41 protein-coding genes and 1 tRNA gene (1 of these 42 running past the window's edge) are annotated in these 57,671 nt (G+C 71.3%); 22 read left to right on the top strand and 20 right to left on the bottom strand.

Annotation, left to right across the window (positions count from 1 at the left end; genetic code table 11):
* Positions 1-1,117, bottom strand: partial view of an ABC transporter ATP-binding protein gene (locus tag SSP08S_RS30310; protein ID WP_078532558.1) — the 5' portion only. It extends 14 nt beyond the left edge of the window; 1,117 of the gene's 1,131 nt are visible here — the first part of the coding sequence; the start codon lies at positions 1,115-1,117; its stop codon lies beyond the left edge, outside the window.
* Positions 1,118-1,361: 244 nt separating this feature from the next.
* Between SSP08S_RS30310 and SSP08S_RS30305 the strand changes: the two genes are divergently transcribed.
* Together SSP08S_RS30305 and SSP08S_RS30300 are read left to right on the top strand one after the other, a co-directional pair.
* On the top strand, positions 1,362-2,204 hold the full coding sequence (locus SSP08S_RS30305; RefSeq protein ID WP_019071407.1) for a dolichyl-phosphate beta-glucosyltransferase: 843 nt from the start codon (positions 1,362-1,364) through the stop codon (positions 2,202-2,204).
* Positions 2,201-4,297: an ArnT family glycosyltransferase gene (locus SSP08S_RS30300; protein ID WP_019071406.1), complete on the top strand. Its 2,097-nt coding sequence runs from the start codon at positions 2,201-2,203 to the stop codon at positions 4,295-4,297. The genes SSP08S_RS30305 and SSP08S_RS30300 overlap by 4 nt, the downstream gene beginning before the upstream one ends.
* 89 nt (positions 4,298-4,386) lie before the next feature.
* Here the strand turns inward: SSP08S_RS30300 and SSP08S_RS30295 are convergent, their stop codons facing one another.
* Genes SSP08S_RS30295 through SSP08S_RS30285 form a run of 3 tightly spaced genes read right to left on the bottom strand, consistent with a single transcriptional unit; the run spans position 4,387 to position 6,917 of the window.
* Positions 4,387-5,127, bottom strand: coding sequence for an FAD:protein FMN transferase (locus SSP08S_RS30295; RefSeq protein ID WP_026178962.1), 741 nt, complete (start codon positions 5,125-5,127; stop codon positions 4,387-4,389).
* A 1-nt stretch (position 5,128) separates the two neighbouring features.
* Positions 5,129-5,569, bottom strand: a complete 441-nt coding sequence (locus tag SSP08S_RS30290) for an FMN-binding protein (RefSeq protein ID WP_026178961.1) — start codon at positions 5,567-5,569, stop codon at positions 5,129-5,131.
* A gap of 10 nt (positions 5,570-5,579) precedes the next feature.
* Positions 5,580-6,917 (bottom strand): ferredoxin reductase family protein, encoded by a 1,338-nt coding sequence (locus SSP08S_RS30285; RefSeq protein WP_026178960.1) that lies wholly within the window; start codon positions 6,915-6,917, stop codon positions 5,580-5,582.
* A 150-nt stretch (positions 6,918-7,067) separates the two neighbouring features.
* Here SSP08S_RS30285 and SSP08S_RS30280 point away from each other — a divergent pair, with 150 nt between their 5' ends.
* A complete protein-coding gene (locus SSP08S_RS30280) occupies positions 7,068-7,757 on the top strand; it encodes a response regulator transcription factor (protein WP_026178959.1) in 690 nt (229 codons plus the stop codon).
* Entirely contained in the window at positions 7,754-9,208 is a 1,455-nt protein-coding gene (locus SSP08S_RS30275; protein ID WP_019071401.1) for a sensor histidine kinase, read from the top strand. Before SSP08S_RS30280 ends, SSP08S_RS30275 begins: the two co-directional genes overlap by 4 nt.
* A gap of 331 nt (positions 9,209-9,539) precedes the next feature.
* Here the strand turns inward: SSP08S_RS30275 and SSP08S_RS30270 are convergent, their stop codons facing one another.
* A complete protein-coding gene (locus SSP08S_RS30270) occupies positions 9,540-10,145 on the bottom strand; it encodes a GOLPH3/VPS74 family protein (protein ID WP_019071400.1) in 606 nt (201 codons plus the stop codon).
* Positions 10,146-10,514: 369 nt separating this feature from the next.
* Between SSP08S_RS30270 and SSP08S_RS30260 the strand changes: the two genes are divergently transcribed.
* From SSP08S_RS30260 to SSP08S_RS30235, 6 genes are read left to right on the top strand one after another with little or no spacing between them, the layout of a single operon-like run.
* Entirely contained in the window at positions 10,515-17,369 is a 6,855-nt protein-coding gene (locus SSP08S_RS30260) for a type I polyketide synthase (RefSeq protein ID WP_026178958.1), read from the top strand.
* Position 17,370: 1 nt separating this feature from the next.
* Entirely contained in the window at positions 17,371-21,825 is a 4,455-nt protein-coding gene (locus SSP08S_RS30255) for a type I polyketide synthase (RefSeq protein ID WP_019071398.1), read from the top strand.
* Entirely contained in the window at positions 21,822-22,124 is a 303-nt protein-coding gene (locus SSP08S_RS30250) for an acyl carrier protein (RefSeq protein ID WP_019071397.1), read from the top strand. The genes SSP08S_RS30255 and SSP08S_RS30250 overlap by 4 nt, the downstream gene beginning before the upstream one ends.
* Before the next feature lie 3 nt (positions 22,125-22,127).
* Entirely contained in the window at positions 22,128-22,940 is an 813-nt protein-coding gene (locus SSP08S_RS30245) for an alpha/beta fold hydrolase (protein ID WP_026178956.1), read from the top strand.
* Positions 22,937-24,136, top strand: a complete 1,200-nt coding sequence (locus SSP08S_RS30240) for a glycosyltransferase (protein ID WP_019071395.1) — start codon at positions 22,937-22,939, stop codon at positions 24,134-24,136. Before SSP08S_RS30245 ends, SSP08S_RS30240 begins: the two co-directional genes overlap by 4 nt.
* Entirely contained in the window at positions 24,133-25,215 is a 1,083-nt protein-coding gene (locus SSP08S_RS30235; RefSeq protein ID WP_019071394.1) for a class I SAM-dependent methyltransferase, read from the top strand. Before SSP08S_RS30240 ends, SSP08S_RS30235 begins: the two co-directional genes overlap by 4 nt.
* Positions 25,216-25,219: 4 nt before the next feature.
* Here the strand turns inward: SSP08S_RS30235 and SSP08S_RS30230 are convergent, their stop codons facing one another.
* The 3 genes from SSP08S_RS30230 to SSP08S_RS30220 form a co-directional block, all read right to left on the bottom strand.
* A complete protein-coding gene (locus SSP08S_RS30230; RefSeq protein ID WP_019071393.1) occupies positions 25,220-25,804 on the bottom strand; it encodes a P-loop nucleotide/nucleoside kinase family protein in 585 nt (194 codons plus the stop codon).
* Positions 25,801-27,096: an MFS transporter gene (locus SSP08S_RS30225; RefSeq protein WP_019071392.1), complete on the bottom strand. Its 1,296-nt coding sequence runs from the start codon at positions 27,094-27,096 to the stop codon at positions 25,801-25,803. Before SSP08S_RS30225 ends, SSP08S_RS30230 begins: the two co-directional genes overlap by 4 nt.
* Before the next feature lie 86 nt (positions 27,097-27,182).
* On the bottom strand, positions 27,183-27,830 hold the full coding sequence (locus SSP08S_RS30220) for a bifunctional 4-hydroxy-2-oxoglutarate aldolase/2-dehydro-3-deoxy-phosphogluconate aldolase (protein ID WP_019071391.1): 648 nt from the start codon (positions 27,828-27,830) through the stop codon (positions 27,183-27,185).
* A gap of 119 nt (positions 27,831-27,949) precedes the next feature.
* On the opposite strand from SSP08S_RS30220, the gene SSP08S_RS30215 reads away from it, so the two are divergent.
* Positions 27,950-28,735, top strand: a complete 786-nt coding sequence (locus tag SSP08S_RS30215) for a DeoR/GlpR family DNA-binding transcription regulator (RefSeq protein WP_026178955.1) — start codon at positions 27,950-27,952, stop codon at positions 28,733-28,735.
* A gap of 193 nt (positions 28,736-28,928) precedes the next feature.
* Here the strand turns inward: SSP08S_RS30215 and SSP08S_RS30210 are convergent, their stop codons facing one another.
* On the bottom strand, positions 28,929-29,693 hold the full coding sequence (locus SSP08S_RS30210) for a sugar isomerase domain-containing protein (RefSeq protein ID WP_019071389.1): 765 nt from the start codon (positions 29,691-29,693) through the stop codon (positions 28,929-28,931).
* 118 nt (positions 29,694-29,811) lie between these two features.
* Here SSP08S_RS30210 and SSP08S_RS30205 point away from each other — a divergent pair, with 118 nt between their 5' ends.
* The 6 genes from SSP08S_RS30205 (at position 29,812) to SSP08S_RS30180 (ending at position 39,077) form a co-directional block, all read left to right on the top strand.
* Complete coding sequence (locus SSP08S_RS30205; RefSeq protein WP_019071388.1) at positions 29,812-30,696, top strand: MurR/RpiR family transcriptional regulator; 885 nt, start codon at positions 29,812-29,814, stop codon at positions 30,694-30,696.
* Positions 30,697-30,828: 132 nt separating this feature from the next.
* A complete protein-coding gene (locus SSP08S_RS30200; RefSeq protein ID WP_019071387.1) occupies positions 30,829-35,055 on the top strand; it encodes a glycoside hydrolase family 38 N-terminal domain-containing protein in 4,227 nt (1,408 codons plus the stop codon).
* Entirely contained in the window at positions 35,052-35,681 is a 630-nt protein-coding gene (locus tag SSP08S_RS30195) for a hypothetical protein (protein WP_019071386.1), read from the top strand. The genes SSP08S_RS30200 and SSP08S_RS30195 overlap by 4 nt, the downstream gene beginning before the upstream one ends.
* A 128-nt stretch (positions 35,682-35,809) precedes the next feature.
* Entirely contained in the window at positions 35,810-37,180 is a 1,371-nt protein-coding gene (locus SSP08S_RS30190) for an extracellular solute-binding protein (protein ID WP_026178954.1), read from the top strand.
* A complete protein-coding gene (locus SSP08S_RS30185; RefSeq protein WP_019071384.1) occupies positions 37,180-38,196 on the top strand; it encodes a carbohydrate ABC transporter permease in 1,017 nt (338 codons plus the stop codon). The genes SSP08S_RS30190 and SSP08S_RS30185 overlap by 1 nt, the downstream gene beginning before the upstream one ends.
* A complete protein-coding gene (locus SSP08S_RS30180) occupies positions 38,193-39,077 on the top strand; it encodes a carbohydrate ABC transporter permease (protein ID WP_019071383.1) in 885 nt (294 codons plus the stop codon). Before SSP08S_RS30185 ends, SSP08S_RS30180 begins: the two co-directional genes overlap by 4 nt.
* Here SSP08S_RS30180 and SSP08S_RS30175 read toward each other — a convergent pair.
* Complete coding sequence (locus tag SSP08S_RS30175; protein WP_019071382.1) at positions 39,067-41,292, bottom strand: glycoside hydrolase family 3 N-terminal domain-containing protein; 2,226 nt, start codon at positions 41,290-41,292, stop codon at positions 39,067-39,069. The genes SSP08S_RS30180 and SSP08S_RS30175 overlap by 11 nt on opposite strands.
* The gene (locus SSP08S_RS30170) at positions 41,289-42,287 is read right to left on the bottom strand and encodes an N-acetylglucosamine kinase (protein WP_026178953.1); all 999 of its coding nucleotides are present in this window, start codon (positions 42,285-42,287) and stop codon (positions 41,289-41,291) included. The genes SSP08S_RS30175 and SSP08S_RS30170 overlap by 4 nt, the downstream gene beginning before the upstream one ends.
* A gap of 8 nt (positions 42,288-42,295) precedes the next feature.
* On the opposite strand from SSP08S_RS30170, the gene SSP08S_RS30165 reads away from it, so the two are divergent.
* A complete protein-coding gene (locus tag SSP08S_RS30165) occupies positions 42,296-43,552 on the top strand; it encodes a glycoside hydrolase 5 family protein (RefSeq protein WP_019071380.1) in 1,257 nt (418 codons plus the stop codon).
* A 3-nt stretch (positions 43,553-43,555) separates the two neighbouring features.
* Here SSP08S_RS30165 and SSP08S_RS30160 read toward each other — a convergent pair whose 3' ends face one another.
* The gene (locus SSP08S_RS30160) at positions 43,556-45,031 is read right to left on the bottom strand and encodes a glycoside hydrolase family 3 N-terminal domain-containing protein (RefSeq protein ID WP_019071379.1); all 1,476 of its coding nucleotides are present in this window, start codon (positions 45,029-45,031) and stop codon (positions 43,556-43,558) included.
* A 219-nt stretch (positions 45,032-45,250) separates the two neighbouring features.
* On the opposite strand from SSP08S_RS30160, the gene SSP08S_RS30155 reads away from it, so the two are divergent.
* From SSP08S_RS30155 to SSP08S_RS30145, 3 genes are all read left to right on the top strand, one after another.
* Positions 45,251-46,276 carry a lysylphosphatidylglycerol synthase transmembrane domain-containing protein gene (locus tag SSP08S_RS30155; protein WP_019071378.1) on the top strand — a complete coding sequence of 342 codons (1,026 nt, stop codon included), beginning with the start codon at positions 45,251-45,253 and terminating at the stop codon, positions 46,274-46,276.
* 51 nt (positions 46,277-46,327) lie between these two features.
* Positions 46,328-46,400 (top strand) — tRNA-Gln (locus SSP08S_RS30150).
* A 3-nt stretch (positions 46,401-46,403) separates the two neighbouring features.
* Positions 46,404-48,767: a hypothetical protein gene (locus SSP08S_RS30145; RefSeq protein WP_019071377.1), complete on the top strand. Its 2,364-nt coding sequence runs from the start codon at positions 46,404-46,406 to the stop codon at positions 48,765-48,767.
* Between the two features lie 18 nt (positions 48,768-48,785).
* Here SSP08S_RS30145 and SSP08S_RS30140 read toward each other — a convergent pair whose 3' ends face one another.
* Positions 48,786-49,400, bottom strand: a complete 615-nt coding sequence (locus tag SSP08S_RS30140; RefSeq protein WP_019071376.1) for a TetR/AcrR family transcriptional regulator — start codon at positions 49,398-49,400, stop codon at positions 48,786-48,788.
* A 161-nt stretch (positions 49,401-49,561) separates the two neighbouring features.
* Between SSP08S_RS30140 and SSP08S_RS30135 the strand changes: the two genes are divergently transcribed.
* Positions 49,562-50,020 (top strand): cupin domain-containing protein, encoded by a 459-nt coding sequence (locus tag SSP08S_RS30135; RefSeq protein ID WP_019071375.1) that lies wholly within the window; start codon positions 49,562-49,564, stop codon positions 50,018-50,020.
* A gap of 15 nt (positions 50,021-50,035) precedes the next feature.
* On the opposite strand, the gene SSP08S_RS30130 is transcribed toward SSP08S_RS30135, so the two are convergent.
* Genes SSP08S_RS30130 through SSP08S_RS30100 form a run of 7 tightly spaced genes read right to left on the bottom strand, consistent with a single transcriptional unit; the run spans position 50,036 to position 57,480 of the window.
* Positions 50,036-51,370: an NADase-type glycan-binding domain-containing protein gene (locus SSP08S_RS30130; RefSeq protein WP_019071374.1), complete on the bottom strand. Its 1,335-nt coding sequence runs from the start codon at positions 51,368-51,370 to the stop codon at positions 50,036-50,038.
* Complete coding sequence (locus SSP08S_RS30125; protein WP_026178952.1) at positions 51,367-51,933, bottom strand: phage tail protein; 567 nt, start codon at positions 51,931-51,933, stop codon at positions 51,367-51,369. The genes SSP08S_RS30130 and SSP08S_RS30125 overlap by 4 nt, the downstream gene beginning before the upstream one ends.
* A gap of 31 nt (positions 51,934-51,964) precedes the next feature.
* Positions 51,965-53,923, bottom strand: coding sequence for a putative baseplate assembly protein (locus SSP08S_RS30120; RefSeq protein WP_019071372.1), 1,959 nt, complete (start codon positions 53,921-53,923; stop codon positions 51,965-51,967).
* A 3-nt stretch (positions 53,924-53,926) separates the two neighbouring features.
* The gene (locus SSP08S_RS30115) at positions 53,927-54,373 is read right to left on the bottom strand and encodes a GPW/gp25 family protein (protein ID WP_019071371.1); all 447 of its coding nucleotides are present in this window, start codon (positions 54,371-54,373) and stop codon (positions 53,927-53,929) included.
* Between the two features lie 37 nt (positions 54,374-54,410).
* Positions 54,411-56,318 (bottom strand): VgrG-related protein, encoded by a 1,908-nt coding sequence (locus tag SSP08S_RS30110; RefSeq protein ID WP_019071370.1) that lies wholly within the window; start codon positions 56,316-56,318, stop codon positions 54,411-54,413.
* On the bottom strand, positions 56,318-57,037 hold the full coding sequence (locus SSP08S_RS30105; protein ID WP_019071369.1) for a CIS tube protein: 720 nt from the start codon (positions 57,035-57,037) through the stop codon (positions 56,318-56,320). Before SSP08S_RS30105 ends, SSP08S_RS30110 begins: the two co-directional genes overlap by 1 nt.
* Before the next feature lie 20 nt (positions 57,038-57,057).
* Positions 57,058-57,480: a phage tail protein gene (locus SSP08S_RS30100; RefSeq protein WP_019071368.1), complete on the bottom strand. Its 423-nt coding sequence runs from the start codon at positions 57,478-57,480 to the stop codon at positions 57,058-57,060.
* Positions 57,481-57,671: the final 191 nt, after the last annotated feature.

The raw sequence follows: 57,671 nt of genomic DNA, 5'->3' as shown, positions 1-57,671 counted from the left end.
TCGTGTCCGGCCGCACCGCCGCGTGCGCACTGCGGATCGCCTCGCCCACGGCCTGCTGCGACACGACGCCCACGACCCGGCCGGTGTCGTCCACGCCGACCGCCCAGCCGGTGGGCGACAGCACGGAGCCGTCGAGCGCGGCGCGCAGCGAGTCCTTGCCGGCCGCGAACGGGCGGCCGTACGCGAGGAGTCGAGCGGTGTCGATGCTTCCGGCGGTGAGCGCGGCGGGCTCGCTCCAGCCGAGCGGCCGGCCGTCCAGGTCGGTGACGAGGAGGTACGGCACACCGGGCGTGGTGCGTTCGGCGATCTGCTCGGCGGTGGAGTCGACGGCGACGATCGGGGAGGTCTTGAGGTCGAGGCCCGCGGAGGAGAAGAAGGACAGGCGGCGGATGCCGCGGTCGGCGCCGAGGAAGTCCTCGACGAAGGCGTCCGCCGGGTCGGACAACAGCTCGGCGGGCGGGGCGAACTGGGCCAGCTTGCCGCCGGTGCGCAGCACCGCGACCATCGTGCCGAGCTTGATCGCCTCGTCGATGTCATGGGTGACGAAGACGATCGTCTTGCCCAACTCCTCCTGGAGACGCAGGAGTTCGTCCTGAAGCCCCTTGCGGACCACGGGGTCGACGGCGGAGAACGGCTCATCCATGAGGAGGACCGGCGGGTCGGCTGCGAGGGCGCGGGCGACGCCGACGCGCTGCTGCTGGCCGCCGGAGAGCTGGTACGGGTACCGCTTGGCGAGGGAGGCGTCGAGGCCCACCCGCTCCATGAGTTCGGTGGCCCGCGCCCTGGCCTTCTCCTTGCCCCAGCCGAGCATGCGGGGCACGGTGGCGATGTTGTCGACGATCGTGCGGTGCTGGAAGAGTCCGGCGTTCTGGATGACGTAACCCATGGACCGGCGCAGGGTGTTGACCGGCTGCTTGGTGATGTCCGCGCCGTCCAGGGAGATCGTGCCCTCGCTGAGGTCGACCATCCGGTTGATCATGCGCAGGGTCGTCGTCTTGCCACAGCCCGAGGGGCCGACGAGGACGGTGATCGAGCGGTCCGGTATGTCCAAGGACAACCGGTCGACCGCCACCGTGCCGTCCGGGTACCGCTTGGTGACTGAATCTATCCGTATCAAAGCGCCGAATACCCTTCGGATGTGGCAGAAACTGCCCGTTCCTGGCCGCTGTCTCAGGCCGTTGAGGGGAGAGTCTAGACGGCTTGTGTTGCGGGAACCTGGCGGGCACCTGAGGGGTTTTGGGTGCCGCTTCCTGGGGGTTCGACGCGGATCGACTGTGCCCTTCCTGTGAGTCCGCTGATTCTCATCGGCCGTTCAGCGAAGGCACAGCAACGCCCTAGACAGCGCCCGGATCGTCACCGTCATGAACGAACAGAACGCGGGAGGCGCCCGGCAGCGGTCGGTCGAGATCGTGGTGCCGGTCTACAACGAGGCGCACGTCCTCGCCGGCAGTGTCGGCCGTCTCCACGCATACCTCGAATCGTCCTTCCCGTTCCCGTTCACGATCACCGTGGCGGACAACGCGAGCACCGACGCCACCTGGCAGGCGGCGCTCGACCTGACCCAGCGGCTGCCGCACGTGCACGCCGTGCACCTCGACGCCAAGGGCCGGGGCCGCGCGCTCAAGCACGTGTGGAGCCGCTCCGAGGCGGACGTGGTCGCGTACATGGACGTCGACCTGTCCACCGGCCTCGAAGGCTTCCTCCCCCTGGTCGCGCCGCTCCTTTCCGGCCACAGCGACGTGGCGATCGGCAGCCGGCTGCACCGGCAGTCGGCCGTCCAGCGCGGCGCCAAGCGGGAGTTCATCTCCCGCTCCTACAACCTCCTCCTGAAGGCAGGCCTCGCGGCCCGCTTCTCCGACGCGCAGTGCGGCTTCAAGGCCGTCCGCACCGAGGTGTTCCGGGCGCTCGCCCCGCACATCGAGGACACCGCCTGGTTCTTCGACACCGAACTCCTCGTCCTCGCCCAGCGCAACAAACTCCGTATCCACGAGGTCCCGGTCGACTGGATCGACGACCCCGACAGCCGCGTCGACATCGTCCGTACCGCCCTCGACGACCTCAAGGGCATGCGCCGCATGTTCAAGCAGACGATCACCGGCCGCGCCCGCATCGCCGCCGTACCCCACCGCACCCGCACCACCACCCCTGTCCTGCCCGCTGGGGCGCCCGCCACTTCCGCGGAACACCTGGAGTACGCGTCATGACGACCCTCGCCCCGCCTCCCGGCCAGGAGACCGCCCGCCGCTCGCACCGCGCGGGACCGCCCGCCGACGGCGGCCTCAACTCCCGTGCCAGAAGGCTCTTCACGGGCCCGGAGGACGACCCGCGCTGGGCCCGCCCGGCCCTCTGGGCGATCCTGCTCCTGGCCACCGCGCTCTACGCCTGGAACCTGACCTCGATCACCGGCAACACCTTCTACGACGCGGCCGTCTACAGCGGCACCAAGAGCTGGAAGGCGTTCTTCTTCGGCGCGCTGGACTCCGGCAGCTTCATCACGGTCGACAAACCGCCGTTCGCCCTGTGGGTGATGGGCCTCTCCGCCCGCGTATTCGGTTACGGCACCTGGCAGTTGATGCTCCCGATGGTCGCGGCGGGCACCGGCTCGGTCGCCATCCTGTACCGCAGCATCAAGCGGGACTTCGGCGCGGTAGCGGGCACCATCTCGGCGCTCGTTCTCGCCCTCACCCCGATCACGGTCGCCATCACCCGTGACACCAACCCGGACCCGATCCTCGTCCTGCTGATGATGCTCGGTGCGGTGGCCCTCCTGAAGGCCGTCCGCAACGGGAAGCTGATGCCGCTGGTGTGGTCGGCGGTCGCGATCGGCTTCGCGTTCAACACCAAGATGATGCAGGCGTACGTCGTCCTGCCCGCGTTCTTCCTCGTCTACCTCTGGGCCACCAACGTCTCCCTCGGCAAGCGCATCCGCAACCTCGCCGTCGCCACCGTCGCGCTGGTCGTCTCCAGCGCCTGGTGGATGGTGATCGTCGACCTGATCCCGGCCTCCTCCCGCCCCTACATCGGCGGTTCCACCGACAACACGGTGTGGGACCTGGTCATCGGCTACAACGGCTTCGGGCGCATCTTCGGCGCCAGCTCCTCGGTCGGCTCGCAGGGCAACGGGGCCTCGTTCGGCGGCAGTTCGGGCCTGTACCGGATGTTCAACGAGATCATGGGCGGCCAGATCTCCTGGCTGATCCCCTTCGCGGCGATCGCGCTCGTCGCCGGTCTGGTGCTGCGTGGCCGCGCTCCCCGCACCGACGCCAAGCGGGCGGCGCTCATGCTCTGGGGCGGCTGGTTCGTCCTCCACTTCCTGACCTTCTCGCTCGCCGAGGGCACCTTCCACCCGTACTACGTCACCGCCATGGCGCCCGGTATCGCGGCTCTGGCCGGTGCGGGCGGGGTGCTGCTGTACCGCGCCTTCCGTGAGGGCGCCGCGGCGAAGTGGGCCTGGGTGCTGCCGGTCGCGATCGCGGCCAGCACGGTGTGGGCGGTCGTCCTGCTCCAGCGGGTCTCCGGCTCCGGCACGGTCTACACGGTCGCGGAGATCGTGGTCGCGGTGGCGGGCATCGCCTCCGTACTCGGCCTGCTGGTCGGCCGGTTCACCCGGCGCCACCGCCTGATGGGCTTCGCGGCCCTGGCGGCGATCGTCGCTCTCCTCGCCGGCCCCGCGGCCTACTCGGTCTCGGCGGCGACCTCCTCGACCAACGGCACCAACCCGACGGCCGGTCCCAGCACGGGTGGCGGTATGGGCGGCGGCGGTGGCGGTATGGGCGGCGCGCCGAGCGGCGCCAAGTCCGGTACGAAGCCCAGCGGTTCGGCCCCGTCCGGCACCCGGCCCTCGGGCAGCGGTTCGGCGCCTTCGTCCTCGTCGTCCTCCTCGTCGAGCTCCTCCACCTCCTCGGAGTCCGGTTCCGAGTCCGGTGCGCAGCAGGCCGGCGGCGGCGGTATGGGCGGCGACACGCAGGTCTCGTCCGCGATGATCACGTACCTCAAGAAGCACCAGGACGGCGCCACTTGGCTGCTGGCGGTGTCCACCGACCAGACGGCGTCCTCGATCATCCTGGAGTCGGGGCAGCCGGTGATCTCCATGGGCGGCTGGTCCGGCAGCGACAACGCGATGACGCTCGCCAAGCTCAAGAGCCTGGTCAAGTCGGGCAAGCTCCACTACATCATGGTCAGCAGCACCGGCGGCCAGGGCACCAACTCCGAGATCACGACCTGGGTCAAGGCACACGGCACGGCGGTCTCCGCCTACAGCGGCCTGTACCGCCTGGACGCGTCCGACGTCAGCTGATCCACTCCCTGAACCACATTTCCCGACAGGAAGGGCCGCCGGTAACCCCGGCGGCCCTTCCGCTTGCCGTAGGTGCTGCGGTCGTATCCCTACGCCGCCACCGTCGCGACCGGGAATCCCGGTGTACGGCGGACCCGGCGCTCCGCGTCGACCGCGAAGATCTCGCAGCCGGGCCGGGCGGCGGCCCAGTCGACGCCCTCCGGGCCCATCGCGAAGGCCGCGGTGGCCGTGGCGTCGGCCTCGGTGAGGGAGTCCGCGACGACCGAGAGGCTGAGGAGTCCGGTCGCGGGGCGGCCGGTGCGGCCGTCGACGATGTGGTCGCCGCGTTCGTAGCGCGCGGAGGTGGCCACCGCCCCGTCGGTCAACTCCAGGACCGTGCACAGCTGGTCGGCGTGCTCGGGGTGCCGTACGCCGACCCGCCAGGGACCGCCGGACACGACGACGTCACCGCCGGCGTTGAGGATGAAGCGCCGGGCGCCGGCGGCGGTGAGCAGTTCCGCCGCCCGCTGCACCGACCAGCCCTTGACGACCGCGCAGGGGTCGAGGGGCCGGCCGGGCAGCCGGACGTCGAAGGCGCCTCCGGTCGCGAGCCGGTACTGCTCGCAGAGGTCGAGGACCTCGGTCAAGTCCGCGCTGAGCTGCGGGAGTCGGAGCTCGCCCCGGTCGTAGCGGCAGACCTCGCTGTCCGGGCGGAACGGGCTGAAGCGGGCGTCGACCTCGCGCAGCCAGGCGAACAGCGCGTCCGCGGTCTCGTCCAGGCGGGAACCGCCGCCCTCGTCGTCGATCCGCAACGACACCGGGAACCCCATCACATGCTCGACGCGGTTCATTTCAGGCGCCCTTGGCGTCGATGGCGGCCTGGAGCGACTGGACGTAGGCGTCGCTGGTGATCGTGGCGCCGGAGACCGTGTCGATCTTCGAGCTCTGCGCCTTGAGGGTCTCCTCGATCAGTACCGGGACGGCCGCGGTGGTCTGCGGGTGGTCCGGCTGCTGGAGCATGCTGACGGCGCTGATCTTGTCGCCCTCGAAGGTGACCTGCACCTGCACGGTGCCCTTGTCGGTGTTGATCGCGGTGCCCTGGACGACCTTCTTCGACGACGTGGAGGGCGTCGACGAGGACGAGCCCGAGGACGACGAGGTCGCCGACGGAGTCGGAGTGGGGGCGACTGCCTCGGTGGTCGTGGTGGTCGTCGTCCCGATGGACGGCTCGTAGCGCCACACGGGGATCAGCCCCGCGACGGACAGCACCAGGACAGGTATGACTCGCTTCACGATATGTCTCTCATCCCGCCAGGCTGAAGCGTTCGAAGTGGATCTGCTGCTTGGGCACGCCCATGTCGCCGAGGGTGCGGAGCACCGCGTTCATCATCGGCGGGGGGCCGCAGAGGAAGACGTCGCGGTCGGCGATGTCCGGTACCAGGCGGGCGAGTTCGCGCGGAGCCAGCTTGTCGGGGACGGGCGGGCCGGTGAGCAGGTGGAGTTCGGCGCCCTTGGCCCGGGCCAGCTCGGCCAGCTCGCCGTAGAGGACGGCGTCGCGTTCGGCGGAGACGCGGTAGATGACGACCGCGTGGCCCTCCAGGTCCTCCAGCAGGGCGCGGATCGGGGTGACGCCGACGCCGCCCGCGATGAGCAGGGACTCGGTCTTCCTGCGGTGCAGGGTGGTGAAGGCGCCGTAGGGGCCCTCGGCGAAGACGCGGGTGCCGACCTTGAGGTGGCGCAGGGCGGCCGTGCCGTCGCCGGCGGTCTTGGCGGTGAGACGGAGGCCGGTGCCGTCGGGGGCGGCCGAGAGGGAGAAGGGGTTGGCCTGCCACCAGCGGTCCTTGGTGAGGAAGCGCCAGAGGAAGAACTGGCCGGCCTGGGCGGGGAGGCGGTCGAGGTCGCGGCCGGTGATGTAGATGGAGACCACGTTGTCGGACTCGGGGACGACCGCCGAGACCCGGAACTGGTGGCGGAGGTTGCGCCACAGGGGCAGGACCAGGCGGCCGAGGGCGACCGAGCCGAGGGCCACGCCCCAGACGGTGTACCAGTACGTCGTTGCGGCGGACGACGCGGTGAACGTCGTACCGACCGCGACCTGGTGGGTGAAGGCGAGGACCACCGCTACGTAGGTGTAGAGGTGGATGAAGTGCCAGGTCTCGTAGGCGAGGCGACGGCGGGCGTAGCGGGCGGAGGTCGCGCCGATGACGAGGATCAGGGCGAAGGCGACGAGCGCGCGCAGGATGCCCTCGGTGGTCTCGGCCAGGTCGACGACCTCGCCGACCGGGCCGGTGTCGGTGCCCTCCGCGTAGCCGAAGGCGATGAAGACGAGGTGCCCGAGCAGCGTCCAGAGCAGCGCGAAGCCGGTCCAGCGGTGCCAGGAGGTCATCCGGTCCATGCCGATCCGGCGGTCGAGCCAGGGCAGGCGGGCGACGAGCAGCAGCTGGAAGGCCATCACGAGCGCGCCGTAGAGGCCGAGGAGGCGGCCGATGACGATCAGCGAGTTGGAGGCGAATCCGGCCTGGGCGAAGAAGACGGTCACCACGGCGACGTTCGCGGCCAGCACGGCGTACAGGCCGGTGCGGGCCACCACCCTGGGGCGTATCGCCGTGGGGGGCGCAGGGGGTGATTGGACGGTCGTCACGGACGGCAGCTCCTTGATCGGGTCCTGGGAGACGAGCTTGACCTCGGGGCGCTGTCGTTTTCCTGTCGAACAACTTTCAAGTACTTATCGATGTGGGTGCGGCGGTGCCGCGGGTCTGGCGCCGATCGGCGCGTGAAGCACTATGAGCAGGTGGAAAAAGTACGACTCCTCGTCGTGGACGACGACCCGCCGATCGCCGACCTTGTCGCGACGGTCGCCCGGTACGAGGGCTGGGAGGCCGCGTGCGCGTACTCCGGTGAGGAGGCGCTGACCGTCGCCGCCGAGTTCCAGCCGGACATCGTGGTGCTCGACCTGATGCTGCCCGGCCTGGACGGCTTCGGTGTGCTGGACCGGCTGCGGCACTCCGGGACGATGGTGCCCGTGGTGTTCCTCACGGCGCGGGACGCGGTCGCCGACCGGGTCGCGGGGCTGACCCGGGGCGGTGACGACTACCTGGTCAAGCCGTTCGCGGTGGAGGAGCTGATGGCCCGGCTGCGGACGGTGCTGCGGCGCAGCGCCGGGCCCGGTTTCCCGCGCTCGGTGCTGCGGGTCGCGGACCTGACGATGGACGAGGACACCCGGGAGGTGCGGCGCGGGGACACTCTCCTCACGCTCACCCCGACCGAGTACGAGGTGCTGCGCTATCTGATGCGCAAGTCGCCGACCGTGCTCACCAAGGCGCAGATCCTCGACCATGTGTGGGAGTACGGCTTCGGCGGCCGCTCCAACGTGGTGGAACTGGTGGTCAGCCGGCTGCGCCGGAAGCTCGACGAGGGGCACGATCCGCTGATCCACACCGTGCGCGGCTTCGGCTATGTGATCCGGCAGGCCGCCGAGTGATCGCGCGGCTGCGGCGGACGTACCGGCGGCTGCGGCTCGGCACCCGGCTGGCGCTGGGGCTCGGGGCGCTGGCCCTGGTGGCGTTCGCCGTCGTCGGCACGGCCCTGACGACGTACATGCGGGACTATCTGTCGGCCCAGCTCGACGACCAGCTCGGGCTGGCCCAGAGCGCCCAGTCCAAGTCGATCGTGGCCAACGGCACCCTCCAGGGCAAGAAGTACTACCGCTGGTACTACGCCGTGTACGACGTCACGGACGGCACTCCGGTGCTCCGCAAGCCCGAGGAGAGCTCGGACCTCCCGTCGGACATCGGCGACCTCACCGCCGTGGCCCGCGCGCAGATCGCCAAGGGCACCGAGGTCCTGCGCACCAGCGACCTCAGCGGCGAGGGCGAGTACCGGCTGCGCGGCTGCGAGGTCGAGCCGGGTGTGGTGCTGGTCAGTGGCGCGCCGATGGACGCGATCGACGACACGGTACGACAGCTGGTGATCATCCAGGTGGTCGCCTTCGGTCTCGCGCTGCTGGCGCTGGTGGTGCTCGGCCGCAGGCTGCTGCGGCGCGGGCTGCAGCCGCTGAGCGACATGGCGCACACCGCGCACGGCATCGCCTCGCACGATCTGACCGACTCGGCGGCCCGGCTGCCGCTGCGGGCGGAGAACCGCGACGGCGGGCCCGAGGTGGAGGAGCTGCGCACCGCGTTCAACACGATGCTGGAGCACATCGACGACTCGCTCGCGGTGCGCGCGGAGGCGGAGCAGCGGCTGCGCCGCTTCGTCGCGGACGCCTCGCACGAGCTGCGGACCCCGCTGATGTCGGTGCGCGGCTACGCGGACCTGTTCCAGTACGCGGCGGCGAACGTGCCCGAGGAGCGCGACAAGCACCTGGCCCGGCTGCGCGCCGAGGCCGCCCGCATGGGCATCCTCCTCGACGACCTCCTCCTGCTGGCCCGCCTCGACGCGGCGGACGTGGAGACGCCGATACGGCTGCAGGACGCGGAGTTGGTGGAGCTGGTGGCGCAGGCGGCGGACGCGTTCCGTGCCGGGCATCCGGACCGTCCGCTGACGGTGGCGGTTCCGCAGGCCCCGGTCCCGCTGCGCGTCGACCCGGTCCGGATCCGCCAGGTGCTGGACAACCTCCTCACCAACGCGGCCGTGCACACCCCGCCCGGCACCGAGGTGTCGGTGACGGTCTCGGTCGGCGCGGCTACGGCGTCGGTGCGCATCGCCGACGCGGGCCCCGGCATCCCCGAGGCCGACCGCGACCAGGTCTTCGACCGCTTCTACCGCGTCGACAAGGCCCGCAGCCGCGACCGCGGCGGCAGCGGCCTCGGCCTCGCGGTGGCCCGCTCGCTGGCACAGGCCCACGGCGGCACGGTCGAACTGACGACGGAGCCGGGGGCGACGGTGTTCACCGTGACGATTCCACTCGGAGGCGGATCGGCCTGGACCTAGGGCCTGTCCGGCGGATCATGCCGCAGACGCGGGGTCTGGCACGCCCACCTGCGGCGTTGTCGTCGGTCGCCGACGTCCCCCAGCCTTCGGCCGGGAGGTGCCCCCACCGCGTCGGCTCCCTCCTCCGCCTTGCAGTCGGACGCACCAGACCCCGCTCACCCGCGCTGATCAGGCGCCGTCACTTTCCTGCGACCTGATCCGCCGGACAGGCCCTAGGCTCGGCGCACCCCATGTGACTACCATGGGTAACGTGGCGTCACTTGAGGCTCAGAACCATCAACTGGCTCTGTTTGTTCGGCAGTTGCCGCGCCGCGCAGTGGCGAAAGCGCTGTCACATACCGCGCCACACATTGTCGTAGGCCGCGTCCTCGACGCTCTTCCGCTGCCGCACCGCCTCCAGTTCCGTCACCGCGTCGTGGACGGCGGCGAGGACGGTGTCCAGAGCCTCGTCGGTGACCTTCGCGGAGTCCTCGTCCGGCACCTCGCGGATGCCGACGGCCGCGGCGAGCTGGGCGAGGACGGGTTCGCCCGTGGCCCAGCGGTCCGCCGCCCGGCTGCGGGCCGGGGAGTCGACCAGGGCCGCCCTGCCGCTGCGGACCAGGTTCCAGCGACCGCGCTGCCGGGCGATCAGGCCCTCCTTCTCCAGCGCGGCGAGATAGGCCGAGACCAGACCCCGCCCCCGCCGCCACAGCCAGTCCTCGACCGACTCGTACGGCGTCTCCCGTACGAGGGCTGCCGCCGCCTCGTCCAACAGGCCGTCCGGCAGGGGAACTTGGAGGTTCGGCACGATCAGTTCGCCGTCGAGCGCGACGGCTTCGGCGGCGAGAAGGTCGACCACCTCCGCTCCCGCGAGCGCGAGCGAAAGCTCACCCGACTCGACGGGGCGGTCGGGGGCGACATCCATGGCGACGATCAGCAGGTCCCGGGGTGTGCTCATGGGTGCCAACCTAGCGCGACCCGTGCGAGGAGGCATCGACACCCAACGTTTACATAATTCCGTTCCGCAGTCGGTCATGTTTCGGGACCATGAGCCTCGGATGAATACCGGGGGCTTTTGGACCGCTTGCGCCACTGCGGTCCGAGTGGCGTGCCCTCTGAAGGAAATTGGCGGGGTTTCCGGTCGTTTGGGGGCTCGTTCGCGCTGGCCGGATCATTTCCCTGCACCTGGCGCTTACCTTTCCGTTGTTGACCGCCGAGTAACAGTGACGCTAGCTTTCAACCAGCCAACTCGCGTCTCTGCGATTCCGTTCGGCGCCTACAGGCCGAATCCCCCCACCGTGCAGTTTCACCGTTTATTCGGAGAATCATGACGTCTGTCGCGCGCGCCGCAGAAATGATCATTGGAATCACGCCGTTCCATGAACCGGATGCCAGACTCGCGGCGGCCGTGAGCCGCGCCGGCGGGCTCGGTGTACTGGATCTGGGAATTGGCGACCGAAGATCCAGAGAGGCTCTGGCGCGAATCCGACGCTGGTCCCCAGGCCCTTTCGGGGTACGGGTCGGCGCCCACTGCCGGATCGACCCCACGGAACTCGCCACGGCCGCCGACGGCGGCCCGCACACGGTCGTACTCGCCGTGGACACTGCGTGGCGGGTCGGGGAGGTCGCCGACTCGTTCCGGGTACTGGTCGAGGTCACCGACCCCGACCAGGCGCTGACGGCGGTCCGCTCCGGTGCGCACGGGCTCATCGCCCGGGGTGCCGAAAGCGGCGGCCGCATCGGCGAGTTGAGCACGTTCGTGTTACTCCAACGGCTGCTCGCCGAGCCCGGTGTAACCGTCCCGGTCTGGGCCTGCGGCGGCATCGGCCCGCGTACGGCCGCCGCTGCCGTGGCCGGTGGCGCGGCCGGGGTCGTGCTGGACAGCCAGTTGGCGCTGCTCGCCGAATCGGCACTGCCGGAGACGGCGGCTGCGGCGCTGCGCTCGATGGACGGCTCCGAGACCACGGTGATCGCCGGTCACCGGGTGCTGCTGCGCCGGGGCCCGGACGCCCCGCAGGTGCCCGCCGAGCGCGTCTCCGAACTGCTCGGCGCCCGCGACCCGCGCACCCAGCTGCTGCCGGTCGGCCAGGACGGCTTCCTCGCGGCGCGGTTCGCGGAGCGCTGGGGCGATGTGGGCCGGACGGTGCGTGAACTGACGGCCGCCGTACGGGAGTCGATACGCGACGAGGGACCGGCCGGGGCACTGCGCGCCGGCTCCCCGATGAGCCGTCGGCTCGGCACCCAACTCCCCCTCGCCCAGGGCCCGATGACCCGGGTCAGCGACCAGGCGGAGTTCGCCGCGGCCGTCGCCGGGGGCGGTGCCCTGCCGTTCGTCGCGCTGGCGCTGGCGAGCGGCGAGCAGTCGCGGACGGTCCTTGCCGAGACCCGCGCCGCCGTGGGCGACCGGCCCTGGGGTGTCGGGGTGCTCGGCTTCGCGCCCGAGGAGATGCGCAACGCCCAGCTCGAAGCGGTACGGGAGTTGAGGCCCACCCACGCGATCGTCGCGGGCGGCCGCCCCTCCCAGGCCGAGTCGTTGGAACGGTCCGGGATCGCCACCTTCCTCCACGTGCCCTCGCCGGGACTGCTGCGGCAGTTCCTGGACGCCGGTGTCCGCAGGTTCGTGTTCGAGGGCTCCGAGTGCGGCGGCCACGTCGGGCCGCGCGGCAGCTTCCCGCTGTGGGAGGCCCAACTCGCCGTCCTGGACGACTTCTTGGAGACAGCGGCAGCGGGCACGGCCGAACACGTCGAGGTCTTCTTCGCGGGCGGCGTCCACGACGAGCGCTCGGCGGCGATGGTGGCCGCGCTCGCCGCACCGCTCACCGCGCGCGGCGCCGCCGTCGGCGTGCTGATGGGAACCGCCTACCTCTTCACGGAGGAGGCGGTGACGCGTGGAGCGGTCCAACCCCTCTTCCAGGAGCAGGTGGTCCGGGCCACGCGGACCGCGTTGCTGGAGACCGCGCCCGGTCACGCCACCCGTTGCGTACCCAGCCCGTTCAGCGACAACTACCTGCTCTTCGAAGCCGAGTTGCGCGAACAGGGCGTCCCGGACCGGCAGATCTGGGAGAAGTTGGAACGGCTCAACGTCGGCCGGCTCCGCATCGCCAGCAAGGGCGTGGAGCGGGACGCGGCCGGTGCGCTGACCTCCGTGGACGAAGAACGCCAGCTCGCCGAGGGGATGTTCATGGCCGGCGAGGTCGCCGTGCTGCGTTCGGCGACCACCACGATCGACGCCCTGCACCGCTCGGTGACCGAAGGGGCCGCCGACTTCCTGGCCGCCGGCGCGCGAACCGCCCGCGTCCTCCTGGGAGTTGAGGAACAGGCCGAGCCGGAGACGCCCGCCCCGCTGGACATCGCTGTCATCGGCATGGCCTGCATGTTCCCCGAGGCCCCCGACCTGCCCACCTTCTGGGCGAACATCCTCGGCGGACACGACGCGGTGACCGAGGTCCCGTCCGACCGCTGGGACCCCGCCGTGCACTACGCGGACGACAAGAGCGGCGCCACCCCGTCCAAGTGGGGCGGCTTCCTGCCCCGCATCCCCTTCGACCCGCTGCGCTACGGCATCCCGCCGACCTCGCTGGGCAGCATCGAACCGGTCCAACTGCTGGCCCTCGAAGCGGCCCGGCGCTCCCTGGAGGACGCCGGATACGGTGACCGGGGGCGGGAGTTCGACCGCGCGCGCACCTCCGTGGTGTTCGGCGCGGAGGCGGGCAGCGACCTGTCCAACGCGACCACGCTGCGCGCCGTACTGCCCTCCTACTACGGGAAGATCCCGCAGGGCATCGAGGAGCAACTCCCCACGCTCACCGAGGACTCCTTCCCCGGCATGCTCTCCAACGTCATCTCGGGCCGCATCGCCAACCGGCTCGACCTCGGCGGGGCCAACTTCACGGTCGACGCGGCCTGCGCGTCCTCGCTGGCCGCCGTCGACGTCGCCTGCAAGGAACTCGTGGGCGGTACCAGCGACATCGTGCTGTGCGGCGGCGCCGACCTCCACAACGGCATCAACGACTACGTCCTCTTCTCCTCCGTGCACGCCCTGTCCCCGACCGGCCGCTCGCGCGCCTTCGACAACTCGGCGGACGGCATCGCGCTCGGCGAGGGCGTCGCCTGCGTGGTCCTCAAGCGGCTCGCGGACGCGGAGCGGGACGGCGACCGGATCTACGGCGTCATCAAGGGAGTCGGCAGCTCAAGCGACGGCCGCTCACTGGGCCTGACGGCACCCCGGCCGGAGGGGCAGCGGGCCGCGCTGGAGCGGGCGTACCGCAACGCGGGCGTCTCCCCCGCCTCGGTCGGTCTCGTCGAGGCGCACGGCACCGGCACGGTCGTCGGCGACCGGACCGAACTCTCCATCCTCAGCGAGGTGTTCACCGAGTCCGGCGCGGAGACGGGCAGTTGTGCGCTCGGCTCGGTCAAGTCGCAGATCGGGCACACGAAGTGCGCCGCCGGACTGGCAGGCCTGATCAAGACCGTGCTGTCCCTCTACACCGGGGTCAAGCCACCCACCCTGCACATGAAGCAGCCCAACTCGGCCTGGAAGGAGGACGACAGCCCGTTCGTCTTCCACGCCCGGCCCCGGCCCTGGGCAGCGCCTGCCGAGGAACGCGTCGCGGGGCTCAGCGCGTTCGGCTTCGGCGGCACCAACTTCCATACGGTGATCCAGGCCTACGGCGACGCCGTACCGCCCGCGCACGGCCTGGACGCCTGGCCCGCCGAGTTGTTCACCTTCCGGGGAGCGGACCGGGCCGCGGCACGCCGGGGCATCGAGGAGACCCTGAAGCTCGCCGAGTCGGGTTCCTGGAAGCTGCGCGACCTCGCGCTCAGCGCGTCCCGCCGCTCCGACGCCCGGCATGAACCGGTCCAGGTGGCCGTGGTGGCCACGGATGTCGAGGGCCTGGCCGGGCAACTGCGGCGGGCGCTGGACGGTGAGCACGATCCCGGCTCGGGCATCCACGCGGCCGACCTCCAGGAGGACGCCGGCAAGGTCGCCTTCCTCTTCCCCGGCCAGGGCAGTCAGCGCCCCGGGATGCTCGCCGACGTGTTCATCGCCTTCCCCGAGCTGCAGCACTATCTGCACCTCGGCCGCGACCACGCCGACACGCTCTACCCGCCGACCGCCTTCGACGACACCGCCCGCGACCGCCAGCAGGCCGGACTCACCGACACCCGGGTCGCGCAGCCCGCGCTGGGCATCGCCGGGCTCGCCGCCCACGCGCTGCTCACCGAGGCGGGCGTACGGCCCGACATGGCGGCCGGGCACAGTTATGGCGAGCTGGTCGCCCTGTGCGCGGCCGGTGCCATCGCCCCGGAGGCGCTGCTGGAGCTGAGCGCCGAACGCGCGGCGGCGATCCTCGAGGCCACCGGTGCCGACGACCCGGGCACCATGGCCGCGGTCGCGGCCGGCGCCGAGGACGTCGAGCAGGCCCTGAAGACGGCGGGCGCACCGGACTCGGTGGTCCTCGCCAACCACAACTCGCCCCGCCAGACGGTGATTTCGGGCCCGACGCAGGCGGTCGCGGAAGCCGTACGTCTGCTGCGCGAGGCAGGTCTCGGCGCCAAGCGCATCCCCGTCGCCTGCGCCTTCCACAGCCCGCTGGTGGCGGGGGCGGGCGAACGGTTCGCCCAGGCCCTGGCCCAACAGGCCGTGCTCACCCCCGAGTTCCCCGTGTGGTCCAACCGCACGGCGGCCCCGTACGGCGAGGGCGCCGACGCGGTCCGGGCCGAACTCGCCGCGCAGATCGGGGCGCCGGTCGGGTTCGTCGCGCAGATCGAGGCGATGTACGAGGCGGGGGCACGGGTCTTCGTCGAGGCGGGTCCCGGCTCGGTGCTGACCCGGCTGGTCGCCCAGATCCTCGGCGAGCGCCCGCACCGCACGGTCGCGTGCGAGCCCCGGCAGGACAGCGGGCTGCGCGGCTGGCTCGACGCGCTGGCCCAACTGGCCGTCGCGGGGCTGCCGGTGCGCACCGGATGGCTGTTCAACGGGCGCGACGCCGTCGACGCGGCCCGGACCCCCGAGCCCAAGCGGCCCGGCTGGACGGTCGACGGACAGCTGGTCCGCACCGCCGCCGGAGAACTCCTCCCCGGTGCCCTCGCACCGGCCCGACGCGTTGTGGAGACGACTGTGACGACGAACCCTCAGGGCGGCGCCCCCGTCGAGGCGAACAGGGACGCGCTCATCTCCGAATTCCTGCGCACCAGCCGGGAGATGGTGGCCGCGCAACGGGACGTCCTGCTGACCTACTTCGGCGCGACGCAGGCGACGGTGCCCCAGGGAACCTGGATTCCCGCACCGGCGCCCGCCGTGGTCGAGGCGCTCCCGCAGCTGCCCGCCCTGCCCGCCGCTGCCGAGGCCCCGGTGGCCCAACAGCCCACCGCTCAGCCGGAATCGGCGCCCGAGGCCGTCACCGAGGACGATGTGCTGCGGGTCGTGCTGGAGATCATCAGCGAACGCACCGGCTACCCCGTCGACATGATCGAGCCCGACCTCGACCTGGAGGCGGACCTCAGCATCGACTCCATCAAACGGGCCGAGATCGCCGGTGAGTTGGCCCAGCGGCTGGGCATCGGAGGCGGCGCGGACATCGCCTCGCTGGACGACTCCGAGCTGGAGGACCTGGCGAAGGCCCGTACTGCGGCGTCCGTCACGGGCTGGCTGTCGGCCCGGCTGACCGAGCCCGCCGCCCCGGCGGCCGACACCTCCCCGCAGGACGAGGTCACAGGCTCCGCGCCCAAGCGGCTCCAACTGCGGCCGGTACTGCTGCCGCACCAGGACAGCGACAACCAGGCGGACCCGGCGACCGTGCTGGGCGGGCGGCGGTTCGTCCTGTACGGCGACGGCGAGGGCGCGGAGGCAGTCGTTGCCCGGCTCTCCTCCTACGGTGCCGAGGCGCTGATCGTCGGTCCCGAGCACCAACTCACCGCAGCGGACGGCCAGGTGGACGGCGTCCTGTATCTCGCGCCGCTCACCGCTTCGGCGCCGGTGCTGCCCGACGCGTTCCCCGTGTTCCAGGCCGCGCTGCGCCGCGCGCCGCGCCAGCTCATCGCCGTACAAGGGGCGGAGAGCGGATCGGCGGGTCTGCACGGGCTGTTCCGTACGGTTGCCCGCGAGTATCCGGACACCGTCGCCCGGGTCGTCGAGGTGACGGACACGTCACCGGTCTCCGTCGCCGACACGCTGGTCGCCGAACTGCTCGCACCCGGCGATGAGCCTGTCGTACTCCGAACTTCCGCCGGACGGCACGGACTTGAGCTGACCGAGACTCCGCTCGGCGCGCTCGCGACCAACGGTGCCGGTCCTGCCGGTGACGGGGTCGCCGAGGCCGCCGCGATCGGTCTTGACCGTGACGCGGTGGTGCTGCTGGTGGGCGGGGCGCGGGGCATCACCGCGAAGTTCGCCGTCGCGCTCGCCGCGGCCTCCCGGTGCCGCATCGAACTCCTCGGCAGGACGGCCGCGCCGGCCGGACCCGAGGACCCGGCGACCGCGGGTGCCCGCACCCCGGCCGAACTGCGCGCGGCCCTCGCGGGCCAGGGCGGGCGCACGCCGGCCGAGATCAACCGCGCCGCCGAACTCCTGCTCGCCCAGCGGGAGATCACCGCGACCCTGGACGAACTCGCGGCCCTCGGCAGCGAGGCCCGCTACCACTCCGTCGACTTCCGCGAACCGGACGCGGCGCTCCAGGCGGTCAAGGAGATCCACGCCGAGCACGGCCGTCTCGACGGTGTCGTCTACGCGGCCGGGGTCATCGAGGACCGGCTGATCGCGGAGAAGACCACCGAGTCCTTCCAGCGGGTCTACGGCACGAAGACGCACGGCGCCGAGACCCTGCTGTCGGCGCTGGAGGAACTGCCCAACGGCCCTGCTTTCGCCGTCCTGTTCGGCTCCATCTCGGCCGTGCTCGGCAACCGCGGGCAGGTCGACTACGCGGCGGCCAACGACGCCCTGGAGAGCCTCGGTACGGCCTGGTCGGCGCGCACCGGGCACCGGGCGCTGACCGTGCACTGGGGCCCGTGGGCGCCTACCGGCGGTCATCACGGCATGGTCACCCCGGAGTTGGGACGCGAGTACGCGCGGCGCGGTATCTCGCTGATCGACCCCGAGGAGGGCACCGCGGCCCTGCTGCGCGAACTCGCCTTCGGCGACGAGTCGGCCGGAGCCGTCGTCTACACCGCTTCGGGATGGTGACATGACCGACCGTCAAGTGCCGGTCGCCATCGTGGGAATGGCGGTGCTGCTGCCCGGCGCCGCCGACCTCGACGCGTACTGGCGGAACCTGCTCAGCGGCACGGACGCCATCAGCGAGGTGCCGGAAGGGCGTTGGGACGCGGACTACTACCGGCCGGACTCCGCGAGCGGTCCGGCCGTGGCCGACCAGGTGTACTGCCGGCGCGGCGGCTTCGTCGACGAGCTGGCCGAGGTCGAGGTCACCCGGTTCGGCATCATGCCGAACTCGGTGCCCGGCACCGAACCCGACCAGCTCATCGCCCTCCACGTGGCCGCCGCCGCCCTCGCCGACGCGGGCGGGGAGAGCCGGCTGCCCGACCGGCATCGCGTCGGCGTGGTGCTCGGCCGGGGCGGCTATCTCACCCCCGGCCTGGTCCGCCTCGACCAGCGGGTCCGTACGGCGGGCCAACTCGTCCGCACCCTGGGCGAGTTGCTGCCCGACCTGGACACCGGTCAACTCGACCGGATCCGCACCGCGTTCACCGACAGCCTCGGCCCCGACAGCCCCGAGTCCGTCATCGGCCTCGTACCGAACCTCGCGGCCTCCCGCGTCGCCAACCGCCTCGATCTGCGCGGCCCGGCGTACACGGTGGACGCTGCCTGCGCGTCCTCGCTGATCGCCGTCGACCAGGCGGTGACCGAACTCGCCGCCGGGCGCTGCGACTTGATGCTCGCCGGGGGCGTCCACCACTGCCACGACATCACCTTGTGGAGCGTGTTCTCCCAACTCCGCGCGCTCTCCCCGAGCCAGCGGATCCGCCCCTTCCACCGGGACGCCGACGGCATCCTGATCGGCGAGGGCACCGGGGTCGTCGTCCTCAAGCGCCTCGCCGACGCCGAACGCGACGGCGACCGGATCTACGCCGTCATCCGGGGCACCGGTGTCTCCAGCGACGGCCGCGCCGCGAGTCTCGTCAACCCGGACTCGACCGGTCAGACCCACGCCGTACGACAGGCCTGGGAGGCGGCGGGACTCGACCCGGCGCTGCCCGGTTCGATCGGTCTGCTGGAGGCGCACGGCACGGCGACGCCCGCCGGTGACGGGGCCGAACTCGCCACGCTGGCCGAGGTGTTCGGACCCGACGGTGACGCGGTCATCGGCTCCGTGAAGTCGATGATCGGTCACACGATGCCGGCCGCCGGGGTGGCCGGTCTGATCAAGGCCGCGCTCGCCGTGCACCACGGGACGCTGCTGCCGACCCTCCACTGCGACGACCCGCACCCCGCGCTCGCGGCCACCCGGTTCCGTCCGCTGGAGAGGGCGGCGCCCTGGGAGACGACGCCCGAACAGCCGGTGCGGCGGGCGGCGGTGAACGCCTTCGGGTTCGGTGGCATCAACGCGCATGTCGTGCTGGAGGAGGCGCCGAATGCGCGGAGCCCACGCCCTGCCGTCGTCAACGAACCGGAACGCGTACTGACCCTCGCCGCCGACAGCCCCGAGGCGCTGGCCGCGCTGCTGGACACGGACGACTCCGCGCTGCTGGCCACAGCCACCTCCCTCTCCGGCCGCTCCCGGCTCGGCATCGTCGCCCCGGACGCCAAGCGGCTGGCGCTGGCCCGCCGGGCGGTCGCCAAGGGGCGTGCATGGCAGGGCCGTAGTGATGTGTGGTTCACGCCGAGCCCGCTGCTCGGCGCGGGCGGCGGCAAGCTGGCGTTCGTCTTCCCGGGCCTGGAGGGCGACTTCACGCCCCGGGTCGAGGACGTCGCCGCGCACTTCGGACTGCGCGAGAACAAGTCCTCGACTCCCGCGCAGGTGGGGGATGTCGGCCGCCACGGCTTCGATGTGGTCGGCGTGGGGCGGCTGTTGGACGCCGCGCTGCGGCGGATGGGTGTCGTGGCCGACGCGGTCGCCGGGCACAGTGTCGGCGAGTGGACGGCGATGACGGCCGCCGGGGTGTACTCGCCGGACGAGGTGAGCGACTTCATGGAGTCGTTCGATCCGGACTCGGTGACCGTGCCGGGGCTGGCCTTCGGCGCGATCGGCGCTCCCGCCGAGCGCGTGCTGTCGGCGCTCGCCGACGAGTGGCCGGACTCCGGGATCGTCCTCTCCCACGACAACGCGCCGGGCCAGTCGATGGTGTGCGGGCCGGACCAGGCGGTGGACGCGTTCGTGCGGTCGTTCCGCGCGCAGGGTGTCCTGAGCCAGGTGCTGCCGTTCCAATCCGGCTTCCACACACCGATGCTGAGGCCCTACCTCGCACCGATCGAGGAGGCCACGAACCGTTTCCGGCTGTATCCGCCAACGGTCCCGCTGTGGTCGGGGACGACCGCCTCGCCGTTCCCCACGGACGAATCGGCGGTCCGCGAGCTCTTCATCCGGCATCTGCTGGAGCCCGTGCGCTTCCGGCAGCTCGTCGAGGCCATGTACGACGCCGGTCATCGCGTGTTCGTCCAGGTCGGAACGGGCCAACTCGGTTCCCTGATCGATGCCACGCTCAGCGGACGCGATCACCTGGTCGTGGCCGCCAACTCGCCCCACCGTTCCGGTCTGGCCCAACTCCGGCGTGTGGCTGTGGCGTTGTGGGCGGCGGGCGGAGCGGTGGATCCGTTGACGCTGGACCCGCGGCAACCGGCTCGACGACAGGAACGGCCTCCGGTACGGCTCGACATGGACGGCGCACTCGTGTCGCTCGACGCCCCGAGCCTGGTGAAACTCAGGGCGGAACTGCGCACGCCTCTCCCGACGAGCGCCGCCGCGTCCCCCCTGGACGCACTCACCGACCGCTTCCCGGCAGCCGCCGAACTGCACGCCCTGATGCGGGAAACCGCCGACACGGCCGCCCAACTCCTCACTGCGGGCAGCCGTTGGACCGTTGCAACGATCCCCGCCCCACCCCGACAGCCACCCGCTCCGCCCCGGGAATGGCAGACCACGGTCCACGTCTCCCCCGAGTCCATGCCCTACCTCATGGACCACTGCTTCTTCCCGCAGCGGCCCAACTGGCCGGATGTGGCGGACCGTTGGCCGGTGGTCCCGGCCACCACGATCGTGCAGCACATCATCGACGCGGCCGAGCGGACCGCGCCCGGCATGCGGGCGGTCGCCGTGCACGACGCGCGCTTCGACCGCTGGCTGACGGCGACGCCCTCGGTCGACGTACCGGTACGGGTGGTCACCGAGGCCTCCGGCCGGCTCGCCGTCTCCTTCGGCCCGCACGCGCGCGGGGTGGTCGAACTGGCCCCCGCGTACGCCACCGCGCCCCCTCCCCACGGCCGCCCGGACCCGGCCACCGAGCGCGTCCCCGACCACACCGCGTCCCATCTCTACGACGAGCGCTGGATGTTCCACGGCCCGGCGTTCCAGGGCGTCACCGAACTCACCGCCATCGGCGACCGCCACGTGCGCGGCACGATCACCACACCGCCCGCACCGGGCTCCCTGCTCGACAACGTGGGCCAGATCCTCGGCTACTGGATCATGTCGACCCGCACCGAACGCACCGTCGTCTTCCCGGTCGGCATGCGCGAGATGCGCTTCTACGGCCCACATCCGCACCCAGGCACGGAAGTTGACTGCCTGGTGCGGATCACCTCGCTCACCGACACCGCGCTCGAATGCGACGTACAGCTCACGGTCGACGGCACGGTGTGGGCGGAGCTGTCGGGCTGGCAGGACCGGCGTTTCGACAACGACCCGCAGACCAGGCCGGTCGAGCGCTTCCCCGAACGCAACACGCTCTCCGAGGCCCGTCCCGGCGGCCGGACCCTGCTGCACGAGCGCTGGCCCGACCTCGCCTCCCGTGACCTCATCATGCGCAACTCGCTGAGCAGCGTGGAGCGTTCGCAGTACGCGGAGCATCCGCCGCGCGGTCGCCGGCAGTGGCTGCTGGGCCGGATCGCGCTGAAGGACGCGGTGCGGCAGTGGCTGTGGGGCCAGGGCGAGGGGCCCGTCTTCCCTGCCGAGATCCGGGTCCACAACGACGAGGCGGGCCGCCCGTACGTCACCGGCCTGCACGGCCGGACCCTGCCCCCGCTGGACGTCTCGCTGGCCCACGCCGCCGAGGCCGCCGTCGCGATCGTACGGCCGCACTCCCCCGAGCCCGGGCCCGGAATCGACATCGAGGAAGTCGTCGAACGCGATCCCGCCACCCTCGCCACCGCTCTCGGCGAGGAGGAACTCGCGCTGTTGCGGGCCCAGTTGGTCGCGTCCGGAGAGTCGGAGGCGCTGTGGTTCACCCGCTTCTGGGCGGCGAAGGAGGCGGTCGCCAAGGCGGAGGGCACCGGCTTCGCCGGCCGACCGCGGGACTTCGCGGTCTTCCAAGTGGTCTCCGGATCACGGCTGTTGGTGTCCGGGCGACTGGAACGTGCCTACACCGTGCACTGCGAGCCGGCCGGCAATCCCCCCAATCTGCCGGACAGGACCTATGTCGTGGCCTGGACGACGGGACCCGCGCACGAAGAGGAGTACGACCGATGACCCCCACCACCGAGGACACCGTCCTCGCCGACCTCACCGGCATGCTGACCGCGCTCCTGGAGGACGAGTACGGCGTCGACGACGTCGAGATCACGATGACGACGACCTTCAACCGCGACCTGGAGCTGGAGAGCATCGACCTGGTGACCCTGGCCGGGCTGCTCCAGGAGCACTACGGCACGAAGGTCAACTTCGCCGAGTTCCTGGCCGGGATGGAGTTCGACGAGATCATCGAACTCACCGTCGGCCGACTCGTCGAGTACGTCGTGCAGAGCCTCAAGGCAGCCGAGGCGGGCTGAGCCATGGCGATGGTCGACACCGGTCAACTCCGGCTGCACGTACAGCGAATGAGCCCACCCGACGGTCGCCCGGTGACCGCCACGGCGGTGCTCGTGCACGGTCTGCTCACCGACAGCCTCGCCAGCTACTACTTCACCCTCGCCCCGCCGTTCGCGCTGGCGGGCATCGACGTCGTCATGTACGACCTGCGCGGACACGGCCGCAGCGCGCGCCCTGCGACCGGCTACACCCTGGACGACAACATCGACGACCTGGAGGCGCTGCTCGACCGCCTGGAGGTGACGGGACCGGTCCATCTGGTCGGCAACTCCTACGGCGGGACAGTCGCGTTCGGCTACGCGGCCCGCCATCCGGAGCGGGCCGCCAGCGTCTCCCTCATCGAGTCGGAGCCGGCGACCGACGCCTGGGCGCCGAAGCTCGGCGGCATCCTGGACCGGGTGCTGCACGAACTGGCGCACAACGAGGACGACGCGATCGCCTGGATCAGCGCGAACCGCGGCCACAACACCGCCCGCCTCGCGAAGGGCGCGGCCAGGCTCGCCCGGGAGACCTCCCTCTCCCAGGACATCCCGGCCAGCGGGGTCTTGACGGAGGATCAGATCCGGGCGGTGCGCTGCCCGGTACTCGGCGTCTACGGCGGCGACTCCGACCTCGCCCTGCTCGCCCCCTGGCTGGAGTCCGTGCTGCCGGACTGCCGGACCGTCGTCGTCCCCGGCCACGAGCACTCGGTGCTGGTGGAGGCGGCGGGTACGGTCGGGGGCCACATCCTCTCCCTGATCCAGGAGGCGAGCACGACCGAGGTGGCCGTCCGGTGAGCCGGTTCCTCTTCGTCGTACCGCCGTTGGTCGGCCACATCAACCCGGCGACGGGCGTGGCCGCCGAACTCGCGGCGCGCGGCCACGAGTTGGCGTGGGCCTGCGCCGACCCCGATCTAGTACGGCGGCTCGCGGGCGAGTCGGCCCGGGTGTTCCCGTGCGCTGGACCGGTCCCGGGCACGGGCGAGGGCGTACGGCCGCCCGACATCCGGGGGCCCGAGGCGCTGAAGTTCCTGTGGGAGGCCTTCCTCGCGCCGCTCGCCGAGCAGATGGCGCCCGGAGTCACCACCGCCGCCGAGGAGTTCGGGCCCGATGTGATCGTCGCCGACCAACAGGCCCTGGCCGGCGGCCTGGTGGCGGAACGTCTCGGGGTGCCGTGGGCGACCTCGGCCACCACCTCGGCCGAGTTCACCGACGTGTTCGCGGGCATCCCCAAAGTCGGGCTCTGGCTGGACGAGTTGCTGCACCGGCTCCGCACCGATCTCGGCGACCCGTCCGGCACCGGCGACCCCCGCTTCTCGCCGCACCTGGTCCTCGCGTTCAGCACCCCGGAACTCGTCGGCCCCGAAGCACGGCAGGGCGAGCAGATCCGCTGGGTCGGCCCGTCGATCGCGCCCCGCCCGGCCGCGCCGGACTTCCCCTGGGACTGGCTGGACCGGTCCCGCTCCCTGGTCCTGGTCAGTCTCGGCACCGCCAACACCGATGTGGGCGCCCGCTTCCTCACCGAGTGCGTCACGGCGCTGCGGGCGCGAACGGACCGCGTCCAGGCGGTGATCGCCGACCCGGGCGGCGCGTTGGACCGGTCCGACGAAGAGGACAAAGACCTCCTGGTCCTGCCCTCCATCCCCCAACTCCCGCTCCTCGAAAGGGCGGACGCGGTCGTCTCGCACGCCGGGCACAACACGGTGTGCGAGGCTCTGTGGCACGGCGTCCCGCTCGTCGTGGCGCCCATCCGCGACGACCAGCCGGTGATCGCCGGGCAGGTCACCGGCGCGGGCGCGGGCATCCGCGTCCGCTTCGGCCGGGTCACCGCGCCGAAGCTGGGCGCCGCGATCGACGCCGTACTCCACGAACCCGAACACCGCGCGGCGGCCGAGCGCATCCGTACGGCGTTCCGCGCGGCCGGAGGAAGCCGCGCGGCGGCCACCCATCTGGAACTGCTGGCCACCGGCGCGTCCCCGAAGGAGACCCCGTGAGCACCGAGGACGACCCGAAACCACCGAGCCGCAACGACCAGGTGGCGGCGCTACGGCCCGGTTACCAGGCGGACTTGGCCGACGGCCTCGACCGCTTCTTCGAGCCCAGGCGCGAGACCTGCCCCTGGTGCGACTCGCCGCGGCTCAAGACCCGGCTGCGCACGAAGGACCTGATCCAGCACAAGCCGGGCACCTTCGTCCTGGACCGCTGCGAGGACTGCCGGCACACGTTCCAGAATCCCCGACTGAGCCCGGCGGGGCTGGAGTTCTACTACCGGGACTTCTACGACGGCCTGGGCGAGAAGCAGTTGGGCAACACGTTCGCGGCCCGTACCAAGATGTACGAGCAGCGCGCGCAGTCGCTGCTCCCGCATTCCCCGACTCCCAAGAACTGGCTGGACGTCGGCACCGGCCACGGCCACTTCTGCGAGTCGGCCCGCACGGTGTACCCCGACACGACCTTCGACGGCCTCGACTTCACGGACGGCGCCGAACTCGCCGAACAGGCGGGCCGGGTGGAGCGCGGCTACCGCGGCAGCTTCCCGGAGCTGGCCCCGAACCTCGCGGGCCACTACGACGTCGTCAGCATGTTCCACTACCTGGAGCACAGCACCGAGCCCGAACGCGAACTGGCGGCCGCACACCAGGCGGTCCGCCCCGGTGGCCACCTTCTGATCGAGGTCCCGGACCCCGACAGCCGCTACGCCGGTCTGCTCGGCCGCTGGTGGCTGCCGTGGCTCCAGCCCCAGCACCTGCACTTTGTCCCGGTCCAGAACTTGCGCGCCCGTCTCACCGACCTCGGCTTCACGGTCGTGGCCGAACAGCACGCGGAGCCGCACGACCCGGTCGACCTCCTCGCCGGCACCTGGCTGGCCCTGGACACGGCCGCCCCCCGCGACAACCTCCCATGGCTGCCGAAGCCCCCGACCGGCCTGGCCCGCACGCTCCGCGCGGCGGTCCTGATCGCGGGGATCCCGGCCCTGATCCTGGGCACGCTCCTGGACCGGTTCGTGGTGAAGCGGCTGTCGCACCGGCTGGGGGTGTCGAACGCGTACCGGCTCGTCGCCCGACGGGACTGAGCGGTCAGGACAGGCCCGCCAGCGCGCGGGCGACCTCGTCCGCCGTGATGCCGTCGGCCCGGTTGTCGAAGACCAGCCGGCGGCCGTCGGACCAGCGGCACTCGTTGGCCTCGGCCGTCTTCCAGAACGTGTCCCAGTCGGCCAGCTTGGACCGGTCCCGGGCACAGCCACGGGCGCGCACGCGTTCGCGGGCCGTGTCGGAGTCGACCTGGACCTGGACGACGACCAACTCGACGTCGGCGGGCCAGTCGTGACGGTACGTCACCTCGGCGAGGTAGTCCGGCCGGGAGAAGTAGCGGCCGAACGGCGCGTCCAGTACGACGGGGCGGCCCGCCCGCAGATTGTCGGCGGCCAGGTCGAGGATCGTCGCGTATTCGAGGTCCATCACCACCGACTGGTAGTACGGGTTGAGGTCCCGCTCCGAGGGATCCGTGCCGGCGAGTTCGAGGAGCGCCTCGGTGAGGCGGGTGCAGGCGGTGTCCTTGTCGATGTACGCGGCCCCGCTCAGCTCGGCGATCAGCCGGGCCACTCCGGTCTTGCCCGACCCTGCGGGGCCGATCACGACGTAGACCCGTGGGGTGGTGGTCATGCGCGGCGGTCCTTCACGAAGAACAGGTACGACATCCCGCCGAGCAGCAGCAGCGCGCCGCCGACGAGGAAGACGTCCGTGTAGTTGTTGCCAGTCGCGTCCAGGATCGCACCGGTGACGATGGGCGCCATGGCCGCGCCGAGGAAGCCGCCGAAGTTCTGGATCGCGCCCAGCGAGGCGACCTGGTGGGACTCGGCGATGTCGGAGGCGAGCGTCCACAGGCAGCCCATCGGGACCTGGGCGGCGAAGTAGCCGAGGGACAGCAGGGCGAGCGCGAGCGGGGTGCTGTGGACGTAGGCCACGGGAAGGACCGCGGCGGCGGCGAGCACGGCGCCGCCGACGATGGGGACCTTGCGGGAGACGACGGCGGGGACGCCCCGGCGGATCAGCCGGCCGGAGAGCCAGCCGCCGAAGAGGACACCGAGGATGCCGCAGAGGTAGGGCAGCGAGGACAGCCAGCCGGTTTCGGAGAGGCTGAGGCCGCGGGAGGTCTGGAGGTAGCTGGGCAGCCAGGTCAGATAGACCCACACGGTGTAGAAGATCCCGAAGGCGCCGAGGATCATGAAGTAGGTGTTGCGCTGCTTGAACAGCGCGCCCCAACTCGCGGGCTTGGCCTGCTCGTTGGCGCGGGCCGCCGCCAACTCCTCGCCCCGGATGAGCGCCTGCTCGCGCAGGGTGGGGTCCCGGTAGACACGCAGCCACACCAGCATGACGACGATGCCGAGCGCGCCCACGGCGACGAACATGCCGCGCCAACCGACGGTCAGGAGAAGGCCGGTGAGGATCGGCGGGGCGATCGCGTTGGCGATCTGCGAGCCGGTGTTGACGATCGAGATGGGCAGCGCGCGCTCGTCCTTGTTGAACCAGCGTTCGTTGACCTTGAGGCTGGCCGTGAAGAACGGCGACTCGGCGACACCGAGGGCGACCCGGGCGGCGTAGAGCAGGCCGAAGGAGTGGGCGGCGGCGGTGACCATGGTCATCAGAGACCAGAGTCCGGCGGCCCAGGCGTACATGCGCTTGGGGCCGAAGCGGTCGACGAGGTAGCCGGCGGGGAGGTTGGCGATGGCGTACGGCCAGGAGAAGGCGGCGAGCAGCAGTCCCATCTCGGTGGCGTTCAGGCCGAATTCACCGGCGATGGTGGTGTTGGCGACGCTGAGCGTGGCGCGGTCCAGGTAGTTGACGACCCCGCCGATCACGAGAAGGGCCACCAGGACCCAGCGGATGCGGAGGGAGGTCCGTCGGGCGGTGTCGCCCAGTTCGGGGGATGCGGAGGTGAGGGACTGCTGAGCCATGGGGAGCTCCTCGGGGAACCACCGTGCGGGTGATGGGGAGTTGGGGACGAGGGGGCGAAGGCGGGCACTTCCCCCCTGACGGGTTGTCAGGCCCTGGCGCCTTCGATGGCGCGCAGCATCGTGGCGGCGGCCTCGGTGACGTGCCGGTGATCGCCGTCCGCGCGGGCCGCCTTGGTCACGAAGCTGCCGACGCCGACCGCTACGACACCGGCGTCGAACCATTCCTTGACGTTGTCGGCGGTGACGCCGCCGGCGGGCATGAGCGGTGCCTGCGGGAGCGGGGCGCGGACCGTGCGGACGTACTCGGGGCCGACGAACTCCGCGGGGAAGAGCTTCACGATGTCGGCGCCTGCCTGCATGGTGTCGACGATCTCGGTCGGGGTGTAGGCGCCGCTGACCGTGACGGCCTGGTAGCGGTTGGCGGTGGTCAGCATGGCCGGGTTGAGGTTGGGGCTGACCAGCAGCCGGGCACCCGCCGAGACGCATTCGTACGCGGAGTGCTCGTCCAGGACGGTGCCCGCGCCGACGAGGATGCCGTCGTCGCCGTAGCGCTGGGAGAGCTTGGTGATGACGTCCAGCGCACCCGGGACGGAGAGGGTGATCTCCAGGGCCCGGATGCCGCCCTCGATCGCCGCTTCGGAGACGGCGAGGGCCTCTTCGGCGCTGTCGAGGCGGACGATGAGCAGGGCGCCCGTATGGGTGATTGATTCCAGGGCGTTAAACTTTGTTACCATGGGAGCACACGTTAGAACATGAATTCACACGTTGTCACGCCCCCTGTCACACGAAGTTAGGCTGACCCCGGCGAGCCGCCGCTCCACCCACCGCTCCACCCCGGCTTCGAGGAGACGCATTGAGCAGGGCACCCCTGATCCCCGAGCAACGCCATCAGGAGCTGTTGCGCCTGCTGAGGAGCAGCGGGGTGCTGAGCATCCACGACCTGACCGCGGCGCTGAACGTCTCGCACATGACGGTGCGCCGGGACATCACCGCGCTGGAGAAGAGCGGGCAGGTGGTCTCGGTGCAGGGCGGGGTCAGGCTCGCCGATTGGACCGGGCACGCGCCGCCGCGCGAGCGGGCGTCACGCGCGGCGCTGGAGATGCCCCGGAAGCAGGCCATCGCCGGGCGGGCCGCGGAACTCGTCGAGGACGGGATGGTCGTCTTCCTCGACGCGGGGACGACCTGTCAGTCGGTGGTGCCTTTCCTGGCCGGCCGCAAGGACCTCACCGTGGTCACCAACGACTTCCACGCGGTGCTGGCGCTGTGCGAACTGCCGTCCGTCCACACGGTCCACACCGGTGGCGAGGTCGATGTGTCGAGCGGTTCGAGCAGCGGGCCCCTCGCCGCCAGGACGGTCGGCGCGATCAATCTCGACCTCGCGTTCCTGAGCGCCGGGTCCTGGGACCTGTCCCACGGCGTGACGAGTTTCTCGACGGACAAGGTGCTGCTCAAGCAGGCGGTGATGGCGGCGGCCGGCTCGGTCGCGCTGCTCGCCGACAGCACGAAGTGGGGCACGGTGGAACGGTTCAACGTGACCACGCTGGACCGGCTCGACACCGTGGTGACCGACGCGGGCCTGCCGGAGGCCGTGGTCGACCGCATCTCGGAAGAGGGCCCGACGGTACTGCGGACGGCCTGAGTACCCGCCCACCCCTGCTGGCCCCCATTGAATGATGCATTCACCGCGCCTAGCATCACCTGGTGATTGCATCACTTCCTGTATGACTCTCGTCGAGCAGCGCAGGTGACGACGAGCGGTCGCGGCCCGGTTCCGGGGGCTCCGGCCGCTCGTCCTCACTCCTACGACGGTTCAGCCCGGCTCCTACGAGAGTTCAGCTCGCGGTACGGCGAATCCGCCCCTCGTAGCGCTTCTCCAGCTCCAGGTTGCCCTCGAACCCGCCCGGCACATTGGCCGAGACGTATACGGGCGGCCGGTCCCCCGAGGCGAGGAGCTGGGCCGCCGCCTCCGCGACCGTCAGCTGCACGAGCATCGCGCCGGTGAGCGTGGACAGGGCGCAAACGGCACCCCCGCCCGGGAGTTCGAGGAGGGCGTCGCCGCGCGGGGCCGCGTTGTCGAGGACGACGTCCGCGAGGTCGACGAGCTTCTTGCCGCTCGGGTGACCGGCGGGGACGGCGTGGGTGTGGGCGAGCGAGGTGATGGCGAGGAGGCGGTGGCCGCGCTCCTTCACCCGCAGGGCCATTTCCACGATCACCTTGTTGACACCGGAGTTGGAGACGATGACGAAGAGGTCCTGCGGGTGGGGCGCTGCCAACTCGTAGAGCCGGTCGGCGACTCCGGCCTGCCGCTCCAGCAGCGGATCGTCGAGCACGCTCGGGGCGTCACCGCCGTAGAGGACGAGGTCGGCGATGCTCAGGCGGTTGGTGGGCACCAAACCCCCGGCGCGGCCCGCGAGTTCGAGGACCATGGCCTGGGAGTGGCCGGTGCCGAAGGCCTGGACGACGCCGTCGGTGCGGACGCAGTCCGCGATCAGTGCGGCGGCGCGGGACACGCTCTCGCGGCCGGCTTCGGTGATGTGCTGGAGAACGGCCAGGCTCTCGCGCGCGAAGATCTCGGCGCTCACGGACTCGGCGGACACGCGATACTCCCCACCGGTGGATCAAACCACCTATTCTTTCTCGATCAATGAATCAATAAATCACACGCGGTCCTGGTATTCAATCGAAGGTCTCCGAGGTGGCTGATACCTTCTCCACATGCCCCCGACAGACGTCACCACCCTCATCCGCACGGAGCTGCCCCGGCTGGCGGGCTCGCTGCGGAAGGTCGGCGAACTGATCCTGGAGGATCCGGCCGCCGTCACCCACTGCTCGGCCGCCGAGCTGGGCCGCCGCACCGGCACCTCGCAGGCGACGGTGACTCGCTTCTGCCGCGCGGTGGGCCTCGACTCGTACCAGCATCTGCTGATCGAACTGGCCCAGGAGCGCGGGCGCGGCGAGGTGTCCGACTGGGGCACCGCCGAGATCGGCCCGGACATCTCCCCGGACGACGATCTGGAACGGGTCGTGCAGGTCGTGGGCAGCGCGGACCTTAGAGCGGTCCAACAGACGATCGACCGCATCGACCTCGACGCGGTGGAGCGCGCGGCCACCGCCGCGGCCCGCGCCCGGCGCATCGACGTCTACGGCATCGGCGGCAGCGGGGCGGTCGCGCAGGAGACCGAGACCCGGCTGTTCCGCATCGGCTGCGCGGTGCGCGGCTGGACCGAGGTGCACGCCGCCGCCACCTCCGCGGCCCTGCTCACCCCGGCGGACGTCGCCATCGGCATCTCCCACTCCGGTTCGACGCGCGAGACCATCGAACCGTTCGAGCTGGCCAAGGAACGCGGCGCCACCACCGTCGCCCTCACCTCCGACCCGCGCTCCCCGCTCGCCCGCGCCGCCGACATCAGGCTGATCTCCTCGTCCTCCGCGACCAGTTTCCCCACCGGCATCATCGGCGCCCGCCACTCCGTGCTGGTCCTCATCGACTGCCTCTACGTCCGTATCGCGCAGCTCTCCTACCAGCGCGCGAGCGCCTCCCTGGCCCTCACCGACCACATCGCCGGGGAGCACACAGTGAAGGCCCGAAGAGGCCGGTGATCTGAACCCGGGCCGGCCGCGATCTCGGCCGAGTCTGCATGGATGAACCACCGAAGTTACGCGGAGATGGTTGTTTGAATCATCTTCGCGGTGTCAGGATGGGCGCTCCGCCGAGCCTCTGGTAGGAGACCCATGCGCGTGACCGCTGCCTTGTCGACCGAGCTGTTCGTCGGCACCGCCGAGCATCCGCTCCAGGTGGTGGCCGTCGACCTGGCCCATATCCCCGACCGGACGGTCCACCTCACGGTCGAGGGTCCCGGTCTGCGCGGCAGCGCGGAGACGGTCGTGGGCGAGGACGGCACCGCGCACACCGAGATACCCGTGACGACGGACCTCGCGCCCGGCGACCGGTGCGCGATCGAGGTGACGGCGGCCGACGGAGATCAACTGGCCACCCTCACCGCCGAGTTCACGGCCGCCGAGCCCGGCTGGACCATGTTCATGGTCAGCCACTTCCACTACGACCCCGTCTGGTGGAACACCCAGGGCGCCTACACCGAGACGTGGGACGTCGCCGACGACCCCGCCTCCACCGGTCTCCCCGCCCGCACCTTCGACTCGCGCGGCCAGTCCGGCATGAGTCTCGTCCGCGCCCACTGCGACCTGGCCCGCCGCGATCCGGCGTACACCTTCGTCCTCGCCGAGGTCGACTACCTCAAGCCCTACTGGGACGCCTTCCCGGAAGAACGCGCCTTCCTGCGGGAGTTGATCCGCACCGGCCGCGTCGAGATCATGGGCGGCACCTACAACGAGCCGAACACCAACCTCACCGGCGCCGAGGCGACCGTACGCAACGCCCTCTACGGAGACGGCTTTCAGCGCGGCATCCTCGGCGCCTCGCCCGAAACCGCCTGGCAGCTCGACGCGTTCGGGCACGACCCGCAGTTCCCCGGGCTGATGGCGGACGCGGGAGTGTCCTCCAGCTCGTGGGCGCGTGGGCCGTTCCACCAGTGGGGACCGACGCTCTCGGTCTTCGGCGAGGAACCTCGCGATCCCCAACGCATGCAGTTCCCGGCCGAGTTCAGCTGGATCGCCCCCTCCGGGCGCGGCCTGCTCACCGCCTACATGGTCAACCACTACGGCGCCGGCTGGGCCATCGACAACGCGCCCACGCTCCCCGAGGCCGAAGCGGCGGCACTCAAGCTCTTCCGTGGCCTCAAGAAGGTCGCGCTCACCCGCAACGTCCTGCTCCCGGTCGGCGGCGACTACGCCCCGCCGTGCCGCTGGGTGATGGACATCCACCGCGACTGGAACGCCCGTTACGTCTGGCCGCGCTTCGTCAGCGGCATCCCCCGGGACTTCTTCACCGCCGTCCGCGCCGAGTTGGACCAGGAGGGCCGCAAGGCGTCCCCGCAGACCCGGGACATGAACCCGATCTACACCGGCAAGGACGTCTCCTACGTCGACACCAAGCAGGCCCAGCGGTACGGCGAGACGCTCCTCGCCGACGCGGAGGCCTGGGCCACCCTGGCCTCGCTCGTGGCCGAACACCCCTACCCCGACGCGGCGTTGGACAAGGCCTGGCGGCAGCTGATCTACGGCGCCCACCACGACGCGATCACCGGCTCCGAGTCGGACCAGGTGTACATCGACCTGATGACCGGCTGGCGCGAGCTGTACGACCTGGCGGAGACGGTGCACGCCGACGCGACGGACGCGATCGCCGCCAGAGTCGCCCAACTGCCGGGCGCCACCGATGACTTGGTGGTGTTCAACTCGGCGACCTGGGAACGCCGGGACGTCCTCACGGTCCCGGACCCCGGCCTGGTCCCCCTCGACGACACCGGCCTGCCCCTCCCGGCCGTACGCGAGGGCGGCCAACTCCGGCTCGTCGTGCCGGAGGTACCCGGCATGGGTCTCAAGGCCCTCCCGCTCGCCGAGGGTTCGGTACCCGGGTGGGCAGTCGGCGAAGGCCTCACCATTCGCAACGAGTTCTACGAGGTGACGGTCGACCCCTCGCGTGGCGGCGGCGTGAGCAGCCTGCGTGAACTGGCCGACGGTGGAAGGGAGTTGCTCCGCGCCGGTGACATCGGCAATGAGCTCGTCGTCCAGGAGGAGTACGCACGGCACCCGCGCTTCGGCGAGGGCCCATGGCACCTCACCCCGACCGGAACCACCGCCGCGCGCAGCTGCGACGTCACAGCCGACATCGATGTCGAACACTCCCCCGCCGGTTCACGGATCACCGTCACGGCCGATCTCGGGTTGTTCCGGTACACGCAGCGGCTGACTCTCTGGACCGGCGTCCCGCGCCTCGACCTGACGACCACGATCGACGGCTACGACGGCGCCGACCGACTGATCCGGGTGCGCTGGCCGTCCGACGTGACCGGCGGGCTGCCGGTGCACGAGGTGGCGGACGCGGTGATCGGGCGCGGGTTCGGGTTCGTGGAGGTGGACAGCGAGGAGTTCCCGTGGACGCTCGACAACCCGGCGAACACCTGGTTCGGGCTCGGGTCGACCGCGCGGGTCGCGGTACACGACGAGTCGGGGCGGCTGCTCGGCCACCGGTCGATCGGGGTCGCCGAACTGATCTACTCCGACTGGGACTTGGCCGGTGAGCTCGGTGCCCCGCTCGCGGCGGCGCTGGTCCGCGTCGGGGTCACCGCGACCTCGACGATCACGGGTGGTCCGCGGTACGGCGACCTCGAAGTCGACTCCAATCTCCCGGACTTCCGGATCGCCGTGGGCGCGCCGGAGCGCAACTCGGTGGTCGCGGAGGCCCTGGGCTGGGACCCGGCCGCCGGACGCGAGCTGCGCCGGCAACTGGCCGAGCGGGGTGTGGCGGCGGTGTGGGTCGCGCCGCGGGCCGGCCTGCGCGAGGAGTGGGTGCCGGGGGCCGACCTGCGCGACCTGGAACGGTTGCCGCTGCTCGTGGTGGCGGGCGCCCGCGCCGAGGACGACGCCAAGGCGGTCGACGCGCTGATCGCCGACCTCGACGACGCGGTCATCACGGCCACGGCGGCGGGCGGTTGCGAGGCGCTGCCGCCGGGTGACGCCTGGGACGGCCGCAGCTTCGCCGTCCTCAACCGGGGCACGCCCGGCTGTGTCGTCACGACCTCCGGCGACCTCTACATGTCCCTGATGCGCTCCTGCACCGGCTGGCCCTCCGGCATCTGGGTCGACCCGCCCCGCCGCACCGCCCCCGACGGCTCCGCCTTCCAACTCCAGCGCTGGACCCACGAGTTCGAGTACGCGGTGGTGGCGGGCACGGGTGACTGGCGGGACGTCCGACTCCCGCAGGCGGGGCACGAGTTCAACCACCCGTTGACAGCCCGTTTGCGGACATCCCCTGAACAGGGCGTCCTGCCAAGGAAGTTCACCCTGCTCGGTCTGGAACCGGCGGGCGAGGTCGTCCTCGACGCCCTCAAGCCGCTCGGCTCCCCGCTGGCCCGGGGCAGCGCGGTACCGGTCGACCCGGGGCGCGGTGTCGCCGTGCGGATGCACGAGGTGAACGGTCGGCCGGTGCGGGCGCGGATAAGCGGGCCGCAGGACTGGACCGAGGGCGCCCGGGCCGACGTACTGGAGTCGCCCGGCGACCAGTTGACACCGGAGCGGGACGGCGGGCTCGCCGTCGACCTCACCGGCTTCGAAGTCGCGACGGTGCTGGCAACCACCGCTGTCGAGTCCCCAACCGGGCCTGGAATCGCGGCACATGAACCAGCACAACCCGTCCACACCCGCTACTGGCTCCACAACTCCGGCCCCGCACCACGCGGGAACATGCCGGTGTCGGTGTACCTCTCCCCCGGCACCCTCACCGCCGCCGGACCGGTGACCGCGACCGTCCGGGTCGGCTCGGAACTCACCGACGCGCCGGTGCTGGGCGCCGTGACCTTCGAGGTGCCGGACGGGTGGACCGCCGAACCCGCCGAACTGCCCTACGCGTTGGGCCCCGGCGGGTTCACGCTGGCCGAGGTGACCGTGACACCGCCGCCGGAACCGGTACCCGGCCGACACTGGCTCACGGCCAGGCTGGCGTACGGCGGGCAGACGTACGAGGACACCGTGGCGCTGGATGTTGCCGACGGGCAGTACGGGCCGACTCTGCTGTCCACTCTGGGCGTTGAGCGGATCAGCGTGCGTGGCGGCGAGCGGGTCCGGGTACCCGTACACCTCCGCAACACCACCCGTGGACCGGTCCACGGCACCCTCTGGGCCGTCTCCTCGTGGGGCACCTGGGCCGGAGTCACACCCGGCTGCCAGGGGTTCACGGTGGCTGGGGGCGCGGAGCAGGAATGCGTCATCGAAGTGGACGGTTCGGCGGTGCCGCCCGGGTCGTACTGGCTGCTCGCGAAGGTCGCCTGGCACGGCTGTGTCGCCTATACGGAGGCCGTCGAGCTGGAGGTGACGCCGTGACGGAGCACGCGGCCGTGGTGCGCGGCAGGACCGTTCCGAAGAGGCGGGTGGACTCGCTGCTTGCGGCCGTACCTGCGCGGGACCGGGAGAGCACCCGGCCTGAAGCGCTCGCCCGGGCCGAGCGGCAGCGGCGCCGGTGGGCGACCCAGGTCGTGGTCATCGACGAGCTTGCCCAACGGGCGTGTGCGGAGCGGGGGTTGAAGCCCCCTGCAGAGGTGGCGCCGGACCGGGTGCTGGCCGTCGCCGAGACCGACGTCGCCGATCTCGGCAGCATCGTCGCGGCGGCCCTCGCGCACTCCCCGGCCGCCCGGCTGCTACTGGCCGAACTGGAGGGCGAGCAGGAGGTCGCCGAGGCCGCCGTACGGGACTACTACGACCGCAACCGGGACCGTTTCCTCACGGCGGAGGCGCTGCGGCGTGGGGTGGACCCGTTCGGCGGGGTGTCATCGGAGGACTTCGTGCCGTACGAGCGGGCCCGTGAGGGGGTCGCGCGGGAGTTGCGGCGAGCGGCGGGGCGGCGGGCCTTCTTCGGTTGGTTGGACCAGTCCAAGGCCGGAGTCGTGTATACCGCCGGGCACGAGCACCCCGGCGATCCGGCGCACCCGGACCACGAGCACCGGCACTGATCTCCGCCGGAACCTAAAAGCAACACGAGAACCATTGACCTCCGATGAATTCTGGTCCACCTTTTCATCAATCGGAGTCGAAGTTGGTTAATTGAACCAACTGTTGGCTGATGCTCAGGAGGGCAGCGATGCGCACAGGAAGACTGACCGGATCGATGGTGGGGATCATCGTCCTGACCCTGACGGCCGCCGGCTGCGGGCTGTCCGGCAGCTCGGGCGACAGCGACTCCACGGCGGGCGGCTGCAAGGTCGACAAGGGCAATGTGGGGTCCGGGAAGCTCACCGGTGAGGTGAAGGGCAGCATCACCTTCCAGACCACCAACCTGAAGAAGGACTTCGGCACGTTCTTCAACGGGGTCATCAAGTCCTTCGAGAAGGCCCACCCCGGTACGTCGGTGAAGTGGATCGACGATCCGGGCGACAGTACCTTCACCCAGCGCAACGTGGCCGACGCCCAGGCCTGCACGCTGCCGGACGTCATCAACCTCAACGCCGAGACGGCGACGGCCCTCACGAAGGCCGGGTATCTGCTCAACCTCGGCGTGAAGGATCCGGACGCAGGCAAGCCGTTCGTCCCCGCGTTCTGGAAGTCCAGTACGTTCAAGGACAGTTCGGGCTCCGCGCTGCACACCGTGCTGCCCTGGTACACCGGCGGCATCGTCCTGACCTACAACACCGACCTGTTGAAGAAGGCCGGCATCGACCCGGCGAAGCCGCCGACGACGATCTTCGGGCTGTTCGCCGACTACGAGAAGATCGCCAAGTCGGCCAAGGGCAAGTACTACGCGACGATGGCCAACCCGATCTGGCGGATCCCGGCGGACTTCGACCAGATGAACATCAAGACCCTCTCCAGCGACGGCAAGTCGGCCGTGTTCGCGGACGATCCGCGCACCACGCAGTGGGTCGCGTGGATGGCGAAGCTGTACAAGGAGGGCGCGATGCCGAAGGACTCGCTGTCCTCCAGCAACGACCCGTCCACGCCGTACACGCAGGGCAAGGTCGCCTACGGTTCGACCAACCCGAGTTATGTGCGGTTCGTGAAGCAGAACAGCCCCTCGATCTACGCCAAGACTGCGGTCGGGCAGCAGCCCTTCGACGCGCTCGGCCACACCACCGCCGCCCCGCAGTACGTCTCGGTCGCCGCGACCAGCAAGCATGCGCCCGTGGCGCTGGCGTTCGCGGAGTTCCTCACCAACGCCGAGAACCAGACGGCCTGGGCCAAGGACCCGGACGTGGTGATCTTCCCGACCACGACCACCTCGCTCAACGACCCGTTCTTCCAGAACGTCAGCGGCAGCGACCAGTTCGCGCAGGCCCGCAAGCTCGTCGCGGACCAGCTCAAGACGACCACGGCCTACCAGACGAACCTCTCGCCGGCCGTGCAGAACGCGATCGTGTCCCAGGTCCAGCTCGCCATGCAGGGCAAGAAGAGCCCTGCGCAAGCCGTGAAGGACGCCCAGGCGAAGGCCAACGAGCTGCTGAAGCAGGCTGGTTGATGGTGGCGACGCAGACCGCGAAGCCGGTGACCGTGCCCGGTGCGGAGGCCGTCGTCTCCGCACCGGGCACGTCCCGCATACGCCGACTCGCCCGGGCGGTCCTCCCCGGTCCCGCCCCCGGCGCCAACGGGGCGGCGCTGTACCGCCGTTGGTGGCTGCCCTGGCTTTGGACCGCTCCAGCGATCGTCTGCGCGGCGGTGTTCGGGGTGTTCCCGTTCCTCAACACCGTCCTGCTGTCCTTCACGAACGCCAAACCGCTCGGCGGCGCCGCGAACTTCGTCGGGCTCTCCAACTACACCCGGATGCTGGACGATTCGGACTTCTGGCTGGCGACCCGCAACAGCGTCCTGTACGCCGTGATCGTCGTTCCCCTGATGGTGCTGCTGCCGCTGCTGCTCGCCGTCCTGGTGGAGAAGAACCTCCCCGGCATCGGCTTCTTCCGCTCGGCCTTCTACACGCCGGTGCTCGCCTCCAGCGTGGTCGTCGGCCTGAGCTGGCAGTGGCTGCTGGCGGACGACGGACTGGTCAACACCTGGCTGGAGAAGGCCCACTTGATCCGGTCGGCCATCCCGTTCCTGTCCGACTCGTGGCTGATCCTGCTCTCCGCGATGGGCCTGACCCTGTGGAAGGGCCTCGGCTGGTACATGGTCTTCTACCTGGCCGCCCTCGGGAACGTTCCAAAGGAGCTGCACGAGGCCGCCTCCATGGACGGCGCCGGTGCCGCCCGCCGCTTCTGGCACATCACCGTGCCCGGGGTACGGCAGGCGATGATGCTGGTCGGCACCCTCACCGGCATCGGTTCGCTGCGGGTGTTCACCGAGATCTACATGCTCGGCAGCTCCACCGGCGGCCCCGGCGGCGCGGACCGCACGCTGCCCTTCTACATCCGGGACGTCGGCCTCGACCCCATCACCGGAAACGCCGGCTACGGCTCGGCGGTGAGCGTGGCGCTCTTCGTCCTGACCCTGGGCCTGACCCTGCTGGCACAGCGCCTCACGAAGGAGGACGAGTCATGACGGCGACCGCAGTGCGGCCCAAGTCCCGGCGCCTGAGCCCTCGTTGGCGGGACTACGGCCGCCCTCGCGAACTCCTCCTCCGCTACCTCCTGTTGCTCCTCGTCCTCGGCCTCACGGTCGGCCCGCTGATCTGGCAGTTCCTGGCCTCGCTCAAGGGCACCGGCGAGGACGTCTTCGGCGCGAACGCCTCCCTGCTGCCGCACCACCCGACCCTCCACGCCTACCGCGAGGTCTTCAGCCAGGTCCCGGTGGTGACGTACATCAGGAACAGCCTGATCGTCGTACTCCTGTCGGTGGCAAGCCAGTTGCTGTTCTCCACGACGGCCGGCTACATGCTCTCCAAGCCCGCCTGGAAGGGCCGCCGGGCGGTCTGGATCCTCCTGGTCGCCTCCATGATGTTCCCCTTCGAGTCGATCATGGTGTCGCTGTTCCTGAGCATCCGCGACCTGGGCCTCGTCGACAGCGTGGTGGGCGTGTGGCTGCCCGGATTCGTCGGCGCGATCAACGTCCTGCTGATGCGTGGCGCGTTCCTCGCCGTGCCGCGCGAGATCGAGGACTCCGGAATGCTGGACGGCGCGAGCGAGTGGCAGCGCTTCCGCTACCTCTATCTCCCGTCCGCGTGGGGCGCGATCCTGGTGGTCACCATCAACACCTTCATCAGCGCCTGGGACGACTTCCTGTGGCCGTTGATCGTGCTGCGCTCCGAGGACCACATGACGCTGACGCTGGGCCTGTCGCGGTTGCAGAGTTCGTCGTTCGGCTACGACCAGCGGGTGGTGATGGCCGGTTCGGTGATCTCCGTGATCCCGGTGCTGGTCCTGTTCGTCATCACCCAACGCTGGTTCTACAAGGGCGTGTCGGCGGGAGCGGTCAAGCTCTGAGCCGTACGACGAGGGGTTCGACGGCGAGTGCGGCCCGCGCGGACCGAGCGACCCGGATCTCGACGGCACCGACCTGCTCGAACTGGTCGGTGCCGAAGGGGATTTCGACCCTACGGCGCTCTCCCGGGGCCAACTCGACGCCCTGGAAGGCGTGCAGTTCGAGCGTGCGCGGCCAGACGGGAGTCAGCAGCCGACGGACGTACACCTGGACGACCGAACGCCCCTGCCGCTTCCCGGTGTTGGTGACCTCGACCTCGATCACGTCCCCCGCGAGGCGCGGCGGACCGTACTCGAAGCTCGTGTACGACAGCCCGTGCCCGAAGGAGTAGAGCGGCTCCGCGTCGGCGTCCACGTAACCGCCGTACTCGATGTCCTTGTGGTTGTAGTAGACGGGGAGTTGGGCCACCGAGCGCGGCACGGAGACGGGGAGGCGGCCGGTCGGTTCGGCGTGGCCGAGCAGGACCTCGGCGATGGCCTCGCCGCCCCACGGGCCGGGGTACCAGGCGGTGAGCAGCGCGCCCGCGCGTTCGGGGACGACGTGCGGGCGGCCCTGGATCAGGACGATAGCGGTGGGTGTGCCGGTCGCGGTGACCGCGTCGAGGAGGGCGTGCTGGGCGCGGCCGAGGCGCAGGCCCGCGAGGTCGACGCCCTCGCCGCAGGTCATCTCCGAAACGGCGTTCCGTGCCGCTCCGTTGGCGTCGAAGTCCGTGTCGGGGGTACGGGCGCTGCTGCCGCCCAGCACCAGGACGGCCAGGTCGGAGGCGGCGGCAGCGGCGACCGCCTCGGGGACGCCGGCGAGGTCGTCGCCGGTGAGGGCGCAGCCGGGGGCGTGGCGGATGTCGGTACCGGGCGGGGCGAGTCGCCGTAGGCCGTCCAGGACGCTGACACCGGAGCGCTGTGGTGCCGTGTAGTCGCCCAACTGGTGCGCGTAGGTGGCCGATTGGGGACCTATGACCGCGATGCGGGAGACGGTCGGCGGGATGGGCAGGACATCGCCGTTGTTGTGCAGCAGTGTCACCGCGCCGCGCGCCAGTGCGGCGCTCAGTTCTCTGCCCTGCGCGGCAGGGGGCAACTCGCCTGTGCTGTAGGGGCGTTCGAAGAGGCCCAGGCGGAACTTCAGGCGGAGCACGCGCGCCACGGCCGCGTCGACGGTGGCCTCGCTCACCAACCCCCGCTCGACCGCCTCCTCCAGGTGCGTGAAGCCCTCGTCCCAGAGGCTCAGGTCGACACCGGCGTTGAGCGCGAGGGCGCCTGCCGAGACCGTGTCGCCGGTGATGCGGGCCAGCCGGTCCACGGCGAGGCCGTCGGCCATGACCAGGCCCTCGAAACCCCAGTCCTCGCGCAGGAGTTGGTGGACGAGTGCGCGGTTGCCGGAGCAGGGGAGGCCGTCGACCTCGTTGTAGGCGGACATGACGGCGGCGGCCCCGGCGCGCACTCCGGCGCGGGCGGCGGGGAGGTGGATCTCGTGGAGTTCGCGGAGGCCGAGCTCGGACTCGGCGGAGTTGCGACCGCCGACCGTGGCGCCCTGGCCGGCGAAGTGCTTGAGGACGACAGGGGCCTTGTCTGCGGCGAAGCCGTCACCGGGCTCGCCCTGCATCCCGCGCACGAGCGCCTCGGTGAGGCGGGCGGCGAGGTACGGGTCCTCGCCGAAGCACTCCTCCGTGCGGCCCCAGCGGGGGTCGCGGGCGATGTCCAGGGCGGAGACGAGGGCCAAGTGGGCGCCACGGGCGCGGAGTTCGGCTGCGGAGTGAGCTGCGGCGCGTTCGTAGAGGTCGGGGTCCCAGGTGGCGCCGACGGCCAGGTTGACCGGGAGGACCGTGCCGTCCAGGGCCATGTGGCCGTGCGGCACCTCCTCGACGAAGAGGGCCGGGATGCCGAGGCGGCTGCTGCCGATCACATGGCGCTGCACCAACTCGGCCAGGGCAGCGCTGTCCTGGGCCCCGGGTCCGTTGGAGTGGTCGACGCCGGACCATGCGTCGGCGCGGAACAGGCCGTAGAGCGCGCCGAGTCCGGCGAAGCGCGCGGTCTCGGTGTACAGGGCCTCGGTGAGTTCGAAGGAGCCCGAGGGGGTGCGACGGTAGGCGTCCCAGCCGTACATCCGCTGGTTGAGCTGGCCGACCTTCTCGCGCAGGGTCATCCGGGCGAGGAGGTCGCGGACCCGCATGTCGACGGGTGCGGTGGGGTCGCGGTAAAGGGGGACGGTGGTGTCGGTCATCGGTCGTCACCGTCGGGGGCGAGCCGAGCGAGGGCGACCGCACCGCGGCAGCCGTCGGGTACCCAGTCGAGGGTCAGGCCGAGGGCGTGGAGGCGGGCGGTGAGGGCGGTCGTCAGGGGGCCTTCGGGGCCGAGCAATCCGCCGGTGGCGACGATCCGTTCGCCGTGGACCGGATTCAACGCCCGTACGGTGTGGGTCAGTTGGTCCGCCGCCTCGTCGAGGATCCCTTCCGCCACGACGTCCTTCTCGCCCGCCGCCTCGACGACCAGCGGGGCGAAGCGCGCGAGGCGGATGGGGAGTTCGGCCATGACGGCGGGGAGCACGTGCATGCGGTAGGCCTCGCGGTGGGGACGTGACCAGTCGCTGTCGCCCGGCAGTGCCTCGTCCGGTACGCCCAGCGCCCGCCCCACCGACACGGCCAGTACCGTCGCCGTCCCCCTCCCGTCCGCCATCCGCAGGGCCGCGCGTACCGCGCTGCGGCCGATCCAGAAGCCGCTGCCGTCGTCGCCGAGGAGCCAGCCGTCGCCGTCCACGGTGGCGGTGGAGCGGCGGTCGGTGATGCGCAGGGCGACCGCGCCGGTGCCCGCGACCAGGGCGAGGCCGTCGGCGGGGGTGCCGGGGGCGGAGGCGAAGGCCGCCTCGATGTCGCTGCAGACGCGGACCCGGTCGGCCGGGATGCGAAGGCGGCGCAGCGCTGCCGTGAGGGCGGTGCGGGCGTTGACGTGGCCCGGTTCCTCGGCGGAGGCCGCCGTGGCGCCCGCGAAGCCGCCGGCCACCGCGACCACTCGGGCACGCGCCGCCTCCGGCACGGCCTGCGCGATCGCCTCGACCAGGTGATCTGTGAGGCGGGGTACCGGGACGGTCAGGGCGTTGCCGGGCCCGGCCGCGCCCTCGCCGAACACGCGCCCGTCCTCGGCGGCGGCGAAGACGGCACGAGTGCGGGTGCCTCCAGCATCAAGACCGACAACACATTCCTGGTTCAAATCATTGCTCATTACTGACTATGGTGGTTGATACATTCACGGAGGGCAAGACCGGACCCGGGGAGGATCCCATTCCTACGCTTCGCTTCGGCGTCAACTACACGCCGCGTCGCGGCTGGTTCCACTCCTGGCACGACTTCGACCCGGCGCACGCCCGTGAGGACCTGGCCCAGATAGCCGGGCTCGGCCTGGACCACGTCCGGATCTTCCACCTCTGGCCCCTGCTCCAGCCCAATCGCACGCTGATCCGCAGGAGCGCGGTGGACCAGCTGGTGCATCTGGTCGACCTGGCGGGCGAGGCGGGCCTCGACGTCCTCGTGGACGGCGTTCAGGGTCATCTCTCCAGCTTCGACTTCTATCCGGAGTGGACCCGCAGCTGGCACCACCGCAATGTGTTCACCGACCCGGAGGCGATCACCGCCCAGGCGGAGCTGTTGCGCACCCTGGGCGGCGCCCTCGCCGACCGCCCGAACCTGATCGGGCTCCAACTGGGCAACGAGCTCAACAACTTGGTGGAGCACAACCCGGTGACGACGGACGAGGTGGACCACTATCTCGACACCCTGCTGGCCGCCGCCCGCGAGCAGCTGCCGCCGGACCGGCTGGTCACGCACTCCGCGTACGACGCCGCCTGGTACGGCGACGACCATCCGTTCACCCCGGAGGCCTCGGCCCGCAAGGGCGATCTGACCACCGTGCACCCGTGGGTGTTCTCGGGCGACTGCGCCCGCCGCTACGGTCCGCGTTCCCCACAGGTGCTCCATCTCGCCGAGTACGGAACGGAGTTGGCGAAGGCGTACGCCGTCGACCCGGCCCGGCCCGTCTGGGTCCAGGAGACGGGTGCGCCGGAGCCGCACATCCCGGCGGCCGACGCCCCGGAGTTCGCGCGCGCGACCGTGCGCAACGCGGCCGAGTGCGAGGGACTGTGGGGTGTGACGTGGTGGTGCTCGCACGACGTGGACCGTTCGCTCGCCGACTATCCCGAACTCGAATACACCCTGGGCCTGTTCGACTCGGCGGGCCGCGCCAAGCCGATCGCCGAAGCCTTCGCCGCCGCGATCGCCGAGCCGCACACCGTCCGACTCCGCGACACCGCCCTGGTGTTGGACTGCGCCCCGGGCACCCGGTCCGTGTCCGGTCCCGGCGGCGCGTACTTCGAGGAGTGGATGCGGCTGCGCACGGAGGGCGTGCGTCCGGCGGTCGTCCTGGCCGAACGGGCCGAGGACCAGCGGTACTTGGCGGCACGCGGCATCAAGGAAGTCGTACACCTGCCGTGACGGTCACGCGTCGGCCAGTACCTCCGCGACCGCCCGCAGGTTGACCCGGCCACGGCCGTAGGAGCAGAGGGTGCCGCCCTCCGGCAGGCCGGTGTCGACGAGTATCGCGCCGGGCCGCCGGGCCACCAGGGTGTCGCGCAGCCGGGCCTGCCAGGGGTGCAGGACGGCGTCTGACGTGGCGACGACCAGTGGTGCGCTGCGGTCCCCGATCGCGTCGACGAGGGCGGCGGGGTCGGCCGGCTCCTCGTTGAGTGCGATGCCGGTGGCCGTGGGGTCGATGGCGCGGAGTTCGGTGAGGAGGTCCTCGCCGCCCCAGTTCAGAGCGGGGTGCGGGGCCGGGAACAGGTCGACGACATGGGCGCCGCGCACGGGCGGCGGCAGGGGCCGGGTGCGGACGGCGCGCCGGGCTGCCTCAAGGCCGGCATTCGCGTCCCAGGGGGCGACCGCCTGGCGGGGTGTCGCGTACCGCTCGGCGAGCCGCTGCACCCGGCCGGCCGCCTCCCAGACCCGCTCCTCCGCGAGCATGCGGGCGTGCAGTGCGTCGAGGACGGCGTCCCGGCAGGCCAGGGTGACCGCCAAGTCCGGTACGGCGACGATGACTTGGTCCGCTCCGGCGGCGAGCGCGATCCGGGCGCCGGCCGCTTCGCCGTACTCGTCGGCGATCGCCTTCATCTCCAGCGCGTCGCTGACGAGGACGCCGTCGAAGCCGAGGTCGAGGCGGAGCAGATCGCCGAGGATGCGGCGGCTGAGGGTGGCGGGGCGGTTGGCGTCCAGGGCCGGGAAGACGACATGGGCGCTCATCAGCATGGGCACGCCCGCGGCGACGGCCGCGCGGAACGGTTCGAGGTCGACGAGGAGTTCGTCGTAGGGCCGCGGGTCGATCGCGACGCCGTGATGGCTGTCGGTGATGGTGCCGCCGTGGCCGGGGAAGTGCTTGGCGCAGGAGGCGATGCCGCGGACGTCGGTGGCGGTGATCCAGGCGCGCAGATGGCGGGCGGCCAGTTCGGGGTCGGCGCCGAAGGAGCGGGTGCGCACGATCGGGTTGCGCGGCTGGTGTTGCAGGTCGGCGACGGGGGCGTACGAGGCGGTGATGCCGAGCGTGGCGAGGTGGCCGGCGAGGGCGTCGGCGCACCGCGCGGTCAGGGCCGGGTCGTCGACGACACCGAGGGCGTAGGAGCCGGGGACGTCCGGGGCGCCCGCGTTCACCAGATGGCCGATGCCACCGCCCTCGTTGTCGATGGCCACGAGCAGGTCGGGGCGCAGGGCGCGGAGCTCGTCGGTGAGCCGGCGCACCTGACCGGCGTCCCGGATGTTGCGGGTGAAGAGGATGACTCCGCCGAGGCCGCGGTCGATGAGCCGCTTGAGCGTGTCCGGCACGGTCGTCGCACCGTCGAAACCGGCGACCAGACAGCGGTGGGCCGCCTCGTCGAGGTCGACGGGGAGGGCGATGGCTGCGGACGAACGCTCGGCGTGGGTCATACTGGAATTCAAATGGCTCGCTCAACCTAAAGTCAACAAACCGATGGATTGTTGATTCAGGCAATGAATTCGACACGGCTACGCTTCAACCGGGGCGTCCGCCCGCTTCGTCCGCGCCGTCCGCTCCGCTTCATCCGCGCCGTCCGCTTCGCCCAGCCGCCCGCGCCCCTTCCGCTTCCCGACACCACTGCGTCATACCGGATGGGAACGTTTCGCCTCGTGTCCCTGCTTCCGCTCGAAGAGATCCCCGGGCCGCTCCCCGCCTCCACCACCGGCCCCACTCCCGCCCCCGTCCCCTTCCGACTCCCCTCCGCCGCACGCCTCGCCACCAAGGTCCTGACCCTGCTGCCCCTGCTGCTGATCGTGGTGTGGGCGGCGGTCGACTGGCGTGCGATGTACGAGGGCACCGCCCGGCTCGCCTCCGCCGACCCCTGGTGGCTGCTCGCCGCGTTCTTCTTCACCTGCCTCGGCTGGGGCACCGCCGCCCTGGTCCGCCAGGGTGCCGTGCCGGACCGGCTGCCGACCGGTCTGCTGATCGCCTCGCAGTTCGCGGCCGGCGCGGCCAACCACGCCCTGCCGGCCAGCATCGGCGCCCACGCCGTCACGCTGCGCTTCCTCCAGGGCCAGGGCATCCCCCTCCCCCGCGCCACCGCCTCGCTCGCCCTCTACTCACTCGTCCGGCCGATCGCGAAGACACTTGTGCTGCTGGTCTTCCTCATCTCCTTCCCCGAGATGCTGCGCTTCGGCCAACTCGCCCCCAGAGGCTGGTCGTTGCTCCTCGCCGTCGGCGGCCTGGCGACCGCTCTCACCACGGTCACCGTCCTGCTGTGCGCCGTACGCCGACTGCGCAGCCCGGTGCTCCGCTGCGTCCGCACCGCTCTGACGGACGTACGGCAGCTGCACACCATGCCCAGCCGGATCCTCGCCCTGTGGGGCGGGGCCGCCGCCGCTCCCGTGCTCCAGGCGACCGTGATCTTCGCCGTCGGGGCCTCGCTCGGCATGCCGCTGTCCTGGGCGCAGGTGGTGCTCGCGTTCCTCGCCGCCAGCACCGCGGTCGGCGCCGTGCCCGCGCCCGGCGGGATCGGTCCCGTGGACGCGGCGACGGTGTTCACGATGGTCGCGTTCGGCGCCCCCATGGATCTGGCCACGGCGAGCGTCATCGGCTACCGCGTCCTGACGGTGTGGGTGCCGTTGCTGCCGGGGGCGCTGATGCTGTCGGCGCTGGTCCACCGGAAGGTGCTGTGACCGAAATCCACTTGTACGGCCGCCTGTTCCACCTCTAACGTCGCTGCTCATCGGCGTGTAGCTCAGTCAGGAGAGCACCGGGCTCTGGACCCGGAGGGCGCGGGGGCGGTACCCGCCACGTCGGCTTATGGATGACGACGCTGAGCAGCAGCACCTCACCGCGGCCCCCGGCTATGCCCTGGGCCAGTTGGCCAAGGCCTTCACGACCGCGCTGACCCACGAGGACGCCGACACCCGCGGCCGCGCGGAGGGCCGCGCGCAGCGCTGGCGCGCCGTGCTCGCGGGAATGGCGGGCGGCCGGCTGACGATCGGTTCGCGTACCCCGGTGGCAGGGCTGCCGTCCTGGGTCACCCCCGAGGTGGTGCGCGGCGGCTTCGCCACGGGCACGCCGAGCGCGGGTGGCCCGCTCCAGCCGTACGAGATCAGGCTCGCGGAGCGGTTCGGGGTGCCCGCGGACCGGCGGGCGCTCTTCGCGCACTGTCTCACCGACACCGGACTCACCTGGCTGTGGGGGCAGTTGAACAGCGGGCGGTACGAGGTGACCGTGCCGGAGGAGGGCGCGCTGCTCACCATGGCGTGGCTGGTGCGGCACGGGGAGCCGGCCGCCGCGCTGGACCTGGTCGCGGAGTTGGAGCCGTTCGCCGGTCAACTCCGGTTCCTGCCCCGCCCGTCGACCGGCCGGCCCGTCTCGGACGGCACCGACGCGCTGCACCGCCGTACCGTCGACGACACCGTGAACAGGCTGGTCCGGCGGCGTCCGAACGCGGCCGTGGAGGCGCAGCGCGAGGCACTCGCCGTATGGCAGCCGTTCGGGGACGAGCTGCTCGCGCACTGGCTGGAGACGGCGGGCGGGGCGGACGGCCGCGTGCTCGAACTCACCCCGGACGCAAGCTGGTTGGCCCGAGGCGGCGAACTGCTGAGCCGCTACCGACTGCTGGCCGGGGAGCACACCCGCTGCGGGAAGCACCGCAGCCCGAAGGGGAACCTGGGCATTCTGCGCGGCGCGCTGGAGGAGACCGTCGCCGGGCGGGAGTTGGACGCGCGTCGGCTCGGGCTGCTGCGGCACGCCGTCGCATCGATGGTGCGGCGGCGCGGGCTGCCGGGATCGCCGGCGCACACCGAACTGCGGCGCGCACAGCGGGTCCAGGCCGCTCTGCCCTCCCATCACGCCCTGGCGCAGGTGGTGTTGGGCCGGCTCGCCGTGCTGCCCCAGGAGTCGGGCATCGCCGATCTCACCCCCGTACTGGCCCCCGTGTCCGAACCGGAGGAGCGGGAGACCGGCGTCTCCGCCGGCGCCCAACTCCCGCCCGCGATCAGCCGGGTGGTCGAGGGCGCGCTGAGCGCACCGGTCCAGGTCCTGGTGGAGCGGGGAGTTGTCCCGTCGTCCGAGGTACTGGCCGAACTGGTACCGCAGTTGGTGGCCGTCACCAGCGCACGGGCCTACGACGACGAGGCGCTGCGGACCCTGATGGCCGCGAACTACCGCGCGTTCCGCAACCGCCGCTCGCTGCTCCTGCTCAACCTGGAGCGGCAGGTCCGGATCGAGGAACTGCCCTGGGTGCGGGCGGTGGCCGCCCAGCGCGGTGACGGCTCGGCCGAAGCGGCTCTGGTGCTGCGGCAGTTGGGAGAGCTGGCCGTGCAGGGGTTCCCGGGGACGATCCTGCCCAACCCGCTCGTACGTGAACTCGGCGTGCTCGCCCGCCAGTCCGCGCTGGGCGCCCCGCTGGTCGAGGAACTGGCCGCGGACATCTTCATGAACGCCTTCGGGCCGAAGTTCCTGGTGGCGGCCGGGATCGCGGGCGAGTTGCTCGGCGGTTCGCTGTACGAGCGGTACTACGGCATCGACTACGCGTTGATCGGTGAGCTGGCGATCGCCGAGGCGAGCGAGGCCAAGGGCCGCTCGGACAGGAACCGGACCTCTCCGGGGTTCGCGCGGCTGTGCGCGGAGCGTGCGGTGGCAGCGTCCTCGGCACCGGCCGCCGGACCGAAGTCCGGTGCCTCGCAGGGGTCCTGGGTGGCGGAGAACGGCAAGGTGATCGAGCAGTCGCAGATCCTGACCACGCACAATCTGGCCACACTGGTCCACCGGGTGGGCATCGCCCCCGAGCCGGGCTGGGCCGAGCTGGCGCGGCGCTGTTTCGTGACCGTGTGCCGGCTGACGGGCCGGGTGCACCGCAACCCGCGGCCGTACGCCACGATCAAGGACGCGGCGTACGCCTGGCGGCAGTTGGTGTTCCATCTGTCGCTCTGCCGGCCCGCCGAGCAACGGCGGGTGCTCGGCGGCCTGGACGAGGAGACGGGCCGGTACCCGTTCCATGTCGCGGCGCGTCTCGCGCCCGCCCTGGCGGGGCTGCGGCTGGTCGTGGACGGCGGCGGCTTCGGCCCGGACGGTACGGCGGACGGCGGCCGGGCCCGTCGGCTGCTCGGCTGGACCACGGACGGCCACTGGCTGGCGAGCGATCCAACTGGGCGGTCGGCGAAGGACAGTTGAGTGGTCTCGGCGCCGGCCCTAGCCCTCCGCCGCCGTGCGCACCGCCGCCTCCGTCAGGGTCTTCGCGGTGCGTACGGCGCTGGCGACGGCCTCGTCGGGGGTGAGCCCCAGCTGGTCGGTGAGGGTGAACAGGGCGTCCGCGCCGACGACCACCGCGAGACCCCGCTTGAGCTGGGTGAACGCGTCCGGGTCGGTCACGCCCAGGGTGCCGTCCAGGGGGGCGAGGGCATGGTCGATGAGGCCGAAACGGATCCCGGGCCGCATGCTCTCCGCGTCGGGGCGGACGATGGTCGCGGCCATCATGGCGCGCACCCCGCCCTGCCGGGCCAGGACACCCCGCAGCAGGAACTCGCAGGCGTAGGCGACCCGTTCGACGGGATCACGGGAGTCGGCGACCGGTTGGAGCGCCTCCTCCGGGGCGGGCCATACACCGGCCAGGGCCTCGCCGATCAGGGACGGAAGGTCGGGGAAGTACCGGTAGGCGGTGGCCTCGGAGACCAGGGCGGCGCGGGCGATCTCGGGCATGGTCACCTCGCTGCCCGCGCCGATCAGCACCCGGGCCGCGTCGACGATCGCCGTACGGGTGCGCTTCTTCTGATTGCTGCGGCCCGTGTCCGTCTGGGTAGTCGCCATCGGTTCGTCACATCCCCGTCTCGCTCGTCGCTGCCGTCCCTTCCGCACTTTATCACGACCGACTCTCGTCATGAGAGTCTACTTGCATGACGAGAGTTGCCAGCTTGCTGTCCTACTCTCCTGAGGGCGCACAACGCACGCCGAACACAAGGGAGTTCGAGATGAACGAGGTTTCCGTGGTCGGTCCGGACGACGGCGAGAGAATCCGTCTTGGACCGGTCACGATGCGCATCCTGGAGGACGGCAGCACCACCGGCCACCGCCTGGGCATCGGCGAGATCACCCTCGCCCCGGGCACCCAGGGCCCGCCGCAGCACCGCCACGGCGAGCACGACGAGGGTTTCTACGTCGTCTCCGGCACCGTGCACTTCATCGTCGGCGAGACCGTCCACGTGGCCCCGGCCGGTACCCTCGCGATGATCCCGCCCGGCGCCCCGCACACCTTCGCCAACCCCGGCGACGAACCCGCGGTGATGATCAACACCTTCACGCCCGACCTGTTCGTGCAGTACTTCCGGGACCTGCGGGACATGATCGCCGGCGGCCGGGAGTTCAACACCGAGTCGACCATCGAGATGATGAGCCACTACGCCACGGTCCCCGCGACCGACTACGCCTGAGCCGGCCGCCGTACGTCAGGAGCCGCCCGAGTTCGACGGGCCGAAGAACTCGATCTCGGCGATGGCCACTTGCTTGCTTCCCGAGGTTCCGTAGGCGGACTCGAGGGTGAAGCGCACCGAGGTGACGTCACCGACCCGGAAGGCCCGGCGCTGGGCTCCGGCTCCCTGGTCGAGACTGAGTTCGCGGGTGCTCGTCTTTCCGTCGGCCGTGGTGATCCTCGCCTCGATACGGTGCGGGAGCGCCGACTGGTTGAGCTGGTCGGCGCGGGTGGAGACGCCCGGGGTGATCAGCACGTCCAGCAGTCGGGTCGGCTCGTCGAACTTGGCCTCCAGCCACTGCCCCTCGCCGGACTGCGACAGACCCGGCCCCCACCAGGTGTTGTTCAGCTTGTCGAAGGCCAACTCCGGCTTGTGGCCCGGGAAGGAGCGGGAAGCGGTGACACGGTCCGGAGAGACGGGGGCGCGCTTGGCGAAGTGGTCCTTCGCCGCCTGGACCCCGCGCGGGATGTTGACGGCCAGCACGATCAGCAGGGTGAGCACGATCGCGGCACCGATCCAGGTCAGCACCCGGTCGAAGGTGCGGCGCAGCCGCGGCCGGTCCCCCGCCCACGGGATCTCACCGCTGCGGAAGGTGAGCAGCCGCCGCCACCAGGGCAGCCGGCCGGGGACCTGCTCGTCGCCGGCCATGGGCATCGCGCACCGCGCGCAGTAGTGCCGGTCCGGCCGGTTCGCCGTCGCACACCAGGGGCAGGGCACCCCGCCGACCGCGCCCGGTTCGACACCGGGCGCCCACACGGACTGCGGACGCGCGGCCACCGGGCGGCCGGGCAGCACCGGCGCCACGGAGAGAGCCTGCCGGGGCTCGGGGTCGTCGACCGGGACGAGGAGACGCCGGGCTCGCTCGGCCTCTGACTCCGGCGGGGTGGCGGGCACCGGCTGAGTTGGAACGGTCCCGTCGTGGGGAAGGTGGGGCGCAAGGGTCGAGGAGGGGTGCGGGTACGGCGTCTGCGGCGGGGCCGCGGCGGCCGCCGGGTCCGCGTCCAGGCGGGTCGCGGGGTGGGACGCGTCGTCGTTCTCGGGTTCCGGCAGGCTGCCCGTGCCGGCGGAGTCGTACGACTCGGCGGCCATCGCATCTAGCCGCAGGGACAGTGCGTCGAGTCGGGCCGCCGGGTCGTCCTCGGCCGAACCCCGCTGTCCCGGAACCCTGTTGACCGCACCGCGTTCGGCCGCCGCACCGGCGCGGGCGCCCGCGCGGTCCGTCCAGCTCAGGACGGCCCCGCAGGCGTCGCAGAACGACTGGCCCGGTTCCGCGCGGGTTCCGCATTCGGCGCAGCTCTGGGTGGTCGTCATCTCTCGGGGTTCCTTTCGGCGGGCACGGTGGTGGTGACCTGGACCGTGTACGGCACATGGGCGGGGCGGGCCGCCGCCACGAGGGCGTCGAGGCGGTGGCTGTCCAGGGTGGTGGGCGCGGGCAGACGCAGGTGGACGTGCAGCCGGGGGCTGCGTTCGCCGGGCACCGGGCCGAGCGGCCGGGCACTCCAGTCGGCGGCGCCGCTCTCGGTGATCTCGGGTTCGACCCCGAAGGCGAGCCGGACGGCTTCGGCCAGGCCGCGCCGGGTGCCGCGGATGCGGTGCAGGTACGTGGCGGCGGCCACGGCGGCCCGCAGCCGCGCCTCCGGTTCGCTGCCGTCGGTCTCCGCGCCGACCCAACTGCCCAGCCACTGAACGAAGTCGAGCGGTGCGAGCGACGGCCGGAAGTACGTGTCCAGGCAGTCCAGCACACTCAGGATCGGCGCTACGACCTCGTCGAGCCCTGCGACGAAGCGCTGGGCGAGGTCGTCGTCGGCGAACACGGCGGGCAGCATCGCGCCGATCGGCGCGGAGGAGCCGAGGCCGTCCACTGATCCCCTCAACGCGGGCCTCCTGACAGGGAGTTGGTCATACTCACGCGCCGTCTCCGATCACGCGGACGCGGTGGTCGAAGGAGAACACCAGGGACGGCCGCTCCAGGTCGATGCGGTCCGTGGGGTCGCCGCGCTTGCCGGTGAGCGGGTCGGCGGGGTGCAGGACGACCTCGTCGACCAGCTCGACGCCGGGCACGCGTTGGAGCACCGCGAACACCTCGCCGGACTGCACGGGGCGCCCGAACGGCCAGCCCTTTCCGTCCGATCCGCCGGTGAGCGGGTCGAGGTGGCGGTAGAGGGCGTCGTGGGCCTGACGGCGCACCCGGTCGGTGTCGACGCCCCGGAAGGCGTGGACCGTGGCGACCACGGTGACGCCCTGGTAGAAGGGCGGCCCGACCGCCAACCGGGTCCCGATCAGCCGCCGTTCGTCGAGATGCCGGGTGATGCGCTCCAACAGGGCGTCGCCGGGCACGAGTTGCTCGAAGCGGAGTCGTCCGCCGGGGTCGGGGACGGCCTGCGGGACCACCAACACCCGTACGGCATAGGCCCCGTGCTCGCCCTCGTCGCCCTCCAGGCAGGTGATGCGGGCGGTCTCGGGGGCGGCCCGGCGGGACAGCTCCTCGTAGTCCCGGAGGGTGACCGCCCGTTCCTGGGCGCGCAGTGTGATCGGGGCGCGGGTCTTGGCCTCCTGGACGGTCTCACCGTCCACTCCCCCGCGCGCCGCCTCGCGGTTGACGACCTCGGAGACATACGGGATGGAGCTGCGCAGGATCTGTACGGCGCCGCGTGCCACGTTGCCGGACCGGCCGCCGCCGGTGCGGTAGCGGCGGGCGCGGATCACCGAGCCCTTGGGGGCGACCATGCCGTACTGGCGCAGAGTGCCGTCGGGTTCGCGGACGGCGGGGCCGAAGGCGAGTTCGCCGGTGGCCGCGTCGAGGGTGATGTGGCGGTCGTACGGGCCGGAGGCGGCGAAGTGCGGGACGACCTGCCAGTCCGTCCAGCCCTCCTGCTCGGCGGTCTGGAGGAGGAGCGGCGGGTTGTCGCCGACGACCGGTGTGTGCGCGAGCCGCAGCCGCTGCCCCGGCAGGCCGGTGGACTCGCCGAGTGCCTCGTCGTGGACCGTGTCGGCGTGGACGACGGTGGTGGTGCCGCCGATGGTGAAGGCCTCGGCGGAGCGGACGGTCGGCGAGGTGGTGTAGAAGGGCTGGTCGGGGTGGGGTTCGGTGACACGGCAGCGCAGCCAGCCGGCTTCCTGGCCGCCGTTGCGGGACAGGGTGTGGCCGCCGGGGATGTGCAGGACCACCGCGCCGGGGCGGTTGAGGCCGCCCGTGCCGTCGCGGTCCACCTCGCAGGCATGCCAGCCGTCGGCGGTCCAGGCCTCCCACACGAGGGGCGGTTGGCGCGGGTCGACGCCGACTCCGTCCACGCGGCTGTCCAGTTCGAGAGCGAGGGCGCAGTGCGGGACGGCGGCGGTCAGCCCGAACAGCATCGAGTCGCCGGGGTCGGGCGACTCGGCGAAGCACATCACATGGTTGCCCTCGGCCAGGTCGTGGGTCCGGTCGACGACCTGCTTGCCCCGGTGCTGCACGACGAGATGCCGCAACGCGGTGGGTACGACGGCGAGTTCGCGCTCGGTGGCGAAGACGACCGCCTCCTCGCCCTCGGTGCGCATCGTCGCCACCTCGGTGCCCAGCGGCACCTGTACCGGTTCCTCCTGGGGGGCCGACAGCCAGAACGTGACGTCGGTGCGGGCCGCCGACGGCGGGAAGAGCGTGATGCCGACCAGGTCGAGGAAGGCCAAGTGGTTCTTGTCCGGCACCCGGTTGAGGCGGTAGACGATCTGGTCGGCCATGTGCGCGACCGTCTCGACGAGGGTGACGCCGGGGTCGGAGACATTGTGGTCGGTCCACTCCGGGGCGCGCTGCTGGATGTAGCGCTTGGCGTCGTCGACGAACTGCTGGAAGCGCCGGTCGTCGAGGTTCGGGGAGGGCAGAGCCATCGGTCAGTAGTCGCTTTCAGCAGCCGTGCCGGGCGCAGTGGGGGTGTCGTCCGGCTCGTCGTGGGACGGGATGACGTAGAAGGGGAAGACGAGGCTGCGCGGGTTGTTGGTACCGCGGATCGAGTAGCGGACGTCGATGTAGAGCACGCTCTGCTCGGTGCCCGCGGTGACCTCGACGTCCTCGACCTCGATGCGCGGCTCCCAGCGGTCGAGGCTGACGTGCACCTCGTGCTGGATACGGCCCGCGGTCTGCTCGTTGACCGGCGCGAAGACCAGGTCGTGGATCGCGCAGCCGAAGTCGGGCCGCATCGGGCGCTCGCCCGGTGCCGTGGACAGCACGAGCCGGATCGCCTCCTCGACCTCGCGCTCCCCGCTGACCAGCGCGATACCGCCGGTCGGCCCGATGCGCAGCGGGAACGACCAGCCAGAGCCCACGAATTGTTCGGCCATCAGCCAACACCCGCCTGTTCCTTGCCCGTTGGGCCGCTCATGCCGGAATCACCATCGGCACCAGGCCGTTGAGGGTGACCACGCCCATGATCGGCACGGTGACGGCCCGAATGCCCACGTTGGCAATGGAGTTGATCTGGACGCTCGCGCCCGCGGTGAGCATCGCGTTGCCGATCGCCTTCATGTTGAGGGCGCCCATCGCGTCCAACGTGATGGCTCCGGTGGTCGACTTGATGTTGATCAGCCCCCGCCCCTCCATGGTCAGCGGCCCGCCGCTCTTGATGGTGAGACTGCGCCGGGCGCTGAGGGTGAGATCACGACCGGCCTCGACCGACACCGAGTGGCTGCCCTTGATGGTGACGTCGCCCTTGCTGTCGACGACGATCTCGGTGTTCGTGCGGTCGAGGTTGATCGTCAACTGCTTGTCCCCGGAGGTCAGTCGGACCCCCTGCTTACGGCCGCCGGTCTTCTGGCTGAGCAGGTCCAGCCGGTTGCCGTCCCGGTCGGAGAGCGTGTGCCGGCTCGCCTTCTTCCGTACGGCGTCGTGCAACGGCACATCGCTCACCACGGTCGGCTTGTCCTTGCCGTTGTAGAGCCCGCCGATCACGAACGGATGGTCAAGTGCCCCTCGGTCGAAGGCGACCAGCACCTCGTCGTTGACGTCCATGGGGAACACCCCGCCGCCACCGAGCCCGCCCAGCTGCACGGTCCGCGTCCAGTCGCTGACATAGGTGTCGTCCAGCCACGGGAACTGGAGCCGCACCCGCCCTTGCTTCAGCGGGTCATTGACGTCCGTGACAAGGGCGTTGGCGACACCGGGCAGCCGGGGCGCGGTCTCCGAGCCGCCCGAGGCGAGCCCGTACAGCGAGCGCCACTGCCGTCCGCTGACCGTCACCCAGGTCTCGTAGTGCTTGCCGTCGCCGAAGACATGCCGTACGGAGGTGACCGTGTACTTGCCCTCGAAGGGCGTCCCCACGTCCGCGAGCGCGACCGGAACTCCCGGGCGCAGTTTGGGATTTCCGCGGGCGACGACCTCCAGCTCGGCGAAGGAAGAAGTCACGTCGTCGGCGAGGGCGTCGGCGGCGAACTTGACCTCGGTCTGCTTGTCGTAGGGCGTGCCCGTCTCGACCAGCTTGGCCGTCTTGAACTTGCCGGCCGCCGCGCCCGGGGTGGTGCCGATGCCGATGCCCGGGTTGGAGGTGCCGGGCGAAGTGGCGGTGAGTTTCTTCTTGGTGGTGACGTCCCACCCGCGCGCCTCCACGCTGCCGACCTGATCGGCGGCGGTCACGGCGGCCCGCAGCCGCAGGATGTCGTGCCCGGCCTGGAGCACGAACGGGCTCTTGTCGCCGTCGGTGTCGGGCGACGGCGCACCGGACGACGGCTTGGGCGCCACGAACTGGAACTTGCCGTCGGCGTCGACCGACATGACCATCTCGTTCTCGTCCGCGAGCCGGGCGAGAAAGTCCCAATCGGTCACGTTGGACTGGGAGATGAACTCGTAGACCGTGCGCGTGGAAGTGATCCGCCCGATCGGCACGCCGTCCTGGGCGGCGAGTTTGCGGGCGATGTCGGAGGCGCTCTGGTTGCGGTAGGCGGCGACGCGGCGCTGGCGCAGCAGCCGGTGCCCGAAGTCGTAGCCGCGCACGACGGTGAAGGTGCCGGTGCCGTCGTAGTCGGCCTCAAGTCCCGTGACTTCACCGGTGAGCAGCGGATCGGAGGCGCCCTGTCCGTCGGCCACGGGTGCGATGACGACCTTCGTCCCGAAGGTGATGCCCAGCTTCCCGAGGATCAGCCGGTACGGGTCCCGGAAGGTGAGCCGGAATGCCGCCGGGACGCCGACGCCCTGGTCGACGTAGCTGTCGACGAGGCAACGGGCGTACTCGGAGGGTAGTTTGGCCCCGCCGATCTTCACCTCGACGACGTTCGAGAACGCGGACTTCACCATCAGGCACGCACCTCCTCGGCGGCGGGCAGGACGAGTTCGACACCGTTCGCGAGCCGTGTCGGGTCGTCGATCCCGTTGGCCTCGGCGATCGCCCGCCAGGCGGCGGAGTCGCCGTACTCCCGCCAGGCCAGCGACTGCAACGAGTCGCCCGCTACGACCCGGTGCACGCGACGGGCGGTGAGCGCGCCCGAAGTCGGGTTCTGGCCCTTGGTGTTGCTCGGGATCTCGTGCAACTGCAGTCGGCAGGTGGCTCGGATGGGCACGCCGGTCGTCCCGAAGAGCGAGTAGGCGGCCTCGACGGAGGAGACGTAGGCGGTGAAGCGCGCGGTGGAGAAGGACCCCCACTGGAACACCACCCAGGGCGGTGAAGGCTGTTTCGCGGCAATGGACTTGGTGGTCACATCGCAACAGGCGAGCAGCGACTCGACCTTCTTCAGCACGGAGTTGCTGGAGGGCTCGTCGGAGGAGTCGAGGAAGATCTCGACGCTCATCTCGCGTGGCTCCGAACCCATGAACTCCGGCAGTGAGCCGTCCCGTTCGATCTGTGCGGGGGTCGTCTTCCACTGGGCGCGGCGGGTGAGCGAGAGCTGCGCCGGGTTGAAGTCGAAGGAGAAGGTCTTGATGAGTCCGCCCGGGGTGGTGCTGCCGCCGACGGGCGGCTCGTGAATGGCGAGACTGGCGCGCACGAGACTCTTGCCGGCGCCTTTGCTGGTGGCCATGGTGTGTCTCCCGCCCGCGCCTAGTCCGTGAACCCGTGGTGGGCGATCTCCAGCACCTCGGTGGCGACGGCGGGTCCGGCCGGGTCGAGGGAGGGCCCCTGCCAGCTCACCGGCAGCACGTCGATCAGCCCCCAGTGCGCGACTTCCGACCCGTCCGCGCGCAGCGCCGCGATCTGTCCGGTGGGGCGCCTGATGCCGGTCTGCACGGAGGAGATCCACTTGGCGACCTTGGAGGTGTCAGGGGTGAGCGGGCGGGTCAGCCGGATGGTGGAGAAGGTGACGCGGGTGGGGAGTTGCCATACGAAGCCGTTGTTGCCGCCCTCCTGCCGGTGCTCGATCTCCACCTGCGACGACAGCCCTTCGCACCCGTTGAAGTAGCCGAGGCTCTCGCCGTCGATGCTGAGGGTGAACCAGATGGTGGAGCCCGGGTCGAGGCGGGACATCGGGGGTGGGCCTTTCTGTCGTTGCGGGGCGGTGACGCTGTGGGGTGATGCGGTGGGGTGCGTTGCCGTGGCGGTCAGTGGCGGGGGTCGCGGAGCTTGCCGATCCGTTCGCGGTCCAGACGGAGTTCCGTGCGGATCAGGCGGGTGATGCGGCCGATGATCCGGTGCACGAGTTCGTCGAGCTGGAAGTC

It is taken from the genome of Streptomyces hokutonensis, assembly GCF_000376565.1.
GTDB lineage: Bacteria > Actinomycetota > Actinomycetes > Streptomycetales > Streptomycetaceae > Streptomyces > Streptomyces hokutonensis.
The sequence above is the reverse complement of the archived record's forward strand: the minus strand, read 5'-3'. Positions and strand labels throughout refer to the sequence as shown.

Bases quoted from the DNA above. Each gene is read 5' to 3' on its own strand.
- SSP08S_RS30305 (WP_019071407.1), top strand. From the start codon at position 1,362: ATGAACGAACAGAACGCGGGAGGCGCCCGGCAGCGGTCGGTCGAGATC.
- SSP08S_RS30300 (WP_019071406.1), top strand. From the start codon at position 2,201: ATGACGACCCTCGCCCCGCCTCCCGGCCAGGAGACCGCCCGCCGCTCG.
- SSP08S_RS30295 (WP_026178962.1), bottom strand. From the start codon at position 5,127: ATGAACCGCGTCGAGCATGTGATGGGGTTCCCGGTGTCGTTGCGGATC.
- SSP08S_RS30270 (WP_019071400.1), bottom strand. From the start codon at position 10,145: ATGAGCACACCCCGGGACCTGCTGATCGTCGCCATGGATGTCGCCCCC.
- SSP08S_RS30260 (WP_026178958.1), top strand. From the start codon at position 10,515: ATGACGTCTGTCGCGCGCGCCGCAGAAATGATCATTGGAATCACGCCG.
- SSP08S_RS30255 (WP_019071398.1), top strand. From the start codon at position 17,371: ATGACCGACCGTCAAGTGCCGGTCGCCATCGTGGGAATGGCGGTGCTG.
- SSP08S_RS30250 (WP_019071397.1), top strand. From the start codon at position 21,822: ATGACCCCCACCACCGAGGACACCGTCCTCGCCGACCTCACCGGCATG.
- SSP08S_RS30245 (WP_026178956.1), top strand. From the start codon at position 22,128: ATGGCGATGGTCGACACCGGTCAACTCCGGCTGCACGTACAGCGAATG.
- SSP08S_RS30230 (WP_019071393.1), bottom strand. From the start codon at position 25,804: ATGACCACCACCCCACGGGTCTACGTCGTGATCGGCCCCGCAGGGTCG.
- SSP08S_RS30225 (WP_019071392.1), bottom strand. From the start codon at position 27,096: ATGGCTCAGCAGTCCCTCACCTCCGCATCCCCCGAACTGGGCGACACC.
- SSP08S_RS30220 (WP_019071391.1), bottom strand. From the start codon at position 27,830: ATGGTAACAAAGTTTAACGCCCTGGAATCAATCACCCATACGGGCGCC.
- SSP08S_RS30205 (WP_019071388.1), top strand. From the start codon at position 29,812: ATGCCCCCGACAGACGTCACCACCCTCATCCGCACGGAGCTGCCCCGG.
- SSP08S_RS30200 (WP_019071387.1), top strand. From the start codon at position 30,829: ATGCGCGTGACCGCTGCCTTGTCGACCGAGCTGTTCGTCGGCACCGCC.
- SSP08S_RS30190 (WP_026178954.1), top strand. From the start codon at position 35,810: ATGCGCACAGGAAGACTGACCGGATCGATGGTGGGGATCATCGTCCTG.
- SSP08S_RS30185 (WP_019071384.1), top strand. From the start codon at position 37,180: ATGGTGGCGACGCAGACCGCGAAGCCGGTGACCGTGCCCGGTGCGGAG.
- SSP08S_RS30180 (WP_019071383.1), top strand. From the start codon at position 38,193: ATGACGGCGACCGCAGTGCGGCCCAAGTCCCGGCGCCTGAGCCCTCGT.
- SSP08S_RS30175 (WP_019071382.1), bottom strand. From the start codon at position 41,292: ATGACCGACACCACCGTCCCCCTTTACCGCGACCCCACCGCACCCGTC.
- SSP08S_RS30170 (WP_026178953.1), bottom strand. From the start codon at position 42,287: ATGAGCAATGATTTGAACCAGGAATGTGTTGTCGGTCTTGATGCTGGA.
- SSP08S_RS30165 (WP_019071380.1), top strand. From the start codon at position 42,296: ATGGTGGTTGATACATTCACGGAGGGCAAGACCGGACCCGGGGAGGAT.
- SSP08S_RS30160 (WP_019071379.1), bottom strand. From the start codon at position 45,031: ATGACCCACGCCGAGCGTTCGTCCGCAGCCATCGCCCTCCCCGTCGAC.
- SSP08S_RS30145 (WP_019071377.1), top strand. From the start codon at position 46,404: ATGGATGACGACGCTGAGCAGCAGCACCTCACCGCGGCCCCCGGCTAT.
- SSP08S_RS30140 (WP_019071376.1), bottom strand. From the start codon at position 49,400: ATGGCGACTACCCAGACGGACACGGGCCGCAGCAATCAGAAGAAGCGC.
- SSP08S_RS30135 (WP_019071375.1), top strand. From the start codon at position 49,562: ATGAACGAGGTTTCCGTGGTCGGTCCGGACGACGGCGAGAGAATCCGT.
- SSP08S_RS30130 (WP_019071374.1), bottom strand. From the start codon at position 51,370: ATGACGACCACCCAGAGCTGCGCCGAATGCGGAACCCGCGCGGAACCG.
- SSP08S_RS30120 (WP_019071372.1), bottom strand. From the start codon at position 53,923: ATGGCTCTGCCCTCCCCGAACCTCGACGACCGGCGCTTCCAGCAGTTC.
- SSP08S_RS30115 (WP_019071371.1), bottom strand. From the start codon at position 54,373: ATGGCCGAACAATTCGTGGGCTCTGGCTGGTCGTTCCCGCTGCGCATC.
- SSP08S_RS30110 (WP_019071370.1), bottom strand. From the start codon at position 56,318: ATGGTGAAGTCCGCGTTCTCGAACGTCGTCGAGGTGAAGATCGGCGGG.
- SSP08S_RS30105 (WP_019071369.1), bottom strand. From the start codon at position 57,037: ATGGCCACCAGCAAAGGCGCCGGCAAGAGTCTCGTGCGCGCCAGTCTC.
- SSP08S_RS30100 (WP_019071368.1), bottom strand. From the start codon at position 57,480: ATGTCCCGCCTCGACCCGGGCTCCACCATCTGGTTCACCCTCAGCATC.